This is a genomic window from Brooklawnia cerclae, assembly GCF_011758645.1.
GTDB classification, from domain to species: Bacteria; Actinomycetota; Actinomycetes; order Propionibacteriales; family Propionibacteriaceae; genus Brooklawnia; species Brooklawnia cerclae.
The window spans coordinates 1-57358 of the sequence record NZ_JAAMOZ010000004.1 but is presented as its reverse complement, the minus strand read 5'-3'; the positions used below and the strand labels follow the sequence as shown (position 1 = coordinate 57358).

Genomic DNA, 57358 nt, shown 5'->3' with positions numbered 1-57358 from the left:
TCCTTCGGCTGTCCCACTGTTTTCCCGAGGAACTGGACGCCGCGATCGCCGCCGACATCACCGTGCCGGTCGTCGACGCGACCACCATCGACGAGCTCGCACGAGCCGCCGACAGGGCAGGGCGGTCGGCCTACCCTGTCCACCTCGCCATCGACACGGGCATGCGCCGTATCGGGTGCGAGCCCCGGGACGCGGTCGCCATGGCCGGGCTCGTGGCCGAGCGCGGCCTCGACCTGCAGGGGCTGTTCACGCACCTGCCCATCAGCGACACACCTCGTGGGGACGAGTTCACACGGGCCCAACTGGCCAGGTTCCTGGCCGCGGTCCGCGACGTCCAGCAGGCCCGTGCGGACGCCGGACTGGCCCCCGTGCCGCTCGTCCATGCGTCCAACTCGGGTGCTGTGCTCGGCCATCCGGTGCCCGAGTGCACGATGGTGCGCCCGGGCATCATGGTCTACGGCTACTACCCCGACCCCGAGGGGACCCCGCGTCCCGTCGAGCTCCAGCAGGCACTCACCTGGAAGTCGAGGGTGAGCTTCGTCAAGCGGGTGCTCGCGGGCGAGACCGTGGGCTACGGCCGCACCTGGACCGCACCTGAGGACTCCTGGGTGGCCACGGTGCCGGTGGGGTATGGCGACGGGTTCTCGCGCCTCAACTCCAACCGCGGACGCATGCTCGTCGGGGGCGCCGGCTACCCGGTGGCCGGTCGGGTCTGCATGGATCAGACGATGCTCGATCTCGGCCCGGCCACCCCCGGCTCGCAGCCGCCGGTGAAGGTGGGGGACGAGGTCGTCGTCCTCGGCCGGCAGGGCGACCAGGCCATCGGTGCCGACGAGCTCGCGGGCTTGATGGGGACGATCAGCTACGAGGTGACCTGCCTGATCAACCAGCGGGTGGAGCGGGTATACCGCGATTGATGCGCGGGTCGGAGGCCGCTCGTTTCGACAAGCTCAACGGGCGTTTGACTAGGCGGCCCTTGAGCTTGTCGAAGGGACGAGTTCACCGGGCGGTCCTTGAGCTGAACGGGCGGTCCTTGAGCTTGTCGAAAGGACATGGGCTCGTTTCGACGGGCTCAACGCTCGTTTCGACAAGCTCAACGGGCGTTTGAACGAACGGCCCCTGAACTCAACGGGCGTTTGAATGAACGGTCCCTGAGCTTGTCGAAGGGACGGGGCTCGTTTCGACGGGCTCAACGGGCGTTTCGACAGGCTCAACGGGCGTTTCGACAAGCTCAACGGGCGTTTGGACGGCGCGCGGTCTACGTCGTCAGCGTCGGACGGCGGCTGACGAACTGCTCGCGGGCGTAGCGTCCGACGGCGATGGTGTTCCAGCTGTCGGTCGCCAGGCCCACACCGCCACCGATGATCGGGATCCGCTTGGCGACGATGCTGACCAATTGCTTGCCGCCGGCTGCGGTGAGCATCGCGGTCATGACGCGTTGGGCGATGAGCTGCTCGAGGTTGCGGTCGATTCCGGGTGCTGTGGCGACCACGAGCGGCGTGCCGGGCAGGTCGCCGCTGGCGACGAGGTCGTCCACGATCGTCTTGCCGAGCAGGGTCATCAGGATCGCGTGGCGAACGCGGGAATCGTCGAGGTCATATCCGCGCAGGTGTGCGATGGCACCGACCATGCGGCTCTGAAGAGCGGCGATGCTCGCCAGGTTGGCCGGTGCGCCGATCAGGAGAGTGGCCAGGCCACCGAGATTGGTGATGAAGCCCTGCGTCCCGCTCAGCGCGGTGTGCGTGACGATCAGGGCGTCGACGGCCGCCTCCACCGATCCGTGCCGCTCGAGGTGGTGCCCGGCGGAGACGCGCGCCCCGGGCAGCTGGTCGGTTCCCTCGATGCCGAAGTCGACCAGGCGGCGCAGAACCCAGCCCGCGCCGCTGGGCGCGTTCATAGGGGCGGCTGCAATGATGGACTTGCCGATCTGGTCGGTGTCAGCCATGCGGGCTCCTCGGCTGTTCTCGGGACCCCTCAACGGTAACGCGATTGACGACATTGGCCCAGGGATGCTTCCCGGACCTGGCCCTGATCGGTGAGGACCGCCCGTGCGTGTGGGCGCTGCGTGGACTAGCATCGCCGCACTGCGTCATCGGGGGGAGGATTGGCCCGTGGCTGAGCACCCCCGCAGCTGATTGACAGAGAGGAACCACATGACGGACGTCGCGCACCTCGAGATCGATGGCCAGATCTACGAGCTTCCGATCGTCGTCGGCACCGAGGGCGAACGGGCGATCGACATCAGTAGCCTGCGATCACAGACCGGCATGATCACGTTGGACGAGGGCTACGTGAACACCGGGTCGTGCCGGTCGGCGATCACCTACATCGACGGTGACAAGGGAATCCTGCGCTACCGCGGCATCCCCATCGAGCAGTTGGCGGAGAGGTCCAGCTTCGTGGAGACCAGCTTCCTGCTGATCTTCGGCCGCCTGCCGACCAGGGAGGAGCGGGAGCATCTGACCGACCTGCTCACCGAGAGCTCACCCCTGCACGAGTCGATGATGAAGCACTTCGACGCGTTCCCCACGAGTTCGCACCCGATGGCGATCATGTCGGCCATGATCAACTCGTTGTCGACCCATGAGCGGCCCAAGATCGAGCCCGGGGACGATCAGACCCTGCTGATGTACGCGGCGCGTCTCATGAGCAAGGTGCGGACGATCGCCGCGGCGTCGTACAAGTCGAGCATCGGCGAGCCGATCATGTACCCCCGCCACGACCTCAAGTACGTGGACAACTTCTTGCACATGATGTTCTCGCAGCCCTACCGGCTCTACGAGGCATCCCCCGAGGTGAGCCACGCGCTGAACATGTTCCTGGTGCTGCACGCCGACCACGAGCAGAACTGCTCCACCTCGACGGTGCGCATGGTGGCCTCCGGCGAGGCGAACCTGTACGCGTCCTGTTCGGCCGGTGTCGTCGCCCTGTGGGGGCCCAAGCACGGCGGGGCGAACGTCGAGGTCGTCCAGATGCTGCAGCGCATGCGTCGCGAGGGGCTGACCCCCCGGCAGTTCCTGAACGAGGTGAAGGACCGCTCGAACAACGTCAAGCTCATGGGCTTCGGTCACCGGGTGTACAAGAACTTCGACCCGCGCGCGAAGATCCTCCGGGAGGCCGCCGAGCGCCTGCTGAACTCGCTGAAGACACAGGACCCGTTGCTCGGGCTCGCGCAGGAACTGGCCGACGAGGCGCTGCGCGACGACTACTTCGTCGAGCGCAAGCTCTACCCGAACGTCGACTTCTACTCGGGCATCATCCTGCGGGCCATCGGGATTCCGCTGAACATGTACACGGTGATGTTCGCGATGGGGCGGATGCCCGGTTGGATCGCCAACTGGAAGGAACTGCACGACGAGCCGACGCAGCGTATCTACCGGCCCCGGCAGTTGTACGTGGGCAACCCGCTGAGCGAGTGGGTGCCGCGCCACCAGCGGTAGGTGGCGGCGCTTGGGTGGCCGGTCCTTTCGACAGGCTCAAGGGCCGGTGGCTGGTGGTCCTTTCGACGGGCTCAAGGGCCGGTGGCTGGTGGTCATTTCGACGGGCTCAAGGATCGTTGGCTCGGTGAGCCTGTCGAAGCGAGCGCCGGGAAACCGGCGTTGTCGGACCCCAGTGGGACAATGACAGGGTGATATTGCGCGCGTTCGGGCCTTCCGGCCAGTGGCCGGACCAGGACCTCATCGCGTTCAGCGACGAGTTCGACGCCTCGATCGTCCTGGCCGCCTACTGCTCCGGCGTCTTCCCGATGCCGCTTCACGAGTCCGGTTTCGACGGGCAGATGGGCTGGTGGTCACCGGTTCGCAGGGGAGTGCTCGACCTGGACGACCTGCGCGTGACGCGGAGCCTGCGCAAGTCGGGCCGCCGGTACACCACGACGATCGACCAGGCCTTCGAGGAGGTGCTGCTGCGGTGCGCCGACCCGTCGCGTCCCGGCGGATGGATCGACGCTGAGGTGCGCCGCGTGTACACCGAGTTGTACGGACGAGGGCTCGTCCATTCGGTCGAGACCTGGGATGCCCGGGGGCGCCTCGTCGGGGGCCTGTACGGCGTGAGCCTGCGGGGACTGTTCGCGGGCGAGTCGATGTTCCACGACCCCGAACTCGGGCGGGACGCGTCCAAGGTGGCCCTCGGTCGGCTCGTCAACGAACTCCGGTCGAGGCTCGACGGTGAGGCGCTGCTGGACGTCCAGTGGGTCACCGAGCACCTCGCATCGATGGGGGCGAGCGAGATCTCGCGGGATGACTACCTGGCCAGGCTCGGTACGGCACTGGACGCCCCGGACACCGCCTGGTCGCGGATGCGTCGTCCGGGGGACTGGCTGCTGGACCGGACGGCGTGATCGATGCGTTCGGCGGGGCGGTGCGGGGGCGCTGGGATATCCTTGCGGCACCTGCGGGCGAAGGGGGCCATGTGACGCGCGAGAACCTTGTCGACGCGACCGCGACCCAGCTCCTCGACCGCATCCTGGCGGGCGACTTCGAGTCGGGTGCACTGCCCAACCAGGACACACTCGCGCGCGAGTGCGGTGTCAGCCGCCTGACCGTGCGCGAGGCGATGAAGGGCCTGGAGCAGCGCGGGATCATCCGTGTCGAGCACGGGGTGGGGACGTTCGTGGTGCCCGTCGATCACTGGCGCGACATCGATGCCATCGCCCGCCTGCAGCGGCTCGACCCGAACGGCACCGGCGTGTCGGCCCAGCTCATCGAGGTGCGGCGGATGATCGAGATCGGCGCGGCGGAGTTGTGCGCCGTGCGGCGGTCGGACGACCTCGTGGACGAGTTGGGGGCTTGCGTGGCACGCATGGAGGCGGCGGCTCACGAGGACGACGTGGCCGGTTTCGTGGACGCCGACATCGACTTCCACGACGCGATCCTCCGGGGTACGCAGAATCCCTTCGTGGCGGCCATCTTCGATCCGATGCGGTCGACCTTGGAGTTCTCGCGGACGCAGACCTCGTCGGTGGGCCAGATCCGCACCAATGCCATCGTGCAGCACCACGGCGTCCTGGACGCGATCGCGGCCCGCGACCCGGATGCCGCCCGGCGTGCGATGACCTCCCACATGGACCAGACGCAGAACGATCTCGACACCTACGTCGCGTCGCGGTGACCTGGAGCCGCGGCGCTATTCGGCGGTGAGGATGAGCGGCCCGTCCTCGGTGACGGCGATGGTGTGCTCGCTGTGGGCGCCGCGCGAGCCGTCGGCCGAGCGGATCGTCCAGCCGTCAGGGTCGTAGATGACGCGGTCGGTTCCGGCGGCGAGCCACGGCTCCACGGCGAAGGTGAGCCCGGGCTGCAGGCGGAAGCCGCGTCCGGGGCGTCCGATGTTCGGCACCGACAGGCCCTCGTGCATGGTGCGACCGACACCGTGGCCACCGAACTCGTCGTTGGGCGAGTATCCGTAGGCGTGGGCGACCTCGGCGATGGCATGGGAGACGTCGCCGATCCGGTTGCCGGGCCGGGCAGCGGCGATACCGGCCGCGAGTGCCTCCTCGGTGGCGCGGATGAGGCGGACGTCCTGTTCGCGGGGGTTTCCGGCGATGACGCTGATCGCGTGGTCGCCGACCCAGCCGTCGACGGACACGGCGAAGTCCATGCTCAGCAGGTCCCCGTCCTGGAGCACCTGATCGTGGGGCAGTCCGTGCAGCACCGCGTCGTTGACGGACAGGCAGATCACGTTGCGGAACGGGCCGTTGCCGAACGAGGGCGCGTAGTCCCAGTAGCAGGAGACGGCACCGCGTGCCTGGATCAGTTGCCGGGCCCGGTACTCGATGTCCAGCAGGTTCACCCCGACGTCGACCATCGCGCGCAGCTCGTCGAGCACCTGGGCGACGAATCGCCCAGCCTCGCGCATGCGGGCGATGTCCGCGTCTGTCTTGAGTTCGATCATCACGTCTCCTGGTATAATAATACCGACCGGTGGTCGCAACAGCGCCTCGAACCGGAACGGGTTGGTATGATTATACCAGTCCCTGATTCGAGGAGCGTCGCACATGGTCCGCAACCCTCTCACGCCCGAGCAGATCGATGCGGGACGACGGCTCGGTCAGGCGCTTCGCGCCGCTCGTGGCGAGAAAAGCCTGGACGAGGTCGCCGCAGCCGCACAGATGTCTCCGGAGACGTTGCGCAAGGTCGAGTCCGGCCGCCTGCCGTCACCCGCGTTCGGGTCCGTCGTCCTGCTGTGCCGCGCTCTCGACCTCGACGTCGAGCATGTGGCGCGGGTGTGGCTTCACGGCCCCGTGGTGGTGCGGGCCGGCTGACGCGCACTCTTGCGCCGGCCTGAGGGGCTCACTAGTATGTAGTCATCAGATATCTGATGACAAACTCGAAGGGGAGCCGTGTCCATCAGCTACCAGCAACTTCTCAGCGCATGCCCGCCGCCCGCAACCGTCACCGCGGAGGAGGTCCGCGCCTGTTCGGGGGACGGCGGGCGCGTCCTGATCGTGCTCGACGACGACCCCACCGGCACCCAATCGGTCGCGGATCTCCCCGTGCTCACCGACTGGACGCCGGACTCGCTCGCCTGGGCGCTCACTCAGGGACGCCCTGCCGTCTACGTGATGACGAATTCGCGCAGCCTCGATCCCGGCGACGCCGCCGAGCGGAACCGGGAGGTGGCCCGGGCGGCATTCGAAGCGTCGGACCGTACGGGAATCAGGGTCGACTTCGTATCGCGGTCGGACTCGACCCTGCGCGGGCACTTCCCACTCGAACCCCAGGTGCTGGCGAGGTGCATCGCCGACCACGACGGCCGGTCCATCGACGGCATCGTCGTCGTCCCCGCGTTCGGCGAGGCCGGACGCATCACCGTGCACGGTATCCACTACGCGGGCAGCCTCACCGAGGGTTTTACCCCCGTGGGTGAGACCGAGTTCGCGCGGGACGCGACCTTCGGCTACCGGAGCTCCCGGCTGGCCGACTGGGTCGAGGAGAAAAGCCGAGGCTCGATCCCGGCGTCCTCGGTGGTCGAGATCCCGCTCGCCGACCTGCGAACCGACCTGCCGAAAGTGGTGGAGAGGCTGCGCCGCGCGCACGACGAGCAGCCGATCGTCCCCGACATCGTCGACGAGAGCGACCTGCGGCGGCTGGCACTCGCGCTCCAGCAGGCCGAGGACGCCGGCAGCCGGTTCATCTATCGCGTGGGCCCGCCGTTCGTCCGGGCCAGGATCGGCCAGGACGTCCACCCGCCCTTGGAGCGGGACGATCTCGCGGCGATCCGGACGGGCGGTCTCGCCGAGGACTCCGCCGGTGGTCTCGTCGTCGTCGGGTCGCACGTGCAACTGACCACCAGCCAACTCGACGTCCTGCGCGCCCGGCGCAACCCGACCGAGCTGGAGATCTCCGTGCCCACGGTGCTCGGCCCCGATCGCGACGAGCACCTTGATGCGATCGTCGGGCAGGCGCTCGCCGCGCTCCCCGACGGCAACGTCGTCGTCCGCACGTCACGGGCGCTGGTGACCGGTGACGGTGCCGCCGACTCCCTGGCCATCGCCCGAACTGTCTCCGATGCCGTGGTCGAGGTGGCGCGACGGGTGCTGGCCGGGTATCCACCACGTTTCGTGGTCGCCAAGGGCGGCATCACGTCGAGCGATGTGGCTTCCCGCGGGCTGGGCATCACGCGGGCCTTCGTCCGTGGCCCGATGCTGCCCGGCATCGTCTCGCTCTGGGAACCCGTCGAGGGGCCCGCGCGAGGGATCCCCTACGTCGTCTTCGCCGGCAACGTGGGTGGCCCCGAGTCGCTCGCCGACGTCGTCGACAAGCTGTCGGTCTGATTCCATCCGCTCGTCCGGCACCAGCTGCCCACCCGATCGTGGGAAACCGGTCACGATCACCATCCCTTCACGGTCAAAGGAGATCAGCATGTCCCGATCCGCTCCGAGTCCGCAGACTCGCCCCGCGCCCACCGTCGCGGTGCTCGGCCTCGGTGCCATGGGTCTGCCCATGGCCACCTGGCTCGCCGCGCAGGGCTTTCCGGTGCGCGCCTTCGACGTCGCCGAGGCGCGCGCGGCCCTCGCCCGCCGAGCCGGGGTCGTCGTGACTTCGTCGGGGGACGAGGCCGTTCGCGACGCCGACCTCGTGCTCGTCGCCGTCCGCAACCAATCCCAGCTCGTCACCCTGCTGTGGGGCGAGGCGGGGGTGTCGTCCGCCATGAGGAAGGGCTCGGCCGTTCTGCTCACGTCGACGGTCGGCATCGAGGCCGTGCAGGACGTCGCCACTCGCCTCACCCAGGAAGGCATCGACCTCATCGACGCACCGGTGTCGGGAGGACCGGTACGAGCCGGCAGGGGCGACCTGCTCATGACCGTCGGCGCGACCGATCGGGGATGGGCCCTGGCCGAGCCGGTCATGACCGCCCTGGCGTCGACACTCGTCCGCATCGGGGACGAACCGGGTGACGGACAGAAGATGAAGACGGTCAATCAGCTGCTGTGCGGCGTCCATATCGCGGCGGCGGGGGAGGCGCTCGCCCTGGCCGGCAGACTCGGGCTCGACAAGGCCCAGGTGCTCGAGGCCCTGATGGCGGGCGCGGCCGCGTCCTTCATGCTCGGGGATCGGGGGCCGCGCATGCTCCAGGCCTATGACGAGGGCGGGGCGGAGGTCAGGAGCCGCCTCGACATCTTCGTCAAGGACATGGGCATCGTGAACGCCGCATGCCGATCGGTGCATCTGGCCGCCCCGGTCGCCGCGGCCGCGGAACAGCTGTACCTGCTGGGGAACGCGCAGGGCAAGGACGCCCTCGACGACTCCGCGGTCATCACGGTGCTAGCGCCTGACGAGGCCTGAGGCGAGCCCGGGCTGCTTCGGAGGCGGTCACGGCGATCGTCGTACTGCCCGCCCTCGCCGTTGCCTTCCGGCTCCCGGCGCAGCACCCGCCGGGATATGGGCGGCGCGACTTCGCCGCGTCCCTCTTCAAAGCCGGCCCGCGATGGGAGACGATGGCTGGGTAGAACCATGTCGGACGAGGAGTGGTGATGCCCGAACTTCCCCAGGTGGAGGCCCTCGCGGGCTTTCTGGACGAGCGGCTGCGCGGCCGAGTGGTCGCCGGCATCCAGCTCGTCGACTTCAGCGCCCTCAAGACGTACGCGCCGCCCCTCGATGCGATCGTGGGCGCCGAGATCGCGGGTGTCCACAGGTTCGGCAAGTTCCTCGATGTCGATGCGCAGGGGACTCACCTGGTGTTTCATCTGGCCAGAGGTGGATGGGTGACGTGGAAGGACGAACAATCCGTCAGGCCGGCCCGGCCCGGCAAGGGGCCGCTCAGCCTGCGCGTCGCGCTGGACGACGGCTCCGGTTTCGACCTGACGGAGGGTGGCACACAGAAGAAACTCGCCGTCTACGTGGTCGGTGACCCGGGTGAGGTGCCGGGGATCGCGACGTTGGGGCCCGATCCGCTGGACGATGCCTTCGATCGCGCGGCTCTGGACACGGTCCTGGAGCGTGCGGGCCGGGCGCAGATCAAGGGTGTGCTCCGCGACCAGCGGGTGATCGCCGGCATCGGCAACGCCTACAGCGACGAGATACTCCACGCCGCCAGGCTCAGCCCGTTCGCTCCCGCGTCGGGCCTCGACGCGGATCGCCGTGGCGATCTGTTCGTGGCGGTCAAGACCGTGCTGGCCGACGCACTGGTACGGGCTCGCGGTCTACCGGCCAAGCAGCTCAAGGACGACAAGCGAGCCGGGATGCGCGTCCACGGGCGGACGGGGGAAGCGTGCCCGGTGTGCGGGACGACGATCGCCGAGGTGAGCTTCGCCGACTCGTCCCTGCAGTACTGCCCGGGGTGTCAGACCGGTGGGAAGCCGTTGGCCGACCGCCGGATGAGCAAACTGCTGCACTGAGGCAGCCGCGGAGCCTGAACCCGGGCGCGATCGCCGGGTGCGGAGGCGGTTACAGCGGACGGGCGTGACACAGTTCCTTCAAATTCCCGACGGCTAACAAACGAATCCGCCTGACAAGGTGTTTTCTTTCGCCTCGTATGGCGTCCGGGTCGTTCGAAGGAACTGTGTCACGCGGACGCGAGATGACCTCGCCGGATTCTCCTCGAACGGGTCCCGGACATGCCACAGGGCCCCGTCCCCTGGATGACGAGGCCCTGCGACGACCGTGACTCAGCTCCAGCGACCGGCGACGCGACGCTCGTTGTCGTCGTAGCCCTGCGAGATCTGGCCGAGTACCTGGGTCATCTGCTGGACGACATTGTTCAGCTCGATCGCCTGCTGGTCCCAGCGCTGCTGGACGGTGTTGTACTCACGCTGGGCATTGCCGTCCCAGTTCGCCAGCGAACCCTGCAGTTCGCTCTTGAGGGACTCGAGAGTCGACTGAAGGTCGCGGTTGGCCTTGGCGAGGGACTCGATACCGGCCTGCATGCCTGCGGCGGAAACACGGGTGAAGTCGCTCATGATGCTCTCCTGGATGGTGTGGTTGCGGGTGGGCTCAGAAGTTCAGCGCGTTGAAGATCGCGGACGAGGCCTGCTCCTGATCGGCTTCGTTGCGGGTGTAGTCGCCCAGCGAGCTCTGCAGCACTTCCTGGATACGCTGGAGTTCCTTCTGAGTGGTCTCGAACTTGTCGTCGAAGGCGCTGTGGGCCTTGCTGAACGCCGCGGACGCGTTGCCCTGCCAGGAACTCTGAAGAGCTGCCATCTCGTTGCGGAGGGTGGCCTGGATTCGCTCGATCTGCTGGTCGGCATCGCTGAGCTGCTGGATGGCCACGCCGATCTCGTACCGGTTTTGCTGCTGGTCCTGCGACATTGCTGCCTTCCTTCCACATGGGGGTTCGAGCTGGGGCTCGGTTTGTGTGTGCCCAGCCAACGACCGAAGCCCGAGGCTGAGTTTCTCCCTACACGTTCAACAGTAGGCAAAACGGGGGTCATGGCTGCCGGGAGGTGGTACTCAAACGCATAGCTGCTCGTCAGGCTGAATGTAGTGAGTACTACTCAGGTACCTTCAGGTCGGCGGGCAGCGCCGGGACGACGGCATCGCGCGACAGTTGCACGTCCACCGGCCCGACGAGCCGGATCAGCATTCCCGGCACCCGCAGGACGGGGGCAGCGCTCGATCCGCCCGGGGCGTAGCCGAGCGACTCGCGGGAGCTACGGTCGGGAATGCCGTAGACGCGTGCGTCGGTGAGCAGGAAGGTAGGGCCCTCGTCCGACTGGTCCTCGGCGACCGCGATGTCCTGCAGGAGCGCGCCGTGCAGGGGGTCGACCTCGATGTAGTCGGCGTAGGCCCGGCTCGGGGGGTTCTCGGCCACGGAGGTGGGAAGCTCGGGCGTCGGCGAACCGACCGTGATCACGGGCGTCGTCCGACCGTCGTTCGCGTCCGGGTCGACGTAGGTCGCACACACCGACGGCTGTTGTTCCTGGGTGCTGGGGGCGGTCGGGCGGCCCATCGGGATGCCGGAGGTTGTCAACCGCGGCGTGGTCTCGCTCATGTTCATGTCGGCTGCCTGCGCCGTGATCTTGATCGGGTCGGTGCGTCCTCCGCCCGAGAATGCGAGCTCGGTCGCCATGTTGAGGAACGACGTCTCCGCCAGGCCGTCGGCCAACTGGATGAAATAGCGCGGCTCGGGGTTGAGCTCGCTGGCCTCCACCATGGCCACGCTCCCGATCGTCATGTCGGGCTGCACCTGCCGGACGGTCGGGACGCCTCCCCGGTTCTGGATGTCGAGGGGCTCGATGGGCAGACCCTCCGGCAGCGCCGACAGCCAGGCGTTGCCCGTGGAGATCACCGGCAGGTAGGACGCCACCGCCGACCTGCTCGATCCGCCCGTCCGGTAGAGGTGGTGGTATTGCCCGTTCATCACGAGGAAGTGCTCCCCGTCGTCCGCCTCGACGATGACGGCGACGTCGTCGTCCACGGTCGTCGGCTCGGAGGACGACTCGGTTCCGACCTCGATGGTGATGTAGCGCTCGCCGTCACTGTCGGGCGACGTCGAACATGTGCGGAACGGGTAGGGGTTCATCTGCGAGGTCGGCGGGAGCTGACGCGGTGCGTCGGGGATGCCGCGGATGGCGTCCTGTTGGATGCCCTGAAGCTTGTCGGTCTTCACGACCTTGATCTCCGAACCGCCGATCGCCAGGCGCGCGGAGGCGACGTCCGCCATGGGGAGCAGTGTCTCCTCGCCGGTCTGTTCGCTCTTGTAGTAGATGAAGAGCAGTCCGGAGTTCACATCGGCGATCAGGGCACCGTCGTCCTGCTTCCAGGCGTTCGACTGACCGGGACGCAGATAGCCCAGCAGCGCACTGCCGGCGACGAGCACCACCCCGATCATGATCCCCACGAAGGTCGCCGTCGCCACTCGCCGGAGCGGGCCCGTGGCGTTGTCCGGATCCCGGTCGACCAGCGAAGCGACCAGGCGCTGCGTGGTGAAGGAGTACGCCTTGAGCAGGTCCTTTCGGCTCGCCATCTGCTGTCTGCTCCTGTCGTCGGGGGCGGGGCAAGGCGGCTGCCCACGTTGGTGCTCATTGTCCACCGCCGTGGGTCGACTCCGGTGCTCGCCGTTGCCGGGCGGGTCCGGGCGCCACCACCAGCCCCTAGAGTAATGGTGCGAATCGCGGCAGCGGCCATCCGGTCGTGGCCGGGTCCCGACAGGAGGTGGGCGTGGACAGAGCCGTCAGCCAGGGGGCGGTGGCCGTGCCGCTCCGGCCTTGGACGGAGCGCGGGCTCCGGCTCGCCGTGACCTGGGAGACCGTCGTCATCGCGGTTGCCCTGCTGGCCGTCCGGCACACGGTGTTCTCGCTGATCGCCGCGGGTGTGCTGCTGATCACGGCCCTCGTCCTCGGCATTCCTGTGGGGGGTCTGACGCTCATCCAGCGCATCGGACGCCGCGCCCGGTTCCAGCGGCGCGCGCGTGAGCGGGCGTCAGACCCGGCGCTCCCGACCGACCTCGTCCCCCTCGGGGAATGGGTGCCGGGCCTGACGGTGAGCCAGACCCGTTCGGCACGCGGCGACGACGTCGGGATGATCACCGACGGATCGTCCTGGACGGCACTGCTCGGCGTGGCTTCGGACGATGCCCTGTTCGCCGACAAGGACGATCGCATCGACCTGTCTGCTCTGCGCGGGCTCACGGTCCAGGACGACATCGTCTTCGCGACGCTGCAGGTGATCACGTACACGGTGCCCGCTCCGGCCGGGGTCATGCTGATGCCGGGATCCCCGGCCGTGCGGTCGTACCTCGAGATCATGGGGACGAACGCACCGCCCGCGGTCAGGCGCACCTGGATCGGTGTACGGCTCGATCCGAGGCTCTGCCTCGAGGCGATCGCCAGCAGGGGGGCGAGCAACGACGGCGTCCACGCGACGCTGCGCTTCGGCCTTCATCGCGTTCAGTCGGCACTCAAACGCCAGGGCATCACCACGCGCGAGCTCACGGCGATGGAGATCAACGACGTGCTGGCCCTCACCGCCGGGTCGGCACCCGATTTCGGGGACGTGCGTTCGCGTGAGGAATGGGATCACTGGGACTGCGACGGGTTCGCCCACTGCGGACGTCGGGTCACGGGTTGGGGGGAGGATCCCTCGTCCGGCTATCAGGCCTTGCTGGACGCCTTGAGCGGCGCGAACGCCGTGTTCGGCGTCACGTCGTACACACTCGATGGATCGGATCGCTCAGCGGGCGCCGTGCGCCTGGTCGCGCCGACGCCCGATCAGGCGGTGAACGCGACGAACGCGCTTCAAGAGGCGTTGTCGGGGCGGATTTCCTTCGGTCCGGCAGGCGGTGACCAGGTGCCCGCGATGCTCGGGACGGTTCCGCTGGGCAGGCAGGTGGAGGCATGAGCGCGCCCGCGTGGGAGCCACCCGGCGCGAGTGTGGTGGAGCGCCGTGAGTTCGTCCGTACCGGCCCGAGCGGCCTGCTGATCGGGCCCACGGGTGACGGGCATCCGATAACCGTGCGCATCTTCCGTCCGGAGCCCACCCGCGTGCTCGTGTCCACCCGGGACTACATGAAGTGGGTCCTGGTGTTCCGTGCGGTCACGCTGGGCGCGCACGTGACGGTCGTCACGTCGACGCCGCGGGTCTGGGAGTCGTTGGTGCGGGTGATCCAGGGATGCGGCGGGACCATCGACGTCCTGCCGGACGCCCGATCGGTGCCGGGTCAGGGCCGCCCGTATCGTCCGAGTCTGGTCGTGGACGATCTGGCACAGTCGGACGGCATTCGCATGTCGCTGGGGGCATGGCAGGCGGTGCTCGTGCTGAACGACGCCGCGTCCGGCACGGCCATCCATGCACTCCGGTCGTGCGACCTGGCGCTGGTGTCACCGTGTGATGCGCGCGTCGCCGAGAACCTGCGGCGTGGATACGTGCTGACCGCCCAGCAGCTGCGGCAGGTGAACAACCTCGCCGAGAACGAGGTGGTCGTGGCCATGCCGCGCCGGGTCTCGCGCGTGCTCATGCCGCCCACACCGACGGAGTACGAGCTGCTCTTCCGGGCGTGACGGGCCTCCCTTCGGCAGGCTGTCGGTGTGCTCGTTGAGCTTGTCGAAGCGAACCTTTTGTCCCTTCGACGGGCTCAGGGACCGTATCGCGGTGTGCTTGTTGGGCTTGTCGAAGCGAACCTTTTGTCCCTTCGACGGGCTCAGGGATCGTTTCGCGGTGTGCTCGTTGAGCTTGTCGAAATGAGCTCTTGTCCCTTCGACGGGCTCAGGGACCGATTGCTGTGCTCGTCGAGCTTGTCGAAGCGAACCTTTGTCCCTTCGACGGGCTCAGGGAGCGTATCGCGGTGTGCTCGTTGAGCTTGTCGAAGCGAGCACACCGCCTTCGACAAGCTCAGGGGTCGTAGTCCGACGCCGTGTGCTCAGGCGCCGGTGAACAGGGTCTGCACCCACCCGTAGGTGCCGATCACGCCCAGCATCAGGGGGACGACGGCCATCACAACGATCCATTCCAGGATGTCGAGGGCGCGCCCGGTCATCGGGGAACCGAACTTCTTGTATCCGCGGGCGGCGTAGTGGGTCAGGGCCACAGCCGCCACCGCCACCACCGTGATGACGAGCCCCGCCTGTAGCGGCGGCGCGAGTTCGAGCAGGCTGAGGGACGCCAGGCCTGACAGCACCGTGATGAGGACGCCGGGTATCAGCAGAGCGAGCCGCTGGCTCAGGCCGACGAACACGCGGGCCCGGATGAGCAAGGCCAGTCCGACGCATGCCGCGAGTCCCACGCTCCACCAGTTGCCCCGCCACAGCAGTTCGGCGGAGAACAGGATGCAGACGACCGCGGTGGCCGCCAGCAGCCCACCCAGAATGCGGTCGGCCAGCATCGCGCGTTCGACGATGTCGGACTGCACGGGTTCCTCGTCGGCCAGGAGGGCCTCGGAGGTGCTCGGCAGATTCGGGAGTTGAATGCGCGCCAACTGATACGACAGGGTCGGCGCGAGTGCGGTGGCGGCGAGCACGGCCGAGATCGCCACGGCCGACACCTTCGCCGTGGACGAGGGGACGAGCGCGGCGACGATCGAGGCCAGCAGCACGATCGCGGAGGCCACCGATGCGGTGAACAGCGCCATCATGGTCACCGCCGATGCCAGTGCGCAGGCGGTCGAGGCCACCAGCACGAGGGCGGAGGCCATCACGACCCGCACCGGCATGTCCGCCACGTCGACGAGCTGATAACCCCCGAGCCCGGCCAGCGCCACACCCGACCAGGCCAGTGCCGCCGACACCCGGTATTCACCGGCCGCGCGTGACAGGGCGATCGAGGCGATGACCGCGGCGGACGAACAGACGAGATCCAGGCCGGCCCCCCAGTAGCCCCGCCTGCCGACCGGTTCCGCGCCGAACTGGATCAGCATGACCATCAGGGGGATTCCGACGAGCACCAGGACGGTGGCCGCGATCGCGAACGCCTGCGAGTGCGTCGTCCGCCATGAGGGCCGTCGCGACACGGTGGACGACACCGCGTCGACGACATCGTCGAAGGCTGCGTCCGGCATCGCATTGTCCCGTTGACGCAGGTAGAGGGTGTCGCCGTCGCGGATCGCGAGCTTCGAGACCGGCGAGTTCGGGTCGAGGGGGTCTTCCCCGAAGCGCTGGAGCACCCAGCCGTGCACCGCTTCTTGAGGGGTGCCGGCCTCGTGGCCGGAGAACCGTACGATGCTGGGCAGCAGTTCACCGAGCGTCACGGCACCGGGCAGAGCGAGATCCACGCGACGAGTGGGGGAGATGACCGTGACCCGCGCCAGGTCCTCATCAGCAGTGCTCACAGCGAGAGCCTAACGGTTGAGAGGGCCCGGTCGGCCCGGCCCGCGTCTGCTTCGCGCGCCGGGCGGGCGTCAGTACCTGGTCAGTTCCCCGCGGACCGGGCCGTGCCACTGCGACAGGGCATGATTGGCCCATGGGATTGGTCACCTTCAACCGCCCCAAGCGGGTGGCCCAGCCAGCCATGCCCCGTGGGGACGTGTTGCTGGAGCCTCCCCCCGAGGTGCCCCCGCCACCGGCGGGACGCAACTTCGGGGCCGCGTTACGCATGCTCCCCATGGTGGCCGGGGGCCTGGCCATGGGCCTCATGATGATGGGCGGCAACATGTTCGGCTCCGGACGGGGCGCCATAGGCGGCGTGGTCGGGGTCCTCTACGCGGTGTCGATGGCGGGCATGATGCTGAGTCAGGCGGGCCGCGGCAACGACGACCAGGCACAGCAACTCGACGCCAACAGACGCGACTACTTCCGATACCTCGGCCAGACGCGCAGGCAGGTGCGTGACGCCGCGGACGCCCAGCGCGCGGCCGTCGAGTTCCGCCACCCCGATCCGGAGACCCTGTGGACGGTCGTCGGCAGTCCGCGGATGTGGGAACGCCGCCCGACCGACGAGGACTTCTCCGCGATCCGTGTGTCGGTCGGTGCCCAGCAGTTCGCCAAGCGGTTGACCCCGCCCGAGGCCCAGCCGGTCGACGACCTCGAGCCCCTGACCACGGGTGCCCTGCGCCGATTCATGCGGACGCATCGTCTCGTCCAGGGTGTGCCTCTGTCGATCAATCTCGACGGCTTCGACCAGATCAGGCTCGTCGGCGACCCCGCCCGCTGTCGTCGTCTCGCCCAGGCCATGATCGCCCAAGCGGTCACCTGGCACGCGCCCGGTGACCTGCGGATCATGGTGGCCGCGTCGCCGGCCGTACAGCAGCAGTGGCAGTGGGTGAAATGGCTGCCACACCTCCAGAGCCCGAACGAGACGGACGGCGCCGGCTCGGTGCGGTTGTTCGCCACCTCGGCGGGCGAGTTGTCGAGCGTCGGCGCCCGGGCCCAGGGGGCGTCCGAGGGCGACCCGCGGATCGTCCTCGTCGTCGCCGAAGGTGTGCCGGACGTCAGGCCCTCGGCGTTCCAGGTGCCCGGCACCAAGGTGACGGGCCTGGTCGTCGGTGGGGACGCCGGAGTGCCTCGCCGGGTCGAGGCAGGCGTCGCCGTGCTGGAGGTCACCGACGACGGTGACCTCTTCCTGCATCGCCGGACGGCCAAGGGCGCCCAGGCCCGCACGGCTCTGGGCAGGGCGGACCAGGTGGAGATGGTCTACGCGGAGATGCTCTCGCGCCAGTTGGCCCCGTACCGGCTTCCGGTCAGCCCGGTCGGCGAGGAGGACGGGCCGACCGTCGCCTTCGAGCCGCCGAAGGACTACCCGGCCATGCTGGGCGTGGGCGATCCGCTCACCCTCGACGTGCGGCAGTGCTGGAGGCCGCGTCCCATGCACCAGCACCTGCGAATCCCGTTCGGCACGGGAGAGCAGGGCCAGCCGGTCGAGCTCGACATCAAGGAATCGGCCATGGGAGGCATGGGCCCCCACGGCATCTGCATCGGCGCCACGGGTTCGGGCAAGTCCGAGTTCCTGCGGACGCTCGTCCTCGGCATGGCGATGACACACCCGCCGGACCAGCTGAACTTCATCCTCGTCGACTTCAAGGGCGGGGCGACGTTCCTCGGGCTCGATGCCCTGCCGCACGTGTCGGCCACGATCACCAACCTGGAGGGTGAGCTGGTGCTCGTCGACCGTATGCAGGACGCGATCAGCGGCGAGTTGGACCGCCGCATGGAGGTGCTGCGCGCCGCGGGCAACTTCAAGAACCGGCAGGACTACGAGGAGGCCCGCCAGGCGGGGGCGAACCTCGAGCCGATGCCCAGCCTGTTCTTCATCGTGGACGAGTTCTCGGAGCTGCTCACCGCCAGGCCCGAGTTCATCGATCTGTTCCTGCAGATCGGACGCGTGGGCCGATCGATCGCCGTCCACCTGCTGCTGGCCTCGCAGCGGTTGGAGGAGGGCAAGCTACGCGGCCTCGACACGTTCTTGTCGTACCGGATCGCGTTGCGCACCTTCTCGCCGGCCGAGTCGCGCGTCGTCATCGGCGTCCCGGACGCCTACGAGCTGCCCACCCCGCCCGGCAACGGCTACCTCAAGGAGGGGACGAAAGATCTCGTCCGCTTCAAGGCCGCCTACGTGTCCGGCCCGTGGCACGGCTCACCCGCCCCCGCGGTCTCGGCATCGTCCGAACTGACTGTGCCGCTGCCCGAGCGCACCTGGACGCCTCCGGTGCTGGAGTTCAGCAGCGACTACGTGCCGGTCGTCCAGCCTCCTCCCGAGCCCGAACCACAGTTCAGGCCGGGGGCGGACCTTTCTGCTGCTGACAAGGCGAAGGACGCCCCGATCGACGACGAGGAGGAAACCCTGCTCGGCCTGGTGGTCAATCGGGTGACCGGTCACGGATGGCCGGCCCATCAGGTGTGGCTTCCACCCCTGGGCATGCCACCCGCGCTCGATCAGCTGCTCGGCGCCGTCGGTGAGGTGCCCGGGCGGGGCCTCCAGGTGCTGGACGAACGCCGCCGCTCGCGCCTGGCCGCCCCGGTGGCGCTCATCGACCGGCCACGTCATCAGCGGCGCGACCCCATGTGGGTGGACTTCTCCGGGTCGGGCGGTCATCTCGCGGTCGTGGGCGGTCCGCAGTCGGGCAAGTCGATGACCCTGCGGACGGCGATCGCCTCCCTGGCGCTGACGCACACGCCCGCCGAGGTGGGCTTCTACGTGCTCGACTTCGGTGGCGGCGGGCTCACGTCCCTGCGCGACCTGCCCCATGTGGGTTCGGTGTGCGGACGCCTGGACGTCGACCGCGTCCGGCGGACGATCGCCGAGGTCAACTCGTTGCGCACCAGCCGGGAACTCATGTTCGCCAGGCTCGGCATCGACTCCATGGCGAGCTATCGGCGCGGACGACGGGACGGCAGCATCCCGCCCGACCGGTTCCCCACCGACGTCTTCCTCGTCGTCGACGGGTGGACGACGCTGAAGAGCGAGTTCGAGGACCTCGACCCGACCATCACGACGCTCGGCACGTCCGGCCTCGGCTTCGGCATACACGTGTGGGTCGCGTCCAACAAGTGGGCCGACATCCGGGCGGGCCTGCGCGACTCCCTGCAGAGCCGCATCGAGCTGAAGCTGGGCGACGCGTTCGAGTCGGAGGTGAACCGTAAGGCCCAGGGGCTCGTCCCCGCCGGGCGGCCGGGGCGCGGGATCACCGCCGAGGGCCTGCACATGCTGGTCGGGCTGCCGCGCATCGACTCCGTCGAGGACGCCGCCTCGGTCGCCGACGGGCAGCGGGCGTTCATCGCCGCTTCCCGGAAGGCGTGGACGGGTCCCCGTGCCGCCGAGGTCCGCATGCTGCCGGCTGATCTGCCGGTCGGCACGCTGCCCTCGATCAGCTACGACGGGGTCAACCGGGGCATCCCCTTCGGGATCGACGAACTGGAGTTGGCTCCGGTGGTGTTCGATCCCGTGGCCGAGCCGCACGTGGCGTTCGTCGGCGGCCCGGAATCGGGTAAGTCGAACATCCTGCGCATCATGCTGAGGGGGCTGATCACCCGCTACACCCCGCGCGAGGCGAAGATCATCATCGCCGACTACCGGCGCTCGTTGCTCGGGGAGATCGAGTCCGATCACCTGCTGGGTTATGCGGCCTCCTCCCAGGCCGCCGAGGACCTGTTCCGGCAGGCGGCCGAGGCCGTCCGTGCGCGGTTGCCCGGCCCGGACGTGACGCAGCAGCAGTTGCGGGATCGGTCGTGGTGGAGCGGTGCCGAGATGTTCGTCGTCATCGACGACTACGACCTGGTGGCGACCATGATGAGCAACCCGGTGAAGTACTACGCCGATCTGATCAGTCAGGCGCAGGACATCGGGCTGCACTTCATCGTGGCCCGTGCGGCCGGTGGCATGGGGCGGGCACTGTTCAGCGACCCCCTGTTCGGGCGCATGAAGGATCAGCTCAACCCGGCGCTCGTCATGAGTGGCAACAAGGACGAGGGCCCGCTGTTCGGCGACGTCAAGCCCCAGCCCTTGCCGGTGGGACGCGGAACCTGGGTCACCCGGTCGGGCAAGGTGCTCGTCCAGACCGCGCACGCGCCCTCGTCCGACAGGTAGGGCGTCTGCGCCTATTTTCGCGGGCGAAATCTGTTGATGCGGATGGGATCTTGTCCGCGACAAAGGATTTCATCCGCGAGAATGACGACTCGGGGCGAGAGCGTTACCGGGACAGGCCCCTGCCCTGGCTCAGCCACACGATGGCACCGATGCCCACCCATCCGACGATGATCCCGACCAGCTGGAAAACGGGTGAGTACGGGGCGAAAGCCCCGGCCATGATCGCCGTGATCGGAATGGCGACGGTGAGCGCGATGACCATGCGCAGCGTGACCATCCGCCGCTCTCGCTGGGCCTCGAGGTGCTCGTCCACCTGCGGCGGGTGGTAGGGGACCATGTGCTGGTAGGGGACCATAGGCGCGGTCTGCGGGCCCTGGGCGGCGACGTTCCAGTCGTAGCCCTGCGAGGGAGCGCCATCGGTGAGGTAGGTGTCCATGGGCTCTTGCGGGATACCTGAGGTCATGCAGCAAGTGTCGCAGCCGGCGTCCCCGAGATGGTCGCCGCGAGACCCTGAAGCATCCCTGACGAGCAGGGAATGCGATCAGGTTTTCCCGCCTGACGGGTCTGCCGGCCGGCCCCCACGCGCCCGGGCTGCGGGCAGTGCGACGTGGATGGCCAGCCCGAGCAGGACGAGGGCGATCGCCAGCGCCGCGATCACCAGCGCGAACCTCAGCGGTCTCGGGTCGGCCGGCGTGCTGGGCGGACGCGAACTCTGCGACGGGGTGGGGGCCGCGGAGACGGTGTCGGTCGCCGGTGGCGCCACACCCATGAGCGCCCTGACAGGGTTGACGATGCCGTAGCCGAGTTGGGGATCGGGAACCGGTCCGGCCGGGGGATCCGCGGTCGCCGTCAGACGTTCCGCCACTTCGGCCGGAGTCAGGCGCACGCCTTGGCGGTCCGCCTGTTCCAGCATGAGCGCCACGACCCCGGTGACGATGGGCGTGGCGTACGAGGTGCCGTTGTCCACGTTCAGGTAGACCTGCCCGCCGGAGGCAGAACTGGGGCCGAGGGCCAGCAGGTCGACCCCGGGCGCGGCGACGGTCACGTAGCCCGGCATGGCGTAGGAGTTGGGATCGGCCACGTCGGCCGCGTTGGTCATGCCGACCGAGATGACGCCCGGGTAGGCGGCCGGGAAGGCAAACCCGTCGGTCGGCATCGCGTTCGTGTTACCCGCGGCCGCCACGACGACGATGCCCTTGTCGAGCGCGGCCTGGATCGCCTCGGCGTACTCGCCACGATTCTCGACGGCGGCCTGCGAGATGTTGATGATGCGGACGTCCATGTCGATGGCGGCCCAGATGGCTGCCACCACACCGTCGATCTCCTGGGGATCCTGGCCGTACAGGGCGCGGATGCCGATGATCTGCGCGTCCGGGGCTATGCCGGAGAACTCGGTCACGCTGCCGCTGCGTTGCGCCCCGATGAGGGACGCGACGATCGTCCCGTGCTGGCAGTCGAACTTCTCGTCCGCGGCGGCGCCGTCGCGGGTGGGCAGCACGTCGTAGGCGGAGAACCTGCTTGTGGGGGTGTGGCCCGATCCGTTGACGGAGATGCCCGTGTCGATGACGGCGATCTTGATGCCCTTGCCGGTGGCGATCTGCCAGGCCTGCTCCATGTTCAGCCGGGTGAGATGCCAGGGTGTCTTCTGCGGGTCGGGGTTGTCGGGCAGCAGGGTCGCGCAGGCGTCGGCCGCCATCTGGGACAGCGCCGCGGTCTTCTTCGGGGTGTCCGAGTAGACGGCCGCGGGAAGGGGCTCGCGCTCGTCAGTGACCGTCGTCTCTGGCGCGCTCGATGTCACAGGCGCCTGCGTGGCGCTCGGTGCGTCGGGAGTGTCGGTGTCGGCGAACGCGGGTGTTCCGTTGAACGCGAGGGTGGCCGCCGTGATCGCGGCGGCAACGGCCAACCCGGTCAGCCCTCGTCGACGCCCTGTCACGCAGCACAGCGTACTCAAGGGTGGTGCCAGGGCAGCTCTGTCGGCGGGTTTGCGGTGCCGAAGCGGGTGGTCCTTTCGACAGGCTCAAGGACCGTTGGTGCTCGGCAGACCCAAAGGCAGGTCCGCTCGTTGAGCTTGTCGAAACGGGTTCCCTTCGGCGGGCTCAGGGGGCGAATCGTGCTCGGCAGGCTCGAGGCAGGTCCGCTCGTTGAGCTTGTCGAAACGAGTTCCCTTCGACAAGCTCAGGGAGCGGAGTCCGCCCTTGAGTCAGTCGAAACGAGCTCCCTTCGGCAAGCCGCTGGCAGCGGAGCCCGCCCTTGAACCCGCCGAAGCACGGGCACGTTAGGCTGAAACCCATGCGCGGATTCTTCGGGCCCGAGGGCACGTTCACCCATCAGGCCTTGCTCACGCTGGGGGACGAGCCGGCGATCCCCCTGCCCACGGTGAAACGGGCGCTGGACGCCGTGCGGTCCGGCGAGGTGGAGGCATCCCTCGTCCCGATCGAGAACTCGATCGAGGGCGGCGTGTCGGCCACCCTCGACTACCTGGCTCTGCCGGACGATCCGCTGCAGATCGTCCAGGAGGTCGTCATCCCGGTCAGCTTCGACCTGTGTGTGCGCCGGGGGACGAAGCTCGGTCAGGTACGTCGTGTCGTGAGTCATCCTCACGCCATCGCGCAGGTACGAGGCTGGCTGGACGAGCACCTGCCCGACGCGGTCGTCGTCGAGCGCGGCTCGACCGCGGGTGCGGCCGAACTGGTGGCCGACCCGGCGTCCGGTTTCGACGCCGCGGTGTGCGCTCCCGTGGCGGGCAAGATGTATGGCCTGGTCAGCGCCGCGCATCACATCTCGGACAACGACCGCGCGGCCACCCGCTTCGTCCTGGTGTCCAGGCCGGGACGATCTCCCTTGCGCACCGGGCACGACAAGACCTCCCTGGTCGCCTACATGCGCCAGGACCATCCGGGCGCGCTGCTCGAGATCTTGCAGCAGTTCGCCGTGCGCGGGGTCAACCTGTGCCGCATCGAGTCGCGTCCCACCAAGACCACCCTGGGCGAGTACTGCTTCAGCATCGACGCCGAGGGTCATGTGTCGGAGGCGCGCATGGCCGAGGCGCTCATGGGGTTGCGGCGCATCTGCAAGGACGTCGTCTTCCTCGGCAGCTATCCGCGCGCCGATCGCAAGTCTCCCAAGGTGCCCTACGGCGGCAAGGACTCCGACTACCACGAGGCGCAGGCCTGGGTGCGCTCGATCGAGCCCTTGGGGGACGACGACCCGAACCCCTCGTCCCACGAAAACTGAGGGGACTCAGGCCTCACCGTCTGATGCCACCGGGCCCGGACGTACGGCCCGTCCCGTGGGTGCCACGATCTGCACCGCCCCGGGTTCGACGCGGAAGTCGAAGTGCGAGCCCGTTCCCTGGGTGTCGCCGTCGACCTCCCATGACGCAGGGCCGTCGAGCAGGCGGACGGTGATCCGCCGACCCTCGTAGTAGTCGACGGCACCGCTGTTCCTCGGCCGCTGGATCACGGCCCGCGCGAGCCGAGCCCATCCGCCCAGGGTCCGGGGGGACGCCAGCAGCAGGTTCAGTTCGCCGTCGTCCGGACGAGCCCCCCGGAACAGCTCGATGCCCGCCTGAAGGCTGCCCGTGTTGCCGACCATGATCAGCAGAGCGCGGCGGCGGAGCGCGGGCCCGTCGTCCACCCTCACCTGGATGCGCAGGGGTTTGGTCCCCAGTTCGCGTGTGAAGGCCACCACGTAGGCCGCGTTGCCCACGGCCTTCTTGAGGTTGTCGTCGGTGTTGCTCATCATGGCCGCGTCGAACCCGATGCCGGCCATGCCGGTGAACCAGACCGGCTCGTCGTCGCGGTGGTCGACGGTCACGCGGACGAGGTCGATGGGACGCGCGCGTCCGTGGAAGGCCATCCGCACCGCGTCCGCCTGATCGAGCGGGACGCCGAGGTTGCGGGCCAGCAGGTTCCCGGTGCCGGCCGGGATGATCGCGCAGGACGCCGTCGAGCCACGGAGTTCGCCGGTCACCACGCGCACGGTGCCGTCACCGCCCGCCGCGAGCACGAGTGACGCGCCCCTTTCGATGGCTTGCCGGGTCATGGCGTGGCCGGGGTCGTCCTCGGACGTGGGCAGCCAGAGCGGTGGTCGCCAGCCGGCGCGCGCCGCTTCGTCGGCCACCTGCCGGCGGAGCAGCGCCTCGTCGGCGAGCTTCGTGGGGTTGAACACCACGGCCACCAGCCCGCGTCGCTCGTCGACGGGTGCCGCGGGCGGTGGAAGCATGCGGATCCTCCAGAAGAAGGTGACCAGTGCGGCAACGAGTGCGCCCGTGAGCGTCCCGCCGATCACGTCGGTGAACCAGTGGGCGTTCATGACGAGCCGGTTCACCCCGAGCACAGCCAGGACGCAGCACAGGCCGATCCTCCAACCGATCAGGGACGCACGGGACTGCCGCGAGATGGTGCCGGTCACCACGACCATGACGGCCAGGCAGGTGGCCACGGCCAGGTGTGAGCTGGGGTACGAGTACCCCGAGTAGGTGATCGCGTCGCCCAGCGGCGAGGGTGGCCGGGGGCGGCGGATCACCAGTTTCAGGACGATCGCGGCGAGCCAGGCGAGCGGCGCGGCGATCGCCAGGGCACCCGCCAGGTGCCGCAACCGCCGTTGCCAGGCCCGATAGGCGAGGACGAGGCTGGTGAGGATCATGACGGCGGGGTGGGTCACGATGGCGAACGCCTCGCTGAGCTGGGCGAGGGGCGAGCGGGGGGTCAGGTGCGGGGTGAGGCTGAGGTCGTCCAGTGCCCTGAACGCCGGTGCGTGAAGGGCCAGGCTCGTCCAGGCGAGCAGGAGCACCGCCAGCGTCGCGACCATCGCCGCGTTGAAGCGACTGAAGTGCGCGGGACGAGCCATGTTCGGATTGTGCCATGCCTGTGGGCAGCCACGGCCGCGTGGTGCGAATGAGTCGGCGGGAGGCCCGGCCGGCTTCGGTAGGATGTTGCCCATGATTGACCCGAAGGTGCTGCGCACCGATCCCGATCGGCTTCGACGTTCGCAGGAGGCGCGCGGCGACTCGGTGGGGCTGGTGGACGAGGCCATCGCCGCGGACGAGGCTCGCCGTGGGGCGATCAGCGCTTTCGAGACCACCCGGGCCGAGCAGAAATCGCTCGGGTCGCAGGTGGCCAGGGCCAAGGGCGACGAGAAGGCGGCCCTGCTCGTGCGGACGAAGGAACTGTCGGCGCAGGTGAAGCAGTTGCAGGCCGGGGTGGACGAAGCAGAAGCCACTTTCACCGAGGTCATGAAGCGGTTCGGCAACATCGTCATCGACGGGGTGCCCACCGGTGGCGAGGACGACCTCTACGTCGTCGACACCGTCGGCGCGCCGCGCGACTTCGCGTCCGAGGGCATCACCGTGCGCGATCACCTCGAGATCGGCGAACTCATCGGTGCCATCGACATGGAGCGCGGGGCGAAGGTCTCCGGTTCGCGGTTCTACTTCCTGACCGGTCCGGGCGCCCTGCTGGAGTTCGCGCTCATGCAGCACGCACTGGCCAAGGCCCTCGAGTGGGGTTTCCGCCCGATGATCCCGCCCGCGCTGGTCAAGCCGAGCGCCATGGAGGGCACAGGGTTCCTCGGCCAGGCCGCCGAGGACGTGTACCGCCTCGAGCGCGACGACCTGTATCTGGTGGGCACCGCCGAGGTTCCGCTGGCCGCCTATCACTCGGACGAGATCCTCGACGGCGGCTCGCTGCCGCTCCACTACGCCGGTTTCAGCCCGGCCTACCGGCGGGAGGCTGGCAGCTACGGCAAGGACACCCGGGGGATCTTCCGCGTCCACTGGTTCGACAAGTTCGAGATGTTCGTCTACTGCCGCCCCGAGGACGCGGTGGCCGAGCACGAACGGCTGCTGGGCTACGAGAAGGAGTTCATCTCGTCGCTGGGCATCCCGTTCCAGGTGCTCGACGTGGCCTCCGGCGACCTCGGGCTGTCGGCCGCCCGCAAGTACGACTGCTACGGCTGGGTTCCCAGCCAGAATCGCTACCGCGAGATCACCTCGACGTCCAACTGCACGGAGTTCCAGGCCCGGCGGCTGAACATCCGGTTCCGCGACGAGTCGGGCCCGCACCCGGTCGCCACTCTCAACGGGACGCTGTGCGCGATGGCTCGCATGATCCTGATGATCCTCGAGAACCACCAGAACGCCGACGGGTCGGTCACGGTGCCCGAGGTGCTCCGTCCGTACCTGGGTGGACGCGAGGTCTTCGAGGTGCAGGGCTGAGGTCCGGGCGCTCCTGCTCTTGAGCCTGGTGAAGAGGTCCTTTCGACAGGCTCAAGGGGCGTGTGTGGTGGGGTCCTATCGACAGGCTCAAGGACCGTGTGCGGGCCTTTCGACAGGCTCAAGGACCGTGTGCGGGCCTATCGACGGGCTCAAGGGGCGTGTGCAGACGCTCGTTGAGCTTGTCGAAACGAGCTCACCGAAACGACCTCATCCACCCCCAGCCTGCGCAAGGCTGGGGTCATGAGCACACAGCACATGACCCTGACCTTCCTGGGTGGTGCCGGGACGGTGACCGGTTCGAAGTTCCTGCTCACCGCGGGCGGCAAGCGGATCCTCGTGGACGCGGGCCTGTTCCAGGGACGCAAGCGGCTGCGCGAGCTCAACTGGGAGAGGTTCCCGACCAACCCGGCGAGCCTGGATGCCATCGTCCTCACCCATGCGCACATGGACCATTGCGGCTACCTTCCGTCCCTGGTGAAACAAGGTTTCAACGGTCCTGTTCTCGCGACCGAGGGCACGTGCCGGCTGGCCGCGATCGTCCTGCGGGACGCGGCGCACGTGCAGGAGACCGAGGCCGCGGACGCCGCGCGTGGCGGCTACTCACGGCATGAGTCGCCGCAGCCCCTCTACACGACCGACGACGTCGAACGGACGCTCCCGCTGTTCCGTGCTGTCCCGATCCATGAGGATCTGTCACTGGGCGGGGGAACATCCATGCGGCTGTGGCGTGCCGGGCACATCCTCGGTTCGGCGAGCATCCGCATCTGGCTCGACGGTTCCGGGCCGGACGAGGACGCGGTCGTCTTCTCCGGTGACCTCGGGCGCACCCGGCATCCGGTGCTGGCCGACCGCGAGGTGCCCGACGGCGCGCCGACCGTGCTGGTCGAGTCCACGTACGGCGACCGTGAGCACCCCGACGTCTCGCCGCCCCACGAGGAGTTCGCCGACCTCGTGCGCAGGACGGTCGGACGCGGGGGCAGCGTCCTGATTCCGGCGTTCGCGGTCGACCGGACCGAGCTCGTCCTGCTGACCATCCAGCAGTTGATGGAGGAGGGCAGGATCCCCGAGGGCATCCCGATCTGGGTGAACTCCCCGATGGGGCTCGCTGCCCTCGACGTCTATCGCGATCCGGCCATGGCCGACGAGATCGGCCCCGAGTTCCGTGGCCGCGACTTCGTCGACCTCCCGACGCTGCGGGAGGCGCGCGCGACCGAGGCGTCCATCGCCCTCAACAACCCCGACCGGCCGTCGATCATCGTCTCCTCGTCCGGCATGGCGACCGGTGGGCGCATCGTCCACCATCTGGAGCACATGCTGCCCGACCCGCGCAACGCGGTGGTGTTCACCGGGTACCAGGCGGAGGGGACGCGCGGGCGGGCGCTGGTGGACGGCGCGTCCGAGCTGAAGATGTACGGCCGGTACGTGCCCGTGCGCGCGGAGGTGCTGCAGGACAGCGAGTTCAGTGTGCATGCCGATGCGTCCGAACTCGTGGATTGGCTACGTGCGATGAACCCCCGGCCCCGGACGGTCCACTGCGTCCACGGTGAGCCGGACTCCGCCTCGGCGCTCGCGCGGCGCATCCGGGACGAACTGGACATCACAGCCGTGGTGCCCGCCATGGACGAGGTCGTCCGGGCTTAGCCCCGGCCGTTCGTCAGAGTGGTCGGGGCCCCTTCGACAGGCTCAGGGGCCGCGTTTCGGAGGGGTCGTTGAGCTTGTCGAAACGATCGTTGCCCTTCGACGAGGACGTATTCCGGACTGCTCGTTGAGCCTGTCGAAACGATCGCTGCCCTTCGGGAGGCTCAGGGGGCGTGCTTTCGGGATGCTCGTTGAGCTTGTCGAAACGATCGCTGCCCTTCGACAGGCTCAGGGGCCGCGTTTCGGAGGGGTCGTTGAGCTTGTCGAAACGATCGCTGCCCTTCGAGAGGCTCAGGCGACGTATCCCGGGGACCAACCTTCAGGCGGTGCGCAGCACCCGCTCACGTGCGTCGGGTGCGAAGGCGAACCAGCGGTCCAGCTCGAGGGCGGCACCACCGTCGGCGAAGTCGGCGGTCACTTCGTCCGCGGCAGCCTTCACCTCGTCGGGCGCGTCGCCCATGGCCACGCCGCGACCGGCCCAGGCGAGCATCTCGATGTCGTTGCGACCGTCGCCGATCGCCAGCACGTCGCGGCGGTCGATGCCGAGCTCGTTGCTGATCGTCGCCAGCGCGGAGGCCTTGTTGACACCCTCGGGTGCGATGTCGAGCCAGGCCGACCAGCCCACCGAGTAGCTGACGCCGTGCATGCCGAGCTTCGCGGCGAGGTCGATGAACTCCTGGTCGTCGGCTTCGGGATCACGGACGATGACCCGGGTGACCGGGCGGGACGCGAGCTCCTCGAGTGGTTCCAGGGTCATCGCCCCGGTCAGGTCTCCGTCGGGGAACAGGCGGTTCAGGCGGAAGCCCCGTCCCAGGTCCTCGACCGCGATGCGGGCGTGCGGGGCCAGGGTGGCGACTTCCCGGATGACCGGGCCCGGATCGAACGTCCGCTGGCGACGCTCGACGATCGGGGGGTATTCGAGCCACACCGCTCCGTTGGAGCAGACGACGTGGCTGGGGGGCAGGACAAGCTCATCGAAAACGGGACGAGCGTCCAGCCATGCGCGCCCGGTGGCGAGGACCAACGGGGTCCCGCTGCCGGCGACGCGCTGTACGGCCGCCTTGACGTTCGACGGCATCTGGCCTTCACGATCGACCAGCGTGCCGTCGATGTCAACGGCGACCAACTTGGGACGCCTCAACATGTACTCAACTCTTCCATTACTTAATGACACTCTTGTGACAACAACATTTACAGAACACGTCCAAACGCCGTCGGATGCCAATTTGTTCCATGACGGCCAGAGGCCCCGGACGAGTGTCCGGGGCCTCTGGCGCGGCAGGGCAAGGATCGGGGTGGGTCCCTGTCGCGAAGGGGTCGGTCGTCGGGGGAGACCGACCCGGCTGGGGCGGGTTGAGGGGGGCGGCTCATGCCGCCCGTCGGGTGGGTTGCGACGGGCGGGCTCGGGCGACCACCTGCTGGTAGGCGTTCAGTACCTGCTCGAGTGTCGGGACGATCGACGACAGCTTGGCGGGTCGGCCCACGGCCTCGCCGCGACGCGCCTTGCGCAGGTGGCGCTTCACGGTCGACAGCGAGCAGCCGAGGCGCTGGGCGATCGACTCCAGGGAGTCGTTGGGTCGGGCGTGGCGCAGCCGGAGCACCTCGTCATGGTCGATCTGGTGACCCGAGTTGGCGCCGGCGAACGTGTCGAAGTCCTCGGGGTCGACGCGCAGGCCCAGGTGCTGGCGGATCTCGGCTCGCTGACGTTGGGTCGTGCCTGCGCAGTAGCCGGCGACATCGTGCTTGGCGACCGCTCGGTAGAGGCAGTCGACCATGAGGGGACAGTCGAGGCAGATGCTCTCGGCCTTGCGGGTCATGAGCACCTGGCGGCGCCGGAGCTCCACACTGCTCGCGAGCGCCGGCTCCTCGAGGAGCGGGCTCTGGAAGAGATCATCGTGTTCAGCACAGGCCGGAGTGGTGGTTCGCTCGGTCGTGATGGTCATCGTGTCGTGTACTCGCTTCTGATCACCGCGTCGGATGGGGCTACCGACGTCCTTCGGTGTGTTCAGACTTCCAGAGCGGACGAGCAGGCGACAGCGTCGGGCTACTCGCCTTCGGATGGGTACACGTACCTATTCATGATGAGTATGTGTACCCATCATGAATGCCGGTATCAGATCTCCTGTACGGGTGGGAGGACGGCGCCTCCCGCGTTGTTGTCCACAGCCTAGGACGCCGAGGGGTCATGCTCCTGCGGCGTGGGCTCCCAGCCGGGCCACAGAAGCCCGCAGGCCGCGGCCAGCACCTGCCCGATGGGCTCGTGGATCGTGAGATTGGCCAGTCGGTCCATGGGTGTGGCTTCGAGGTTGACCAGGACGAGACGACGTCCGTGATAGTCGTGGATCATGCCCGCGGCGGGGTAGACGTTCAGTGACGTCCCCCCGACGATGAGCACATCGGCTGCCTCGATGGCTTGCAGCGACGCCGACACGACGCGCTCGTCCAGCGCTTCCCCGTAGAGGACGACGTCGGGGCGGATCATCGCGCCGTCCACCGGGCACATGGGGACGAGGGGCTCGTCCGGGATCTGCGCCAGGGAATATCGGTGCGTCGGACGTCCCAGACAGTGGTTGCGTTCTACCGAGCCATGGAGTTCGTGGACGACGCGCGACCCGGCCATCTGGTGCAGCCCGTCGATGTTCTGTGTGACGACCGCCGACAGATGCCCCTTCGCCTCGAGTTCGGCCAGTGCGAGGTGCGCGGCGTTCGGACGGGCCTCGGGGTGCACGAGGTGCTTGCGGTGGAAGGCGAAGAACTGCTCAGGCTGGTTGACCAGGCACTCGTGGCTCAGCAGGTATTCCGGCGGAAGCCCCGTGTTCGCCTGGGTGGTGTAGAGACCGGCAGCGGAGCGGAAGTCGGGGATGCCCGATTCGGTGGAGACGCCCGCACCGCCGAAGAAGACGGCACGATGGGCCTCGTCCAGCCAGGTTGCCAGCGTTTCGATGGCCTGCTCGTTCATGCCGCCCACGGTAGTCCGGTGCCCGGGGTGGTCGTCCCGAGGGCCGGTGGACGGTTCGCCGAAGCCACGGGGGGGCTCGTTTCGACAAGCTCAACGGGCGGTAGGCAGGTGGCCCCGAGTTTGTCGGGGGGTGTGCCCGTTTCGACAAGCTCAACGGGCGGTAGGCAGGTGGCCCTGAGCTTGTCGGGGGGCGTGCCCGTTTCGACAAGCTCAACGGGCGGTGGGTGGTTTGTCCCCTGAGCTTGTCGAAGGGAAACGCGTGTCGGGTCCTTGATGATTGCGACTCAACGCGGGCAGAGCGTCGTAGCGTCCCGCGACGAGGGCGAGACGCTTGGCCCTGCTCCACCCGTGCACTTGGCGTTCGAACGCGTAGGCCTCGGCCAGGGAATCGAACTCGGCCGCGTAGACGAGTTCGACCGGCAGTCGTTTGCTCGTGTACGCAGAGCCCTTGCCGGAAGCGTGTTGTGTTAGACGAGCGTCGAGATCTGTGGTGCTCCCTACGTATAGGGAACCATCCCCGCAGCGGAGAATGTACATGGCAGGCATGCGACGATTCTGCCGAGGACGAGTCCTACGAACGGAAGTTATCCACAGGCAGTCTGGATGCATGTCGTGCTGCTGGTGTGGTGCTCGTTTCGACAAGCTCAACGAGCGTCGGGCTGCCGGTGTGGTGCTTGTTTCGACAGGCTCAACGGGCGTCGGGCTGCTGGTGTGGTGCTTGTTTCGACAGGCTCAACGAGCGGTGGGTGGTTTGTTCCCTGAGCTTGTCGAAGGGCAAGAGCGTTCGGCGGGTCTGACGGTCAGTCGACCCCGAACTCGATGGCGGCGCGGTCGAGGGAGGCCTCTTCGTTGCTCGCGGGACGGGCGTCCGGGATGATGTGGGACTTCCCGACCTCCAGTTCGCCGATGAGGCGCTGGGTGTCGCCGCCGGTGATCTGGCCGAGCGTCATGTACTGCTCCAGCTTCGAACGGGAGTCGGCGATGTCGAGGTTGCGCATGGTCAACTGGCCGATGCGGTCGGTCGGGCCGAACGCGGCGTCCTCGACACGCTCCATCGAGAGCCGCTGCGGGCGGTAGCTGAAGTCGGGGCCCGTCGTGTTGAGGATCGTGTAGTCGTCCCCGCGGCGAAGCCGAAGCGTCACCTCGCCGGTGACGACCGAGGCGACCCAGCGCTGCAGCGACTCGCGGATCATCATCGCCTGCGGGTCGAACCAGCGCCCCTCGTACAGCAGGCGTCCGAGCCGATGGCCCTCGCTGTGGTAGTTGGCCATCGTGTCCTCGTTGTGGATCGCGTTGAGCAGCCGCTCGTAGGCGATGAACAACAGGGCCATGCCGGGGGCCTCGTAGATGCCGCGGCTCTTGGCCTCGATGATGCGGTTCTCGATCTGATCGCTCATGCCCAGGCCGTGGCGTCCACCGATCTCGTTGGCCTTGACCACGAGATCGACCTGGCTGGCGAACCTCTCGCCGTTGATCGCCACGGGGTAGCCCTGCTCGAAGGCGATGACGACGTCCTCGGTGTCGATGACCACGGCGGGATCCCAGAACTTGACCCCCATGATGGGCTCGACGGTCTCCAGCGAGACGTCGAGGGCTTCCAGGGTCTTGGCCTCGTGGGTGGCGCCCCAGATGTTGGCGTCGGTGGAGTACGCCTTCTCCGTCGGGTCGCGGTAGGGCAGCTCGTGTTCGACGAGCCACTCGCTCATCTGCTTGCGCCCGCCCAGCTCGCCGACGAAGTCCTCGTCCAGCCAGGGCTTGTAGATGCGCAGCTTCGGGTTGGCCAGCAGGCCGTAGCGGTAGAACCGCTCGATGTCGTTGCCCTTGAAGGTCGACCCGTCGCCCCAGATCGACACCTCGTCGTCGGCCATCGCGCGCACCAGCATGGTGCCGGTGACGGCGCGCCCGATCGGCGTGGTGTTGAAGTAGGCCTTGCCTGCCGAGGTGATGTGGAACGCACCGCACTGCAGCGCGATCAGCCCCTGCGCGACCAGGGACTCGCGGCAGTCGACGAGACGCGAGATCTCGGCGCCGTACTGGAGCGCACGGCCGGGCACCGAGTCGATGTCGGGCTCGTCGTACTGGCCGATGTTCGCGGTGTAGGTGCAGGGGATTGCACCCTTCTCGCGCATCCACGCGACCGCGACCGACGTATCGAGACCACCCGAGAAGGCGATGCCGACGCGCTCGCCGACAGGAAGTGAGGTCAGAACCTTGGACACCCATACAGAGTAGCTGATACTTATTCCATTGAGCAAGCCAGTCAGAGCGCACAAAATCGCTGAGAGTATTCGTTCGGACGCATAGTTATGCGATTTGCCCAGTCAGCGGGCAACGCGGCGAGCGGGGCTCAGTCGACGGTCAGCACGATCTTGCCGACCAACTCGCCGGACGCCAGCAACTCGTGCGCCCTGGCTGCCTCCGACAGGGGAACCCGGGTCTCCGGGGCAGGTTTGACGCGTCCGTCGGAGATCATCGGCCACACTCGCTTCGCGACGTCCTGGGTGATGGCGGCCTTCTGGCCGAGGGGGCGCCCCCGCAGGCTGGTGGCGGTCACCGTCGCCCGCTTGTTGAGCAGCCGCGCGATGTTGAGCTCGGCCTTCGTCCCCTTCTGCATGCCGATGATCACCAGGCGGCCGTCGTCGCGCAGGGCCGAGATGTTGGCGTCGAGGTACTTCGCACCGATGATGTCGAGGATCACGTCGACACCACGGTCGCCGGTCGCGGCGAGCAACTCGGCGAGCCAGTCACCCGAGTAGTCGATGGCGATCGCGGCGCCGAGCCCACGGCAGTGGTCGAGCTTTGCCGCCGAGGCGGTGGTCGCGACGAGGCAGCCCAGCGCCTTCGCGTACTGGATCGCGAACGTACCGATGCCCCCGGCTCCGCCGTGGACGAGCAGCGACTCGCCCGGAGTGAGGTGCACGTGGTCCATGTTGGACATGACGGTTGCCGCCACCTCGATCAGGCCCGCGGCACTCACCAGATCGATGCCTGCGGGAGGACGAACCACCTGCCCCGCCGGGACGACGACCTGCTCGGCGTAGCCGCCCCCGGCAAGCAGCGCGACGACCTCGTCGCCCGTTCGCCACTCCTCGACGCCCTCGCCGATCGCATCGATCACGCCGGAGCATTCCAGTCCCAGAAGGTCGGACGCCCCCGGTGGAGGGGGATAGTGCCCCTGGCGCTGCAGCAGGTCGGCCCGGTTGACCCCCACCGCGGCGGTGCGGACGCGAACCTCCCCGGGCTCCGGATGCGGTGTCGGCACCTCCGCCCACCGCATCACGTCGGGCCCACCGAATCCGTCAAGGACGATCGCACGCATGCCCCTAGCCTGCCATCAGGGCTGGCCACGCGGTGTGGGCTACCATGAGTTCAACCACGGCGAGATCGCATAGTGGACTAGTGCAGCCGCCTTGAAAGCGGCCGAGCGAAAGCTCCGTGGGTTCGAATCCCACTCTCGCCGCCCTTGCCGTACAGGGAGGAGGCAGCTCGATGACGGTGTCATCGCATGGGGACAGTGTGGCGTACTACGCCCTGCGGCCGAAGGCTCCCGTACGGGCCGTCGTTCTCGCAGCGGTCTTGGCGATTGCCGGGGCCGTGCTGTGCTGGTTCGGCTGGCCGGAGCCACGCAACCTTCCCCTGGGAATCGCGGGCGCGGTCTCCGCGGCCGTGGGGGTCGCGCTGGGCATCGCCGCGGTGGCGTTCGTGTCGTCCGGCACGTTGCACATCGTCCTGTCGGACGACGGTTTCGACGTCTCCGGGCCCGGCTATCACAAGGGCGGCGCCTGGATCGACGTCACAGGTGTGTCGGCCACCCCTGACGGGTCGCGGCTGGTGATCGCCCAGGGCCTGGTGGATCGCACGTTCATCCAGTGCCCCGGTGGGGTCGCGGACGAGCGGATGCGCGCGCTCACGCTCGACGTCTCGGCCAGGCTCGCCGAGCGGGCCGCCTGACGGATTCGTCGCCGCCGGTTTCTGGGCGGGCCGGAGGGTTCGTTTCGACAAGCTCAACGGGCGTTGGGCGTGGTTCTCGACGGGCCGCTGGACGCGGTTGTTCCCTGAGCCTGTCGAAGGGCCCGTTTCGACAAGCTCAACGGGCGTTTGACGGACAAGCTCGACGGGCGTTGGGTGTGGTTCTCGACGGGCGCTGGAGGTGGTTGCTCCCTGAGCCTGTCGAAGGGCCCGTTTCGACAAGCTCAACGGGCGTCTGGCGGACAAGCTCGACGGGCGTCTGGCGGACAAGCTCGACGGGCGTCTGGCGGACAAGCTCAACGGGCGTCTGGCGGACAGGGTCAACGAGTGTCAGCGTGATCCGGTCTACCGGGGTCCTTCGGTGCTCGCTGCCTCGGAGGCGGGCGGTGTGTAGACCGGCACCGAGTCGGGCACGTCCCCGAGCGGTTCCTCGTGGCGGTAGGCGCAGGCGTCCGAGACGGTCTCGGACGCGGTCGGCTCGGCCGCGGCCTGTGTGGTCGCCGGGTCGGTGGCCTGCGCGGTCTCCGTGGTGGCGGTGGTCGGGTCGGTCGCGGGCTGTGTGGTCGCCTGAGCGCTCGACTGGGCGTCCGCGCTGGTCTCCGCGATGGCTGCGGCCACCTGCTGTTTCATCAGGTCGAAGTCCGGATAGGAGGACGTGTAGCCGTTCACACCCTCGACGAACGGCAGCCGGGTGATGTATTGGGCGTTCTGCATGCGGGTGGCGAGTTCGACCATCGCCGACAGGTGCTCCTGCGGGATGTCGGTGACGATCATCTCGCCGGCCGCCTGGGCGATCTGCTCGTAGCGGGTGAGCATGGTCGCCGGGTCGGCTTGGGCGATCACGGCGTCCACGAGGCACGACTGGCGCTCCATGCGGCTGAAGTCGCCTGCGGCGCCGTTGTCGAGGTTCGGCGAGTTGCAGCGGCTTCGGGCGTACCACATGGCGTTGTCGCCGTTGAGCAGTTGGCTCGGACCTTCGGGGATGTAGCCCCACATGCCGCAGTCGCCGCCGTCCACGCTGCCGCCCTTGGCGATGGGGAAGTTCACGTTGAGGGTGACGCCGCCCATCGCGTCCACGAGGTTGACCAGGCCGTCGATGTTGACCATGACGAAGTAGTCGGGATGCAGCCCGGTGATGCCCTCGACCGCCCACTTCAGGGCGTCCGCCCCGGGATAGGACGTGTCGGTGAACAACTCCGGGTACATGGCCGGCACATCGTTCCAGATGGCGTTGAGCATCGAGGTGTCCCCGTCGTCGAATCCGTAGGGGAACGCTTCCTGGAGCGCCGTGCCGTCGGGGAAGACCGCGCCCTGCAGGTTTCTCGGGAGCTGGATGATCACCGTGTTGCCCGTGGCGGTGTCGATGGACGCCAGCATCATGGTGTCGGTGCGGATGCCCAGCGACTCGTCCCGGCTCTCGCCGGAGTCGCCGCCGAGCAACAGGATGTTGACGCGCGAGATGTCCGCCCACGGGTCGACGGTGTCGAGGGTCGGACGGGTCTGCGACTGCGACTCGTCCTCGGACTCGAAGACCTGTCCCGACAGGCTCGCGGTCTCGAACGAGTAGGCCGAGGCGACCGCCATCGGGCCGCTGGTGGCCAGCGAGAGCAGGGCGACCAGGATGGCTCCTCCGATGCGCTTGCCCGTGGTGAGCGGCTTCGGGCGATTGATCAGGTAGGTGCCCACGATGACGACCACCCACAGGAGCGCGAAGACGGCGAGCCCGACGGCGATCCAGAACATGGTTCCCGACTTCAGCGCATTGCCGGCTACGAGAGCGGGATTGCGGGCGAGCATGAAGCCGAAGACGAGAGTGCCCGTGACCAGGGCGGTCATCAGGACGATGCCGAGGCCCTGGAGACGGGTGCCGAGAAAACCGAGCCCGGGGACGATCGTCCCGGCGATCGTCTTGACGACGGCACCACGGAAGCGTCGATCGGGCTTGCCGGGCCGGGACGCGCTCGTGGCAGCGGCACCACGACGGCGCCGCGACACCGCCGCCGATTCCTCGGTGGGGTCCCCGTCATCCCCGTCGTCCTCGTCGATGTCGTCGGGGACGGACTCCAATCGCGAGGTTGCCCGCTCCTGGGTCAGGGGGGAGGTCCTCCTGGCCGAGCGGGGCGATGCTACCGGGTCCGGCTCCGCCGCTTTGAAGGTCGTCGTGTCCTGCGGGTCCGGGGTGTAGGCGATCGAGGCGAAAGAGGAGGTCGTACCGTACGAGGTCGTCCAGTCGGCGGACGCGGCAGCCGAGGCGGTGTCGTCGTCCCAGACGGGTTTCGGCTTGTCGGACGGGGCCTTGGGGCCGGATTCGGCGCGGGTGGAGCCCACGGGCGCGAATGGTGACGTGGGCGTCGAGTCGCGGGCCGTCGTGGGGCTGGAGGGCTTGGGTCCGTACGGTCCGAACGCGGATGTGCCACCGGCTGAGGGGGTGCTAGCGGAAGAGCCGCCGCCTGCCGGGGCGCCGAAAGCGGCTCCGGCCGGGGTCGTCCCTGCCGAGGATGCGGTGGACGACGTGGAGCCGAAGGCCGAGGTGCGGTCGAACGGACTCGTCGTCCTCGCACCCGCATCGAAGGAGGACCCCCCGGCAGAGGACTCCCCGGTGGCGGGGCGGTACGAGGTGGAGCCGAACGACGCGGACTCCGAGGAGCGGGGGCCGAACGGTGACGGTGTGGACGTGCTCGCGCCGGGGGTGCCCGATGACGGTGTTCCGGATGAGGGTGAGGTGGTCTCGCGCGACAGGGAACCATAGGCGGAGGTCGAGCCGTACGCCGAGGACGAGCCCGACGATGCCGCGGAAGAGCCGAACGACGACGTGGACCCGAGAGAGGATGTCGATCCGAACGGATTCGTGGAACTCGGCGCCGGGCGGGTGCCGCCGAAGGATGACGAGTCGCCGGCCGACGAGTCGCGCGAGGACGGCTGTGACGAGTACGGGTTCGTGCGCGAGGTGGGGGCGTGTGCCGCCGGCGAGCCGCCGGACGCGGAATCGCCCGATGAGGAGCCGGCCGAGGGGAAGCCGGTGGCGCCGAACGGGCTGGACGAGGACGAGTAGGGGCTGGATGCCGAAGTGCCCGACTCGCGGGACGAGGAGCCGTACAACGACGAGCCGTAGAGGGACGAGTCCCAGGGGGTTGTGCTGCTCGAGGCGCTGCCCGACGAGGAACCTGATGAGGGCCGGGTGAACGGCGACGATGCGCCCGACGAGGCCGGGGTGGACGATCCGCTCGTGGGCGGGGTGCCGAACGGCGAGGTGTAGGGCCGCGAACCCGCACCGCCCGTCCCCGAGGCGCCGGCCCCCGACAGGCCGGCGGCCGCTGAACTGCTGATTCCCGAGGTGGAGGCTCCCGAACCGGCTGCCCCTGACGCACCACCTGCCGCGCCGGATGCGGTGGTGCCCGAGCCCGCGCCGAACAGGCTCCCCGTGCCGTATCCGGAGGGGCTCGTACCGGTGCCGGACGAGCCGGTGCCGTACGAACCGGGCCGGTAGGAACTGGTGCCGTAGGTGCTGGCGGTACCGGCGGAGTCACCGGAGGCCGCGTCGGCGCCGGGTGACCGGCCGGTGCGCGAACCGGAGTCGTACGAACCGGTGCGGGATGAACCCGAGCCGGACGGGGTCGTCCCGAACGAGCTGGAACCGTAGGAACTCGGCCCGTACGCGCTTGGTCCGGGCGTGGTCCGGTCGGGCGATGACGTGCCGAACGAGGAACCCGACGGCGATGTCGGGCCGGACGAGGACGGGGAGCCGGACGACGAGGTCGACCAGGGGTTGTAGGACGACGAGCCGAATCCCGATGGACTGGTGGCGGAGGAGTACCCCCCCGACGAGGACGATCCGCCCGAGGACGGGGCGGAGGCCGAACCCGACCCGGTCGACGAGGCCGCTGAGCCCGGACTGTAGGGACGAGGGGTGTACGAGCCCGAGCTGTACAGGGAGCCGTAGGTGTCGCCGTGGCCACCCGAGCCGTATCCGCTCGTCCCGGCAGAACTGCCCGTCCCGGCCAAGCCGCTCGTTCCGGCAGAACTGCTCATCCCGGCGGAACTGCCCACGCCGCTCGACCCGGCCGAGCCGCTCGTCCGAGGGGTGTAGGGCGAGGAGGAGCCCGAGCCGGAGGCCGTGGAGCCCGGCCCCCCGGAAGAGGACGGCGAACTCGACGAGCTGGGCCTGTACGCGCTGGAGTCGTAGGAACCGGGGCGATATGACCCCGATCCGTACGATCCTGGTGCGTAGGTGCTGGAACCGTAGGCTCCGGCGCCGGTCGATGAGGTGCCGGATGAGTTCGATCCGGACGATGACGTCGATGACGAGGGATATCCGCTGTTGTCAGGGATGGGGGTGGCCTCGTCCGGGGGGTTTTCCAGACCCCGGCGCGCGTGCGAGCGCTCAGGGCGGGACTGCTCTCCGGGTTGGGGCACGCTGTTCCTCCGCGGGTTTGTGGTCTGTGTCGGGCCGCAGGTCCCTGCGACGTTAGCGCAGATTCCTGTGACCGGCATCGGACCCTGGACCGAATCCGGGTTTGCTCCGGTCAGGTTACTGCTCCGCATGGCCTTGCCACGGCGCGGGGCCTTGACGCGGCCGGCGTGGCGATTCGCAGGGACGCTCCGCAGCCCGGAGCCGCGCGTACCGTTTCGGTGAGGTCGGTACTCCCTCGATGCTGGCAGGCTCGGCCGTCGTCCGGGCACCTGTGTGGTCGGCGACTTTGCGGAGCGTTGGGGTTGCCAGTAGCCTTAGACGGACGTCCGGCCCCGGATCATGCCGAGCCGACGCTCGTGGAGGTGTCGCCTAGTCCGGTCTATGGCGCCCGCCTGCTAAGCGGGTTTGGGTCTTAAAGCCCATCGCGGGTTCAAATCCCGCCACCTCCGCCATTGTCTTGGCTCTGCGGCGACAGCCCGTGGCTTCCGGCGCCGCGGACGCGTCCACACTCGTTTGGCGGTAGCGAATGGCGTGGGGTACAGTAATCAACTGCCCGCGGGACCTGCACCCATAGCTTAATGGATAGAGCATCTGACTACGGATCAGAAGGTTGGGGGTTCGAGTCCCTCTGGGTGCGCCAAAGAAAGTTGGTTCACTCGAGCAGTCCCGCGTGAAAGCCTCGGTCCACGACCGGGGCTTTGCTCTTTCTACACGCCTGCTTCCCCACCGATTGTCTCGGCCACCCACCTTCTGCGGCGTCCGGCCCTGATTTCTGCACACCAGTGGCGTGATCTCCGCCTGGGAAGCGCTTGCTCGGGCGTGTCCATGTGCAGGAATCAGGGCCGGACGCCCGCGACCGTGGTCGTCCGCGCGGGCCGGTCCCGGTGCGTACGACTGACGTGGTTGATCAGGAGTCGTCGCCGATCCGAGGCCTCGGACGTGTCTGGCGCGGACGCCGCCAGAACGTGTGGACGAAGCGTGAATGCGGTTCGTCGAAAGGCGTTCCGACGCACCTGCGGATCGGTTTGTATGACCGTGTTACGGATTGATTTCGCTTGTCCCGATCGGTATGGACGGTGATTGAAACCTGACAGACTGAAAGGCGCACGAGTACCGATTTGTCCAGATCAACCCGGTGAAAGGGCTCCCATGTCCGAGACGACGGCGGAACTAGGAGCGCTGCTGACCCAGCGCTCGTTGACCGACGCACAACTCCTGGAGAAGGCGGAGGAGGCTGCCGACTACCGAATCCTGCCGGACGCCACCGTCGTCAAGATCGGCGGCCAGAGTGTCATCGATCGCGGTGGCTCTGCCGTCCTCCCCCTGGTGGACGAGATCGTGGCCGCTCGTGCGCATCACAAGATGCTGATCGGCACCGGCGCCGGCACCCGGGCCCGGCATCTGTACTCGATCGCGGCCGGCCTCGGACTGCCCGCCGGCGTGCTGTCGCAGTTGGGCGCGTCCGTCGCCGATCAGAACGCCGAGATGCTGGCGCAGCTCCTGGCCAAACACGGCATATCGCATGTCGACACCGCCGGCCTGTCGGCGGTTCCGCTCTACCTGTCCGAGGTTGGGGCCGTGGTCTTCAGCGGCATGCCTCCCTACAAGCTGTGGATGCGTCCGGCAGCCGAGGGCGTCATCCCGCCCTATCGGACCGACGCGGGCTGCTTCCTCGTGGCTGAGCAGTACGGATGCAAATCCATGATCTTCGTCAAGGACGAGAACGGCCTGTACACGGCCAACCCGAAGACGTCGCCGGACGCGGACTTCATCCCCCAGATCACGGTGGACGAGATGAAGGCGCGGGGCCTGCACGACTCGATCCTCGAGTTCCCCGTGCTCGACCTCCTGCAGTCGGCTCGCCACGTGCGTCAGGTGCAGATCGTCAACGGGCTCGTCCCCGGGAACCTGACCCGGGCGCTCGCCGGCGAGCACGTCGGAACGATCATCACCGCGGAGTGAGGACAGACCAATGACCGATATCAGCATCGACATCGACCGGGACGTCGCTTCGCCGCTCGCCCGCCAGACCCTGCTGGACGGAGATCTCACCCGCCCCGTTGCGGGCGGACGCCCGATCAGGATCCTTCCCTGGCTGCAGATCGTCAAGATCGGCGGCCGGTCGATCATGGATCGCGGCAAGGACGCGATCGAGCCCATCGTCGACGAGTTGCGCCAGCTCCTGCCGGAACACCGCATGCTCATCCTGACCGGGGCGGGCATCCGCGCTCGCCACCTGTACGGTGTGGGCTTGAGCCTCGGGCTGCCGGTCGGTTCGCTCGCCCCGCTCGCGGCCAGCGAGGCCGGTCAGAACGGCCACATCCTGGCCTCCCTGCTCGCGGCCGAAGGCGTCTCCTACGTGGAGCACCCGACCATCGCCAGCCAGCTCGCCATCCATCTGAGCGCGGCGCGGGCAGTCGTGGGCAGCGCGTTCCCGCCGTACCACCACCACGAGTTCCCGGCCTCACGCATCCCGGCACACCGGGCCGACACAGGTGCCTTCCTGCTCGCCGACGCACTCGGCGCCGCAGGCCTGACCATCGTGGAGGACGTCGACGGCGTCTACACGACCGACCCCAACGGCCCCGATGGCGCGCAGGCGACGTTCTTGCCCGAGGTCGCCGCCGCCGACCTGGTCGACCACCCTGGCCCGCTGCCGGTCGACCGCGCGATGCTCGACGTCATGGCGAACGCCCGCCACATCCGGCACGTCCAGGTCGTCAACGGCCTCGTGCCGGGCCGGCTGACCGCCGCGCTCCGCGGCGAGCACGTCGGCACGTTCATCCGCACGGGAGCCGCCGCGGCCTGAGCGCCAGCGGCGGGGGCTCGGTCGCACAGGCCGGGCTCCCTCCGCCGCATCGCGTCCGGACGCGCGGTTCGTGACGGGAGCAGTGCCGGTTCGTCCGGTGTGGGAGATCAGCGCGAACCGCTCGGACGAAGGTCGGGGCGCTCCGCGGCGACGCGCTGCGGCGTCCAGTACCCGTCCAGGGTCTCGACCGGCACGGCGAGCCAGAGCACGAGCCGGGTGAACCCCCGGGACGACATGAACCGGCCCGAGAACTCCTCCACCCGGTTTCCGAGCTTCAGCACCGCGATCGCATACGGCGTGCCCCAGGACCGTCGTGTGTACACCGTCACCTTGCGCAGCCCGGTGAGGCCGACGGTGTGCGTGCCGATGCGCAGGGTCTCGTCCTGGCCGCGCACGATGCTGAAGAACGGCTGGATGACGAAGACCACGCCGGGCAGCGCCCAGATGAGACCCGCCCAGCCGTCCTGCCGCACCATGGGCACGGTGAGCACCAGCAGGCCGATGCCGCACAGGAGCGCGAGGACGCTCACCACCGAGACGGGGTAGAGCTGCAGGGATGGACGTGTGACGGGCTGTCTGCTCACGGGCACAGTCTTCCAGACGCTCGACCCGCGTGCCCGGGGACACCGATCTCGGCCTGGCAGCGGACGCCGACGCGGTCTATGTGCTCGTCACCAACCCGTGCGACGTCGCCATCTCGGCTGAGCGGCATCCGGCAGGCCGGTCACGCGGACGGCTGCCTGCGCGCGATTTCGGCGCGGCAGGCGGCCAGCAGTGGTCCGGGATCGGCCTGACGGCCGGTCATCAGCCGGATCTGGTCGAGGGCCTGGCCGACCAGGAAGTCGAGCCCGTCGACGGAGACCAGACCGGCGCGGGCGGCGGCTCGGTCGATGGCGGTCGGATAGTGGTTGTAGGTCGCCTCGAACACCGCCGAAACCTTCTGGACGAGCGCGGACGCGAGGTTGTCCGGCACCTCCACGGGAACCGTGGAGACCAGCAGATCGGCGTGACCGTTCCATTCCTCCGGCAACTCGGGGGCGCTGCCGAACGGCTGCACCCGGAGGCGGACGCCGGCCGGCCCCGCGATCGGGTCGAGACTGGCACGCGCGCGTGACTCGTCGCGTGCGAGGACGACGGCATCGTCCACACCGAGCCTCGCCAGGCCGAGCAGCGCGGTGCGGGCCGTGGCGCCGTTGCCCACGAGCACGGCGGTGCGCGCGGTGCGGACGCCCTGCCGTGCCAGCGCCGCACCGAACCCCACGATGTCGGTGTTGTAGACGCGGTTGGGCTCGCCATCGCGTCCCAGGATGAGAGTGTTGGCCGATCGCAGCGCTTCGGCCAACGGATCGGCGACCCCATGGCACAGCAATGCCTGCTTGTCGGGCGCGGTGACGCTGAGCCCCACCCATTCGCTCCCCAGACCCGCGACGAACTCGTCCAGGGTGTCGGGGGTCACCTCGAAGGCGTCGTACTGGTACTCGTCCGCGATCCCCAACTCGGCGTAGGCGGTGCGGTGGAGCAACGGCGACAGCGAATGCGCGATCGGGCTGCCGATGACTGCGCAGCGGCGCACCATGGTCGCTCCCTCCTCAGGTCGGACTGTCCGGTGGCTCACGCTATCAAGCACCCGGCCGTGGATCGTCGCGATGCCGGGGTGCGGTCCCGGGGTTCGGCTACCGTGGACGCCATGGATGAATCTCCTGGGCATAGTCCGTGGCTCACCCCGTGGTGGCCGTCTCATGCGATGACGGGCCGGGGTGGGCGATGACATCGGAACTATGGGGCCTGCTCGCCGGAGTGGTGCTGACGATCGGCACCGGCCTGTTCGTGGCCTCGGAGTTCGCCCTGGTCAATCTCGACCGGGCGGACCTTGAGCGGAGACGCTCGCGTGGGGAACCGCGCCTCGGCTTGACGATCGGGGCGCTGAAGGCGACGTCGACGCACCTGTCGTCCGCCCAACTGGGCATCACATTGACGACCCTGCTGGCCGGGTACACCTTCGAGCCCGCGATCAGTTCCCTGCTGGGCGGACCGCTGGCCGCGATCGGCGTGCCGGACGCGTTGATCCCGGGCGTGGGGGCGGGTGTGGCCATCGCCCTGGCGACCCTGTTCTCGATGATGTTCGGCGAGCTGATCCCGAAGAACTTCGCGCTGGCCGTCCCACTGGCGACGGCGAGACTGGTGGCGCCCTTCCAGGTGGCGTTCACCTTCGTGTTCAAACCCGTCGTCCTGCTGCTCAACGGGTCGGCGAACCGGGTCATCCGCGCGCTCGGCATCGAGCCCCGGGAAGAACTGTCGGGTGCCCGCAGCGCGGAGGAACTCGGATTCCTGATCCGCCGGTCGGCGTCCGAAGGGACGCTCGACCGTGACGAGGCAGCCATGCTGAGCCACACCCTGAACCTCCCGAACCGCGTCGTCGCGGAGGTGATGACACCGCGGGTACCGATGTCGGCCCTGCACGCGGACGCCTGCGCCGCCGACGTGATCGCGGCATCGGTACGCACCGGGCATTCGCGCTTCCCGGTGCTCGGCGACGGTATCGACGACGTCATCGGTGTGGTTCACGTCAAGTCGGCCTACGCGGTCGAGTTCGACCAGCGCCTGCGCACGCCGGCGACCGGGCTCATATCGGAGCCGTTGCGCGTGCCCGGCGTGGTCGGCGTGGAACCCGTGCTCGACGCGCTGCGAGCCGACGGCTACCAGATCGCCGTCGTCCTGGACGAGTACGGCGGCACCGCCGGCATCGTGACGCTGGAGGACGTGGTCGAGGAGATCCTCGGCGAGGTCAGTGACGAGCACGATCCGCGCGGGGACGACATCGTCGTGGAGGAGGACTCGATCGTGTTCAGCGGCTCGCTGCGGCCGGACGAGCTGTGGGAACGCGCCGCTGTCCGGGTGCCCGAGGGTGACGAGTACGGGACGGTGGCGGGCTTCGTCCTCGACTGCCTGGGACATATCCCCGAAGCCGGGGAGGAGCTGGCCGTCGACCGCGGCGTGCTACGGGTCGAGGAATTGAGCGGCATGCGCATCGACCGGCTGCGCTACGTGCCCTCGGACGTCAGCACGGACCCGGCATTCGCGAGGCGGCGATGCCCGCGTGGGCCGGTGGTGGGGGAGAGGGCGCGCTGATGGGTGAGTATCTACCCGGGCTGATCTGGCTGGTCGTCCTGCTCGCGGCCAACGCGTTCTTCGTGGGCGCCGAGTTCGCGGTGATCTCCGCTCGCCGATCGCAGATCGAGCCCCGTGCCGCGGCCGGCGGGTCTGCCGCCCGGACGACGTTGTGGGCGATGGAGCATGCGACGCGCATGCTCGCCGCCAGCCAGCTGGGGATCACGGTCTGCTCCCTGGTGATCCTCAACGTGTCGGAGCCGGCCATCCATCACCTGATCGAGGGGGCCCTCGGCCGGGGCGGGCTCAGCCCCGCCGCGGTCACCGGGGTCTCGTTCGTGGTCGCGCTGGCACTCGTCACGTTCCTGCACGTCGTGTTCGGGGAGATGGTGCCGAAGAACATCGCCTTCTCCGTGCCCGATCGCGCTGCCCTCGTGCTGGCACCTCCCCTGGTCATGGTGTCCCGGCTCGTGGCCCCGTTGATCAGCATGCTCAACTGGGTCGCCAACCACATGCTGCGAGTGTTCCGGGTGGAGCCCAGGGACGAGGCGGCGAGCGCCTACACCATCGATCAGGTGGCCGTGATCGTCGAGGAGTCGACCCGGGAGGGAACCCTGGTGGACGACAGAGGCGCCCTGTCCGCGGCACTGGAGTTCACCAGCAAGCATGTCGCCGACGTCGAGGTGCCCCTGGACGACCTCGTCCCGCTTCCGGCGCGGCCCACCCCGCGCGACGTGCAGCGGGCGGTCGCCGAGCGGGGTTACTCCCGATATGTGCTGGAGACGGCCGATGGCGTCCCCACCCATTACCTGCATCTGAAGGACGTGCTGGATCTCGGTGACGCGGGCGTGCTGGACGAGCCGATTCCCTCCGATCGCTTTCGCGAGCTGCCCGTGGTGGAGCACGGCGCAGCCCTCGAAGAGGCGTTCGCAACCATCCGGGCTCGTAGCGCGCACCTCGCCCGCGTGGTCGCGCCCGGCGGCTCGACCACCGGGGTGCTGTTCCTGGAGGACATCGTGGAGGAACTGGTCGGAGAGGTGCGGGACGCCACCCGCAAGTGACGCCGCTCAGGGCGCGTCCCGCCGCTGTACGCGACGGGCGGCGCTGGGCTAGTTTTGCGCCATGCCCGAGTCGACGACAGCCAACCCCTTCCGCCCCGATCTGTGGGACGAAGTGCCCGGCTTCGGCTTCACGGACATCACCTACCATCGGGCGCACGACGTGCCCGCCGTCCGGATCGGTTTCGACCGGCCCGAGGTCCGCAACGCATTTCGTCCGCACACCGTGGACGAACTGTTGCTCGCGCTGGAGCATGCCCGCCAGACGAGCGACGTCGGCTGCGTCCTGCTCACCGGCAACGGGCCCAGCCCGACCGACGGCGGATGGGCGTTCTGCAGCGGTGGTGACCAGCGGGTGCGTGGGCAGTCGGGCTACCAGTACGCCGCGGGCGAGACCGCAGACACCGTCGACCGGGCCCGTGCGGGCAGGTTGCACATCCTCGAGGCGCAGCGCCTCATCCGGTTCATGCCGAAGGTCGTGATAGCGCTGGTCAGCGGCTGGGCGGCAGGCGGGGGCCACAGCCTGCACGTCGTCTGCGACCTGACGATCGCCTCGGCCGAGCACGCCCGGTTCAAGCAGACGGACGCGGACGTCGCGTCCTTCGACGGCGGCTATGGCTCGGCCTATCTCGCCCGGCAGGTCGGGCAGAAGTTCGCCCGCGAGATCTTCTTCCTGGGTGACACGTACTCGGCTCAGGACGCGTACCGCATGGGCATGGTCAACAAGGTCGTCCCGCACGAGCACCTGGAGGACGAGGGACTCGCCTGGGCCGCGAAGGTCTGCGGCAAGTCACCCACCGCACAGCGGATGCTCAAGTACGCGTTCAACCTGGCCGACGACGGCCTGATGGGCCAGCAGTTGTTCGCGGGCGAGGCCACGCGCCTGGCGTACATGACCGATGAGGCCCGCGAGGGTCGGGACTCGTTCCTCGACAAGCGCCCGCCGAACTGGTCCGACTTCCCCTATTACTACTGACCCGATGGGCCGGGCGGATCAGTCCGCTCGATCTTGGGACAATTCGGAACCGAGTGCAAAGATTGTGACCATGGCGGGGTACGACCAGTTTGCGTTGGAGAGCGACCTCAATCGTCGCGCGACGCAGATCCTGTCTGTCGCCCAGGAGGTCGCCGACCAGATGCGGCAGGAGGCCGACAGCTACGCCGCGAAGCGTAAGCAGGAGGCCGACGAGGCTGCCGCCGAGATCGAACGCGTGCGCTCGGCGGTCGCCCGCCAGCATCAACTCGCCATCAAGTACCGGGAGGAGTGCCAGCGGCTTCTCGACGGCGCCCACGCCGACGCCGACGCCCGTCTGGACGAGGCACTCACCCAGGCCAGCCAGATCACCGCGAGCGCCGAACAGCAGGCCAACGAGGCGGTGGAACGCGCCATGGCGGAGGCCGACCGCATCACCGAGCAGGCCCAGAACCAGGCGGCCGCGACGATCGTCAAGGCCACCGCCGAGGCCAGCGAGATCCGGTCGGCCGCACGCCAGGAGGCCGAGGCGGTCGGCGCGAGCATCGTGGCAGACCGGGCTGCCTGCGACCAAGAACTGGACGATCGGCGGCTCCGGGCGGAGGCAGAGCTGAACGCCCTCGTGGAACGCACCCAGGCCGAGGCACAGGAGGTCGCCAGGCAGGCCGACGAACACGTCGTGGCCACCCGGGCGGACGCCGACCGGATGTTCGCCGATGCCGAGGCCGCCGCCGACCGCAAGGTCAGGACCGCGGCGGCGGACGCCGAACAGCGGCTCGCCGACGCCCAGGCGGAGTACGAGAGGATCACCGGCGAGGCGCAGCAGCAACTCGACTGGACGAACCAGACGATCCAGCAACTCCTCGCGCAGGCGCAGGCCGAGGCCCAGCAGACGATCGAGCAGGCCCAGCGTGCCGCCGACCTGCACAGCAAGCGTCTTCACCAGCACCTGCAGGTCGTCATCGCCAAGCAGGCACACACCTCCCGCGCGATGGTCGCCGACGCGCACACCACGTCCGAAGAGGCCGCCGCTCGCGCGGAGGCCACGTTGAGGGCTGCCCAGGCCGACGCCGAACGCACGCTGGCGGAAGCGAAGCAGTCCGCGGCCGACCAGCTCGCGGCTGCCGAGCGCGAGGCCCACGCCCTCATCTCGCGCGGCGAGTCGCGCCTGGCGGACGCCGAGCAGAGCGCCCAGCGCATCCGGGATCGCACCGCCGCCGATCTGGAGCAGTTGCGCAAGGAGACGTTCGAGTCGACACGGGCCACCCGCGAGGAGGCCGTCGCCCTGCTGCGGGACGCGCGCCGCGACTCCGACCGCGTCCGAGCCGATGCCGAGGCCATGCTCGAACGCGCCCGTGCCGAGGTGGCGAAGCTGGCCGAGAGGCGCGACAACATCACCAACGAGCTTGCCAACCTCTCCGGCGTCATCGAGGCGCTGTCGATGCCCGTACCCGGAGCCGATGGCACCGTGCCCACCTCATCGCCCGCCACCCCTGCTCCGTCCGTCCATGAGCAAGGGGGCCAGGCCGGTGGGTGGCCCTCCATCGTCCAGAATGGCAATGGCCCGGTCTCCGGGCCCGCGCCAACGGACCCCCAGTCCGCCACAGTTCAGGGTCAGTCCCCCCATATGCAAGGAGAGCATCAATGACCGAACCCGGCTTTCGCTTCGTACGAAAGGGCTACGAGCCCAGCGAAGTCGATCAGGCCGTAGCCAGCCTGCGCAGCAATCTCGAACGATTGCAGACAGAGCTGAACCGAGCACACGACGAGAATGCCGCCAAGAACGTCGAAGGCACCAAGCAGCGCCAGCAGATCAGCGACCTGAGCGGTCGTGTCCGGATGCTGGAGAGCACCCTCGCCGATGAGCGAGCCGAGAAGGAGGCCGGCGTCCCCCCGTCGTTCGCCAACCTCGGCGAGCGCATCGGCAAGATGCTCAACCTGGCGCAGGACGAGGCCAACGACGTGCGCGCAGAAGCGCAGGAGGAGGCCAACCAGCTGATCGACCAGGCTGACAAGCAGGCCGCCACCAAGCGCACCGAGGCCGAGCGTGAGGCCGCTGACACGATGTCTCGGGCCCGTACCGAGGCCGCGCGCACCATCGAGGACGCCAAGCAGCGCGCCGACAACCTTCTGGAGGAGGCCGAGGCCGAGGCGACCGCACGCCGCGAAGAGGCCGAGGCCTTCTACGAGAACCAGCGTGCCCAGTCCGCTGCCGCCGCGGCAGACTTCGAGCAGACGCTGGCCGAGCGTCGCGAGGAAGCCCTGTCGAAGCTCAACGCCGAACTGGACAGCAAGACCCACGAGGTCGCCCTGGCCGACGAGCGGCTGAGCAGCGCTCGCACCGAAGCCGATCGGACGACGAAGGAGGCTCGTCAGAGCGCCGACCAGATCGTCCGGGAAGCCCAGAACAAGGCGAGCCAACTGCTGGCGGACGCCAAGAGCCGCGCCGAGACCATTCGCCAGAACGCGGAGCGCGAGGTGGCGGCCGCCACGGCCCGCCGCGACTCGATCACCGCACAGCTGGCGAACGTGCGCCAGATGCTGGGCACCCTCGGTGGTGTCTCGATCGCCGGGTTCGACGACGCGCAGAGCCCGCGTACCGCGCAGCAGTGGGCGTCCGAGAGCACCCGCTCGTCCTCGTCCGGGCGTTCGGGCCGGACATCGAGTTCGTCGGACTCCAGTGACACCCGGTCGGATTGGCTCGACAACAACTGAACCCGTTCGCGATGGTTGGGCGCGGTCGTCCCCCCTACGACCCGTGCCCAACCATGCGGGCCAGATGGGTGGGCACGATCAGGTCGGCGGAATCAGTCGATGACCCCGTAGAGCCGGTCTCCCGCGTCCCCCAGACCCGGGATGATGTAACCGTGCTCGTTGAGGCGTTCGTCGACCGCCGCGACGACGAGAGTGGTCTCGATCTTGAGCCCGTCGACGAGTTGCCGGAACCGTTCGATGCCCTCGGGGGCGGCCAGCAGACACAGACAGGTCACGTCGTTGGCCCTGCGCTCCGCGAGGAACTTCACGCAGCCGCCCAGGGAGCCGCCGGTGGCCAGCATGGGGTCGAGCACGAAGCACTGGCGCCCCGACAGGTCACGAGGAAGGCGTTCGGCGTAGGTGAACGGCTCGAGGGTCTCCTCGTCCCGCACCATTCCGACGAAGCCGACCTCGGCGGTGGGCACCAGCCGCGTCATGCCGCTCAGCATGCCCAGACCCGCACGCAGGATCGGGACGACGATGGGCTTCGGGTCGGCCAGCTCTACTCCGACGGTTGGCGCCACCGGTGTGGTGATCTCGACCGGCTGGACGCGCACGTGGCGGGTCGCCTCGTACGCCAGCAGTGTGACCAATTCGTCCACCAGAGCACGGAAAGTCGGGCTCTTGGTGTTCTCATCGCGCAGGTGGGTGAGCTTGTGAGCGACCAATGGATGGTCGAGTACCTTCAGTTCCACGCCCTACACCTTGGCACAGTGCGTGCCCCGGCGGTTGCCGACCCGGCGAAACTGGCCCCGGGGGTGTCGGGTGTTCGGTGGATCTGCAACCATGGGTGGTGCAGTCGACCGGGTGACATTGAGGAGCCAGGACATGAGCGAAGATGACGAGTTGATCGTCCATGACGATGATCTCGAGGAAGCTTCGGATTTGGACGACGACCTCGATGACGACGATGAACTCGACGGGGGTGTCGTCCCCGACGACTACGACGACGACCTCGACGAGGAAGATGACGAGGACGACGATGATGACGACGACTACGAGGACGCCACCATCGAGGAGATCGACTTCGTCGTCGCGCTGTACCGCGAGGACGGCGCCCCGGTAGCGACCGAACTCGCCCCGCAGTTGGCCAACGATCTCGATGAGCTGATCGATCAGCTGCGACGGTTGCCGGGCGATGCGGGCGCGGTCGGGCTGGTCTCGATAGCGGGTGAGTTCTTCGTGCTGTGCCGGGTGCGCGGTCGCACGGTGCAGGTGCTGCTCAACGACTCGGTCGCGGCCAGCGACTGGCCGATCGCCCGGGATGTCGTCGACTATCTGGGCATGGATGTGCCCGACCCGGACGACGACTCCGAGCCGCTGGGCGACTTCGCCCTGCTGGCCGACCAGGGCGTCAGCGAACTCGACCTCGAGAACATCTCGGGTGACCTCGACGAGGATTCGGACCAACTGGTGCGGCGCATCGTCGAACTGATGAAGTTCGGCCCCCAGTTCGACCGGGCGGTCAACTGATCCCGCGCCTACGCGGGGTCGGGCACGGGGCGACGGACGCATGAGCCGCTGGGACGATGCCATGCGCCTCGCGCTGGATCGTGGCGTGCGGGCGGGGGAGCAGGGCGACGTGCCCGTCGGGGCGGTCGTCCTGAGCCCTGAGAGGGACGTGCTGGCGGCGGCAGGGAACGAGCGGGAACTCACCGGTGACCCCACCGCGCACGCCGAGATCGTCGCGATCCGGCAGGCGTGCCGTGTGCTGGACGACGGCTGGCGGTTGGAGGGGTGCACGCTGGTCGTGACCCTGGAGCCGTGTGTGATGTGCGCGGGGGCGATCGTGGCGGCGCGCATCGCTCGGGTGGTGTTCGGAGCCTTCGATCCCAAGGCCGGGGCCGTGGCGTCCAACTGGGACCTGCTGCGCGACCCGCGTCTGGTCCACAGACCGGTGGTGGTGAGCGGGGTACTCGCCGCCGAGGCCGAGGCCGGGTTGCGCGACTTCTTCGAGCGACGGCGCGACTGATCCCGGTCGGATGTCCGTCGGTGGGCGTGACAGATCTTCCGCGAATTGCCGCCGGTCACGCTCGGTCGGTCAGCCAGAGGGCGGTTCTCGGGCGCATCACCGGAGTTGGTGGAGGATCTGTCACGCCTTCAGTTGCCCGACCGCCTCGTCCGATTGGCAGCAAGCGCCGCGGATGCCGTACTCTGGACGGCGGTGACGTGTCTGAGCGGCCGAAAGAGCTCGCCTCGAAAGCGAGTGTGGTGCAAGCCACCGAGGGTTCAAATCCCTCCGTCACCGCCATGTGATGTCTCGGACAATGTACGGGGTCTGGCTACCTGCGATGCAGGTCCGGGCCCCGTATTTCGTGTGGCGTGTGTGCGTCGGACGGGCGCATTTCGAGGACGATACGGGGACTCGCGTGGTGCCAGGGTCTCGCAGGCTCGCGTCGGCGTCCCATTGCGGGTGCCGTCACGCCCCCGGCCGTCAGCCCAGCAACTCGAAGTCCGCCCGACCCACGGACACCCCGTTGACGAGCAACTCGATCGCGTGCGCGCCGGGATGGTAGCGACGGGTGGTGATCTCGCGGAAGGAATGCTCACGCTCGATGTCGGCCGTTTCTCCGGGGGACAGGACGCGGGTCGTGAGCTTGAAGGTTTTGCCCGTCTGGCTACCGTTCGCCTTCATGTGGTGGACGACGTAGTCGATGGCGAGTTTGGCCGGCTCGTCACCGGCATTGCGGATGCGTGCACGGAAACGGATGCTCTCACCGATCGGCACGGTGTTGTTCCCCACCACCGGCCCGTCCACGTCGAGGGACGCAGGGCCGAAGCCGAGCAGCGCCATGGCACCCGGGTGCCCCCGTTTGACGAGGGTGCGCAGGCCGTGGCGCACGACCCACCCGGTGTTCGTGTCCGGGGCGGCCAGCCATCTCGTGGCCGTCTCGACCACGAGGTCGGCTTCGTCCCGGCTCAGGTCGTTGAGGTGGTTCGCCACCGAGCGGCGGACGTGTTCGCTCTCGTCGCGGTAGAGGGCGTCCAGTAGCGGGATCGTCACTCCAGGGCGGACGGCGAGCTGCGGCACGCGCACGGCCCACGGGAGGTACGGGCGCGTGCCCTCCGACGCCAGGCGACGCACGGCGGCGTCGCCCGAACCGGTCCAGTCCGTGATGATGCCGATGGCGCGGTCGAGGTCGTGACGCAGCAGGCTGCGGATCGCGAACTCGGAGGTCAATCGGCCGGTCAACTCGGCCAGGAGCGCCATGGCGCCGTCGAACGCCTCAGGGGTGTCGTCCTCGACAGCCCTGACCGCGACCGCGTTCGTGACGGGCCAGATGAGCCACCCCTCGAAGCCTGAGGATCGCGCCGCCGAGCGGATCGTCCGCGCGAGGCTCGCGTACCCACCCGGGAGGCCTGCGAGCAGGGCGTCCCGGAGCAGGTCGGCCCGCTCCCGCAGCGAGAGCGGCGGCAGGCTGTCCGCGGCGGCCGCGAGCTCGGTCAGATCCGCGTCGGGGGCGGCGGCCCGGATCGCCCGGTAGAGGTTCTGCGCGACGTCGGCGCCGATGAGTTCGTCCGCGAAGGGCATGACACCATCCTCGTTGCCTCGGACGACACGCGTGGTCGAACCGGGCGTGACGCTCCGGGTGCCGCACGTGTGCGCGGCGCTCGTCGGCCCTGATCCGAGCACACCAGTGCGCTCGGCCGGCCGTGGAAAGCGTTTTCTTCGGCGTGTCGATGTGCGTCGGTCAGGGTTTTCCCGATCGATGCGGCTGCGGCCCGAGCAGGGCGCCGACGAATCGTGCGGCCGATCCCATGTCGGTCGGTGTGCGGCAGATCACCCGCAGGACGAGGCCGCCCACCAGGGCGTCCCCGAGTTCGCGGAGGGGGGTGCCCGGCGCCAGGTCGCCCGTCGCGGCGGCGGACTCGAGCCGGGTGGACAGGGCCGAGTCGCCGGCGAGCGCGTCCCTGAGCATGCGGCCGATCTGCTCGTCGGTGGCCGCGGCGGCGAGGAGGGAGTGCATGAGCTCGGCGGAGTCCGGATCGTCGATGAAGCGCAGCACACCCTCGACCCAACCGGTGAGATCGCGTCCGAGGTCGCCCGTGTCGGGCGGGATGAACGAGCCCGGCAGCAGCATCCCCTCCAGCAGGCATTCGGCGACCAGCGCGGTCTTCGTCTTCCACCAGCGATAGATGGTCTGCTTGCCGACTCCCGCCTGGGCGGCGATGCCCTCGATCGTCAGGTGCTCGTAGCCGTGCTCGGCGAACCGGGAGGCGGTCGCCTCGAGGATCGCGATCCGGGCCGCCTCGCTGCGGGGCGCGCCTCGTCGTCCACCCATCATGCCTAGAGGATACCGCTATTAGCGATACGCAACGGTTCGTATTACGATGACTCGCGGTGCGTCCCCCGGGAGGCCCCGGTGCGTCATGAGGTCGCTCGGAGGGAGAATCGGATGGCAGAGTTGCTGTATCGCCTGGGCAAGGGGTGTTCCCGCAGGCCGTGGATCGTCATCAGTTCCTGGGTCGTCGTGGTGGCGCTCGCGGGTGTGGGGTTCCTGCTCGGGTTCAGGACGCTCACGAACTCCTTCGACATCCCGGGCCTGCCGTCGTCGGTCGTCGTCGAAGACCTGCAGCAGGAACTTCCCGATCTCGCCGGTGCGTCGGGCACTGTGGTGTTCCGCACCGACGACGGCACCCCGCTCACCGACGAGCAGCGCTCCGAGATCTCCGCCCGCGTCGCGAGCGCCCAGGACCTCCCCGACGTCGCGCAGGTGGTCGACCCGTTCGCCGCGGAGGACGAGCGGGAACAGCAGGCCCAGGCGATCGAGGCGGGACGCCAGCAGATCGAGCAGGGCCGGGCCCAGCTCGACGCCTCCCAGCAACAGCTCGACGCAGGACGCCAGCAGCTGGACGCGGGCCGTGCACAGCTCGCGGCGGCGCTCGAGCAGGCACAGGCCGCGGGCGCCCCCCAGGAGACCGTCGCCGGGTTGCAGGCGCAGCTTTCCCAGCTCGATCAGCAGGGGGCCGCCCTCGACGCCGGCCAGGCGGAGATCGACGCGGGGCTGACACAACTCGAGACCCAGGCCGGGACGCTCGAGAACGGCGCGCAACTGCTGGCACATGCCGACCCGATCCGTGTCGTCTCCGAGGACGGCTCGACGGCGGTCGTGAACGTCGCCTTCGACCTGCCGCGTCTGGAACTTCCCGACGAGTCCAAGCAGGCCGTGATCGACCACTTCACCGGCGAACCCGTCGACGGCGTCGAGATCGGCATCTCGACCGAGATCGCCCAGGGCGTCCCGAAGATCATCGGTGGCGGTGAGGTCACCGGCGTGGTCGTCGCCCTCATCGTGCTCCTGGTGATGCTGCGAAGCGTCGTGGGCGCGCTGATCCCGCTGGCCACCGCGCTGACCGGGGTGGCGATCGGGGTGCTCGGCTCGCTCGCGTTCTCCGGGATCGTCCCGATGGCCGTGGTCACACCGGTGCTCGGCATCATGCTCGGGCTGGCCGTCGGCATCGACTACTCACTGTTCATCATCAACCGGCATCGCACCCAGCTCGTGGAGGGCGCCGAACTGCACGAGTCGATCGGGCTGGCGAACGGCACCTCGGGCAACGCGGTGGTCTTCGCGGGCTCGACGGTCGCGATCGCCCTGCTCGCGCTCAACGTCACCCGCATCCCCTTCCTCGGGGTCATGGGCAACGTGGGCGCGGTGGCCGTCGTGGCGGCGGTGCTCATCGCCATCACGCTGACGCCGGCCCTGCTCGGCCTCGCCGGGAAACGGGTGCTCGGCAGGCGCCTCAGGGCGGTCGCCGAACAGGCCCCGGGATCGGTGGGTGCGCACATCGCGCCGGCTCGCGTCCTCACCTGGCGGCGGGCGATCATCACGGTCATGGCGGCCGTTATCGGGCTCCTCGTGGTCGCCTCGCCGGCGTTGTCCATGCGGGTCGGGCTGCCGGACGGCTCGTCCGAGCCCGTCGGCTCGCTGTCCCAGCGTGCCTACGTCATCACCGAGGAGGAGTTCGGCGCGGGGGCCAACGGACCGCTGCTGGTCACCGCACAGTTCCCTGAGGCCCTCGAGGGGGACGCCCTCGTCCGCGCCGAACTCGACGTGGCCGACGCGATCACCGCTATCGACGGCGTTGTCGCGGCCGCTCCCGCCGCGGTCGCCGCCGACGGGACGATGGTCGCCTTCCAGGTGATCCCCGACGGGGGACCCAACAGCGAGACCACCGCGGCGGTCGTCCGCGACCTGCGTGGGCTCGCCCCCGTCGACGGATCGATCACGCTCGGCGTGGCCGGCCAGGCGGCGACCAACATCGACATCTCCGAACGACTCGCCGACATCCTCCCGGTCTACCTGCCGATCGTCGTCGGGCTCTCGCTGCTGATCATGATCGTCGTCTTCCGCTCGCTGTTCGTCCCGATCGTCGCCACCGGCGGCTTCCTCCTGTCGCTGTTCGCCACCTACGGTGTGGTCGTCGCGGTCTTCCAGTGGGGGTGGGGTGCCTCGCTCATCGGCATCCATTCGACCGGGCCCATCCTGAACTTCCTGCCGGTCATCCTCGTCGGCGTCCTGTTCGGGCTGGCCATGGACTATCAGCTGTTCCTGGCCACGGGTATGCGGGAGGCGTACGTCCACGGTGCGGACGCGCGGCATGCCGTCGCCGAGGGCTTCCGTGCGGGACGCGCCGTGGTGATCGCCGCGGGACTCATCATGGTGTCGGTGTTCGGCGGGTTCGTCTTCGCCGATTCGCCCATGATCCGCTCCTTCGGCCTCGGGCTGGCGGCAGGCATCCTGTTCGACGCCTTCGTCGTCCGCATGCTCCTCATGCCCGCCCTCATGCACATCGCCGGGGCCGGTGCGTGGTGGCTGCCACGCTGGCTCGATCGCATCATCCCGAACGTCGACGTCGAAGGGGCGGCGCTGGAACGCCGTCACAAGCGGACGTCACAGGCAGTGTCCCCTCAGTAGCCGATCCTGGCTGGTGAGGTGATGGGTACGTCTCACGCCTCGCAGGTTTGCCGGACGCCGGAGGGCACCTGAACGTGCCGCTGGGGTGCGTCCACATCTTCCCTACAGGGCGTGCCGCACCGCGGACAGGAACTGCTGGGTGCGGGCCTCGGCCG

At 68.7% G+C, this 57358-nt stretch carries 50 protein-coding genes and 4 tRNA genes (1 of these 54 cut by a window edge); 33 read left to right on the top strand and 21 right to left on the bottom strand.

Going from position 1 to position 57358, the window contains the following annotated elements:
• Window positions 1–917 carry the 3' portion of an alanine racemase gene (alr, locus tag FB473_RS16105; RefSeq protein WP_167171286.1) on the top strand. Its footprint begins 235 nt before the window's first position, so only the last 917 of its 1152 coding nucleotides appear in the window; its start codon lies beyond the left edge, outside the window; its stop codon occupies window positions 915–917.
• 341 nt (window positions 918–1258) lie between these two features.
• Here alr and FB473_RS16100 read toward each other — a convergent pair whose 3' ends face one another.
• Entirely contained in the window at window positions 1259–1945 is a 687-nt protein-coding gene (locus FB473_RS16100; RefSeq protein ID WP_167171283.1) for an EcsC family protein, read from the bottom strand.
• Between the two features lie 208 nt (window positions 1946–2153).
• On the opposite strand from FB473_RS16100, the gene FB473_RS16095 reads away from it, so the two are divergent.
• From FB473_RS16095 to FB473_RS16085, 3 genes are all read left to right on the top strand, one after another.
• On the top strand, window positions 2154–3440 hold the full coding sequence (locus FB473_RS16095; RefSeq protein ID WP_167171280.1) for a citrate synthase: 1287 nt from the start codon (window positions 2154–2156) through the stop codon (window positions 3438–3440).
• Between the two features lie 188 nt (window positions 3441–3628).
• Window positions 3629–4339 carry a leucyl/phenylalanyl-tRNA--protein transferase gene (aat, locus tag FB473_RS16090; RefSeq protein WP_167171276.1) on the top strand — a complete coding sequence of 237 codons (711 nt, stop codon included), beginning with the start codon at window positions 3629–3631 and terminating at the stop codon, window positions 4337–4339.
• A 71-nt stretch (window positions 4340–4410) separates the two neighbouring features.
• Window positions 4411–5109, top strand: a complete 699-nt coding sequence (locus FB473_RS16085) for an FCD domain-containing protein (RefSeq protein WP_167171273.1) — start codon at window positions 4411–4413, stop codon at window positions 5107–5109.
• A 15-nt stretch (window positions 5110–5124) separates the two neighbouring features.
• Here the strand turns inward: FB473_RS16085 and map are convergent, their stop codons facing one another.
• A complete protein-coding gene (gene map / locus FB473_RS16080) occupies window positions 5125–5889 on the bottom strand; it encodes a type I methionyl aminopeptidase (protein WP_167171270.1) in 765 nt (254 codons plus the stop codon).
• Window positions 5890–5992: 103 nt separating this feature from the next.
• On the opposite strand from map, the gene FB473_RS16075 reads away from it, so the two are divergent.
• From FB473_RS16075 to FB473_RS16060, 4 genes are all read left to right on the top strand, one after another.
• Window positions 5993–6259, top strand: coding sequence for a helix-turn-helix domain-containing protein (locus FB473_RS16075; protein WP_167171265.1), 267 nt, complete (start codon window positions 5993–5995; stop codon window positions 6257–6259).
• Window positions 6260–6337: 78 nt separating this feature from the next.
• On the top strand, window positions 6338–7771 hold the full coding sequence (locus FB473_RS16070; RefSeq protein ID WP_341770154.1) for a four-carbon acid sugar kinase family protein: 1434 nt from the start codon (window positions 6338–6340) through the stop codon (window positions 7769–7771).
• Between the two features lie 88 nt (window positions 7772–7859).
• On the top strand, window positions 7860–8783 hold the full coding sequence (locus FB473_RS16065; protein WP_167171262.1) for an NAD(P)-dependent oxidoreductase: 924 nt from the start codon (window positions 7860–7862) through the stop codon (window positions 8781–8783).
• Window positions 8784–8971: 188 nt separating this feature from the next.
• Window positions 8972–9835 carry a DNA-formamidopyrimidine glycosylase family protein gene (locus FB473_RS16060; RefSeq protein ID WP_167171258.1) on the top strand — a complete coding sequence of 288 codons (864 nt, stop codon included), beginning with the start codon at window positions 8972–8974 and terminating at the stop codon, window positions 9833–9835.
• A gap of 270 nt (window positions 9836–10105) precedes the next feature.
• Here the strand turns inward: FB473_RS16060 and FB473_RS16055 are convergent, their stop codons facing one another.
• From FB473_RS16055 to eccB, 3 genes are all read right to left on the bottom strand, one after another.
• Window positions 10106–10396 (bottom strand): WXG100 family type VII secretion target, encoded by a 291-nt coding sequence (locus tag FB473_RS16055; RefSeq protein WP_167171255.1) that lies wholly within the window; start codon window positions 10394–10396, stop codon window positions 10106–10108.
• 34 nt (window positions 10397–10430) lie between these two features.
• Window positions 10431–10745 (bottom strand): WXG100 family type VII secretion target, encoded by a 315-nt coding sequence (locus FB473_RS16050; protein WP_167171252.1) that lies wholly within the window; start codon window positions 10743–10745, stop codon window positions 10431–10433.
• A gap of 181 nt (window positions 10746–10926) precedes the next feature.
• The gene (gene eccB / locus FB473_RS16045) at window positions 10927–12402 is read right to left on the bottom strand and encodes a type VII secretion protein EccB (RefSeq protein WP_167171249.1); all 1476 of its coding nucleotides are present in this window, start codon (window positions 12400–12402) and stop codon (window positions 10927–10929) included.
• Between the two features lie 194 nt (window positions 12403–12596).
• Here eccB and eccE point away from each other — a divergent pair, with 194 nt between their 5' ends.
• Both eccE and FB473_RS16035 read left to right on the top strand, forming a co-directional pair.
• Window positions 12597–13775: a type VII secretion protein EccE gene (gene eccE, locus FB473_RS16040; RefSeq protein WP_167171246.1), complete on the top strand. Its 1179-nt coding sequence runs from the start codon at window positions 12597–12599 to the stop codon at window positions 13773–13775.
• Entirely contained in the window at window positions 13772–14434 is a 663-nt protein-coding gene (locus FB473_RS16035; protein WP_167171243.1) for a hypothetical protein, read from the top strand. Before eccE ends, FB473_RS16035 begins: the two co-directional genes overlap by 4 nt.
• A gap of 359 nt (window positions 14435–14793) precedes the next feature.
• Here the strand turns inward: FB473_RS16035 and eccD are convergent, their stop codons facing one another.
• Window positions 14794–16197 (bottom strand): type VII secretion integral membrane protein EccD, encoded by a 1404-nt coding sequence (gene eccD, locus FB473_RS16030; RefSeq protein ID WP_167171239.1) that lies wholly within the window; start codon window positions 16195–16197, stop codon window positions 14794–14796.
• A gap of 131 nt (window positions 16198–16328) precedes the next feature.
• On the opposite strand from eccD, the gene eccCa reads away from it, so the two are divergent.
• Window positions 16329–20387: a type VII secretion protein EccCa gene (gene eccCa, locus FB473_RS16025; protein WP_167171235.1), complete on the top strand. Its 4059-nt coding sequence runs from the start codon at window positions 16329–16331 to the stop codon at window positions 20385–20387.
• 103 nt (window positions 20388–20490) lie between these two features.
• Here eccCa and FB473_RS16020 read toward each other — a convergent pair whose 3' ends face one another.
• Window positions 20491–20850, bottom strand: coding sequence for a hypothetical protein (locus FB473_RS16020; RefSeq protein WP_167171232.1), 360 nt, complete (start codon window positions 20848–20850; stop codon window positions 20491–20493).
• 78 nt (window positions 20851–20928) lie between these two features.
• Window positions 20929–22320, bottom strand: a complete 1392-nt coding sequence (locus tag FB473_RS16015) for a S8 family serine peptidase (protein WP_167171228.1) — start codon at window positions 22318–22320, stop codon at window positions 20929–20931.
• 356 nt (window positions 22321–22676) lie between these two features.
• Here FB473_RS16015 and pheA point away from each other — a divergent pair, with 356 nt between their 5' ends.
• On the top strand, window positions 22677–23621 hold the full coding sequence (gene pheA / locus FB473_RS16010) for a prephenate dehydratase (protein WP_167171225.1): 945 nt from the start codon (window positions 22677–22679) through the stop codon (window positions 23619–23621).
• Window positions 23622–23627: 6 nt separating this feature from the next.
• Here the strand turns inward: pheA and FB473_RS16005 are convergent, their stop codons facing one another.
• A complete protein-coding gene (locus tag FB473_RS16005) occupies window positions 23628–25238 on the bottom strand; it encodes a bifunctional phosphatase PAP2/diacylglycerol kinase family protein (RefSeq protein WP_167171222.1) in 1611 nt (536 codons plus the stop codon).
• A gap of 91 nt (window positions 25239–25329) precedes the next feature.
• Between FB473_RS16005 and serS the strand changes: the two genes are divergently transcribed.
• Entirely contained in the window at window positions 25330–26604 is a 1275-nt protein-coding gene (gene serS / locus FB473_RS16000) for a serine--tRNA ligase (protein ID WP_167171219.1), read from the top strand.
• 240 nt (window positions 26605–26844) lie between these two features.
• Window positions 26845–28245, top strand: a complete 1401-nt coding sequence (locus tag FB473_RS15995; RefSeq protein WP_167171216.1) for an MBL fold metallo-hydrolase RNA specificity domain-containing protein — start codon at window positions 26845–26847, stop codon at window positions 28243–28245.
• Window positions 28246–28561: 316 nt separating this feature from the next.
• On the opposite strand, the gene FB473_RS15990 is transcribed toward FB473_RS15995, so the two are convergent.
• The 6 genes from FB473_RS15990 to FB473_RS15965 form a co-directional block, all read right to left on the bottom strand.
• Window positions 28562–29368 carry an HAD family hydrolase gene (locus FB473_RS15990; protein WP_208390884.1) on the bottom strand — a complete coding sequence of 269 codons (807 nt, stop codon included), beginning with the start codon at window positions 29366–29368 and terminating at the stop codon, window positions 28562–28564.
• A 241-nt stretch (window positions 29369–29609) separates the two neighbouring features.
• Window positions 29610–30185 carry a WhiB family transcriptional regulator gene (locus tag FB473_RS15985; RefSeq protein ID WP_167171210.1) on the bottom strand — a complete coding sequence of 192 codons (576 nt, stop codon included), beginning with the start codon at window positions 30183–30185 and terminating at the stop codon, window positions 29610–29612.
• Window positions 30186–30409: 224 nt separating this feature from the next.
• Entirely contained in the window at window positions 30410–31201 is a 792-nt protein-coding gene (locus tag FB473_RS15980) for an NAD-dependent protein deacylase (protein ID WP_167171207.1), read from the bottom strand.
• 210 nt (window positions 31202–31411) lie between these two features.
• Window positions 31412–31738: a GIY-YIG nuclease family protein gene (locus FB473_RS15975; protein WP_243864072.1), complete on the bottom strand. Its 327-nt coding sequence runs from the start codon at window positions 31736–31738 to the stop codon at window positions 31412–31414.
• 263 nt (window positions 31739–32001) lie between these two features.
• Window positions 32002–33420 carry an argininosuccinate synthase gene (gene argG / locus FB473_RS15970; RefSeq protein ID WP_167171200.1) on the bottom strand — a complete coding sequence of 473 codons (1419 nt, stop codon included), beginning with the start codon at window positions 33418–33420 and terminating at the stop codon, window positions 32002–32004.
• Between the two features lie 128 nt (window positions 33421–33548).
• Complete coding sequence (locus tag FB473_RS15965) at window positions 33549–34520, bottom strand: NAD(P)H-quinone oxidoreductase (RefSeq protein ID WP_167171197.1); 972 nt, start codon at window positions 34518–34520, stop codon at window positions 33549–33551.
• Window positions 34521–34578: 58 nt separating this feature from the next.
• Between FB473_RS15965 and FB473_RS15960 the strand changes: the two genes are divergently transcribed.
• Window positions 34579–34661: transfer RNA gene (locus FB473_RS15960), tRNA-Ser, on the top strand.
• Between the two features lie 29 nt (window positions 34662–34690).
• Window positions 34691–35152 (top strand): hypothetical protein, encoded by a 462-nt coding sequence (locus FB473_RS15955; protein ID WP_167171194.1) that lies wholly within the window; start codon window positions 34691–34693, stop codon window positions 35150–35152.
• Between the two features lie 363 nt (window positions 35153–35515).
• On the opposite strand, the gene FB473_RS18530 is transcribed toward FB473_RS15955, so the two are convergent.
• Entirely contained in the window at window positions 35516–37498 is a 1983-nt protein-coding gene (locus tag FB473_RS18530) for an LCP family glycopolymer transferase (protein WP_167171191.1), read from the bottom strand.
• 175 nt (window positions 37499–37673) lie between these two features.
• On the opposite strand from FB473_RS18530, the gene FB473_RS15945 reads away from it, so the two are divergent.
• The 8 genes from FB473_RS15945 to FB473_RS15915 all read left to right on the top strand — a co-directional run bounded on the left by FB473_RS15945 (window position 37674) and on the right by FB473_RS15915 (window position 42390).
• The gene (locus tag FB473_RS15945) at window positions 37674–37919 is read left to right on the top strand and encodes a hypothetical protein (RefSeq protein ID WP_167171188.1); all 246 of its coding nucleotides are present in this window, start codon (window positions 37674–37676) and stop codon (window positions 37917–37919) included.
• Window positions 37920–37982: 63 nt separating this feature from the next.
• Complete coding sequence (locus tag FB473_RS15940; RefSeq protein ID WP_167171185.1) at window positions 37983–38222, top strand: hypothetical protein; 240 nt, start codon at window positions 37983–37985, stop codon at window positions 38220–38222.
• An 81-nt stretch (window positions 38223–38303) separates the two neighbouring features.
• Window positions 38304–38426, top strand: a complete 123-nt coding sequence (locus FB473_RS18325; RefSeq protein ID WP_279588683.1) for a hypothetical protein — start codon at window positions 38304–38306, stop codon at window positions 38424–38426.
• Window positions 38427–39110: 684 nt separating this feature from the next.
• On the top strand, window positions 39111–39257 hold the full coding sequence (locus tag FB473_RS15935; RefSeq protein WP_167171182.1) for a hypothetical protein: 147 nt from the start codon (window positions 39111–39113) through the stop codon (window positions 39255–39257).
• Between the two features lie 682 nt (window positions 39258–39939).
• Window positions 39940–40033: transfer RNA gene (locus tag FB473_RS15930), tRNA-Ser, on the top strand.
• Window positions 40034–40145: 112 nt separating this feature from the next.
• Window positions 40146–40221, top strand: a tRNA-Arg gene (locus tag FB473_RS15925).
• 509 nt (window positions 40222–40730) lie between these two features.
• The gene (locus FB473_RS15920) at window positions 40731–41543 is read left to right on the top strand and encodes an amino acid kinase family protein (protein ID WP_167171179.1); all 813 of its coding nucleotides are present in this window, start codon (window positions 40731–40733) and stop codon (window positions 41541–41543) included.
• Between the two features lie 10 nt (window positions 41544–41553).
• A complete protein-coding gene (locus FB473_RS15915) occupies window positions 41554–42390 on the top strand; it encodes an amino acid kinase family protein (protein WP_167171176.1) in 837 nt (278 codons plus the stop codon).
• 107 nt (window positions 42391–42497) lie between these two features.
• Here FB473_RS15915 and FB473_RS15910 read toward each other — a convergent pair whose 3' ends face one another.
• Both FB473_RS15910 and FB473_RS15905 read right to left on the bottom strand, forming a co-directional pair.
• Complete coding sequence (locus FB473_RS15910) at window positions 42498–42974, bottom strand: hypothetical protein (RefSeq protein WP_167171173.1); 477 nt, start codon at window positions 42972–42974, stop codon at window positions 42498–42500.
• Between the two features lie 140 nt (window positions 42975–43114).
• Window positions 43115–43966 (bottom strand): shikimate dehydrogenase family protein, encoded by an 852-nt coding sequence (locus tag FB473_RS15905; RefSeq protein ID WP_167171170.1) that lies wholly within the window; start codon window positions 43964–43966, stop codon window positions 43115–43117.
• Window positions 43967–44154: 188 nt separating this feature from the next.
• Here FB473_RS15905 and FB473_RS15900 point away from each other — a divergent pair, with 188 nt between their 5' ends.
• The 5 genes from FB473_RS15900 to FB473_RS15880 all read left to right on the top strand — a co-directional run bounded on the left by FB473_RS15900 (window position 44155) and on the right by FB473_RS15880 (window position 50244).
• Window positions 44155–45519 (top strand): hemolysin family protein, encoded by a 1365-nt coding sequence (locus tag FB473_RS15900; protein WP_167171167.1) that lies wholly within the window; start codon window positions 44155–44157, stop codon window positions 45517–45519.
• Window positions 45519–46559 carry a hemolysin family protein gene (locus FB473_RS15895; protein ID WP_167171164.1) on the top strand — a complete coding sequence of 347 codons (1041 nt, stop codon included), beginning with the start codon at window positions 45519–45521 and terminating at the stop codon, window positions 46557–46559. The genes FB473_RS15900 and FB473_RS15895 overlap by 1 nt, the downstream gene beginning before the upstream one ends.
• A gap of 61 nt (window positions 46560–46620) precedes the next feature.
• A complete protein-coding gene (locus tag FB473_RS15890; RefSeq protein WP_167171161.1) occupies window positions 46621–47532 on the top strand; it encodes a 1,4-dihydroxy-2-naphthoyl-CoA synthase in 912 nt (303 codons plus the stop codon).
• 70 nt (window positions 47533–47602) lie between these two features.
• On the top strand, window positions 47603–49177 hold the full coding sequence (locus FB473_RS15885) for a hypothetical protein (RefSeq protein ID WP_167171158.1): 1575 nt from the start codon (window positions 47603–47605) through the stop codon (window positions 49175–49177).
• On the top strand, window positions 49174–50244 hold the full coding sequence (locus FB473_RS15880) for a coiled-coil domain-containing protein (RefSeq protein WP_167171155.1): 1071 nt from the start codon (window positions 49174–49176) through the stop codon (window positions 50242–50244). Before FB473_RS15885 ends, FB473_RS15880 begins: the two co-directional genes overlap by 4 nt.
• Window positions 50245–50336: 92 nt before the next feature.
• Here FB473_RS15880 and upp read toward each other — a convergent pair whose 3' ends face one another.
• On the bottom strand, window positions 50337–50978 hold the full coding sequence (gene upp, locus FB473_RS15875) for a uracil phosphoribosyltransferase (protein ID WP_167171151.1): 642 nt from the start codon (window positions 50976–50978) through the stop codon (window positions 50337–50339).
• 133 nt (window positions 50979–51111) lie between these two features.
• Here upp and FB473_RS15870 point away from each other — a divergent pair, with 133 nt between their 5' ends.
• From FB473_RS15870 to FB473_RS15860, 3 genes are all read left to right on the top strand, one after another.
• On the top strand, window positions 51112–51756 hold the full coding sequence (locus tag FB473_RS15870) for a tRNA adenosine deaminase-associated protein (protein WP_167171148.1): 645 nt from the start codon (window positions 51112–51114) through the stop codon (window positions 51754–51756).
• A gap of 61 nt (window positions 51757–51817) precedes the next feature.
• Window positions 51818–52255, top strand: coding sequence for a nucleoside deaminase (locus tag FB473_RS15865; protein WP_167171673.1), 438 nt, complete (start codon window positions 51818–51820; stop codon window positions 52253–52255).
• 191 nt (window positions 52256–52446) lie between these two features.
• Window positions 52447–52534, top strand: a tRNA-Ser gene (locus tag FB473_RS15860).
• A gap of 183 nt (window positions 52535–52717) precedes the next feature.
• Here the strand turns inward: FB473_RS15860 and FB473_RS15855 are convergent.
• The gene (locus FB473_RS15855) at window positions 52718–53815 is read right to left on the bottom strand and encodes a DNA alkylation repair protein (protein WP_167171145.1); all 1098 of its coding nucleotides are present in this window, start codon (window positions 53813–53815) and stop codon (window positions 52718–52720) included.
• Window positions 53816–53975: 160 nt separating this feature from the next.
• Window positions 53976–54569 (bottom strand): TetR/AcrR family transcriptional regulator, encoded by a 594-nt coding sequence (locus FB473_RS15850; protein WP_167171142.1) that lies wholly within the window; start codon window positions 54567–54569, stop codon window positions 53976–53978.
• A gap of 111 nt (window positions 54570–54680) precedes the next feature.
• Here FB473_RS15850 and FB473_RS15845 point away from each other — a divergent pair, with 111 nt between their 5' ends.
• Complete coding sequence (locus FB473_RS15845) at window positions 54681–57203, top strand: MMPL family transporter (RefSeq protein WP_167171139.1); 2523 nt, start codon at window positions 54681–54683, stop codon at window positions 57201–57203.
• Window positions 57204–57358 lie beyond the last annotated feature (155 nt).

Bases quoted from the DNA above. Each gene is read 5' to 3' on its own strand.
- FB473_RS15915 (WP_167171176.1), top strand. From the start codon at position 41,554: ATGACCGATATCAGCATCGACATCGACCGGGACGTCGCTTCGCCGCTC.
- FB473_RS15850 (WP_167171142.1), bottom strand. From the start codon at position 54,569: ATGATGGGTGGACGACGAGGCGCGCCCCGCAGCGAGGCGGCCCGGATC.
- map (WP_167171270.1), bottom strand. From the start codon at position 5,889: ATGATCGAACTCAAGACAGACGCGGACATCGCCCGCATGCGCGAGGCT.
- FB473_RS15880 (WP_167171155.1), top strand. From the start codon at position 49,174: ATGACCGAACCCGGCTTTCGCTTCGTACGAAAGGGCTACGAGCCCAGC.
- serS (WP_167171219.1), top strand. From the start codon at position 25,330: ATGATTGACCCGAAGGTGCTGCGCACCGATCCCGATCGGCTTCGACGT.
- FB473_RS16095 (WP_167171280.1), top strand. From the start codon at position 2,154: ATGACGGACGTCGCGCACCTCGAGATCGATGGCCAGATCTACGAGCTT.
- FB473_RS15870 (WP_167171148.1), top strand. From the start codon at position 51,112: ATGAGCGAAGATGACGAGTTGATCGTCCATGACGATGATCTCGAGGAA.
- FB473_RS16005 (WP_167171222.1), bottom strand. From the start codon at position 25,238: ATGGCTCGTCCCGCGCACTTCAGTCGCTTCAACGCGGCGATGGTCGCG.
- FB473_RS15895 (WP_167171164.1), top strand. From the start codon at position 45,519: ATGGGTGAGTATCTACCCGGGCTGATCTGGCTGGTCGTCCTGCTCGCG.
- FB473_RS16035 (WP_167171243.1), top strand. From the start codon at position 13,772: ATGAGCGCGCCCGCGTGGGAGCCACCCGGCGCGAGTGTGGTGGAGCGC.
- FB473_RS15890 (WP_167171161.1), top strand. From the start codon at position 46,621: ATGCCCGAGTCGACGACAGCCAACCCCTTCCGCCCCGATCTGTGGGAC.
- FB473_RS15985 (WP_167171210.1), bottom strand. From the start codon at position 30,185: ATGACCATCACGACCGAGCGAACCACCACTCCGGCCTGTGCTGAACAC.
- FB473_RS16075 (WP_167171265.1), top strand. From the start codon at position 5,993: ATGGTCCGCAACCCTCTCACGCCCGAGCAGATCGATGCGGGACGACGG.
- FB473_RS15975 (WP_243864072.1), bottom strand. From the start codon at position 31,738: ATGTACATTCTCCGCTGCGGGGATGGTTCCCTATACGTAGGGAGCACC.
- FB473_RS15965 (WP_167171197.1), bottom strand. From the start codon at position 34,520: ATGCGTGCGATCGTCCTTGACGGATTCGGTGGGCCCGACGTGATGCGG.
- FB473_RS15845 (WP_167171139.1), top strand. From the start codon at position 54,681: ATGGCAGAGTTGCTGTATCGCCTGGGCAAGGGGTGTTCCCGCAGGCCG.
- FB473_RS15995 (WP_167171216.1), top strand. From the start codon at position 26,845: ATGAGCACACAGCACATGACCCTGACCTTCCTGGGTGGTGCCGGGACG.
- FB473_RS15900 (WP_167171167.1), top strand. From the start codon at position 44,155: ATGACATCGGAACTATGGGGCCTGCTCGCCGGAGTGGTGCTGACGATC.
- FB473_RS16065 (WP_167171262.1), top strand. From the start codon at position 7,860: ATGTCCCGATCCGCTCCGAGTCCGCAGACTCGCCCCGCGCCCACCGTC.
- FB473_RS16100 (WP_167171283.1), bottom strand. From the start codon at position 1,945: ATGGCTGACACCGACCAGATCGGCAAGTCCATCATTGCAGCCGCCCCT.
- FB473_RS15955 (WP_167171194.1), top strand. From the start codon at position 34,691: ATGACGGTGTCATCGCATGGGGACAGTGTGGCGTACTACGCCCTGCGG.
- FB473_RS15885 (WP_167171158.1), top strand. From the start codon at position 47,603: ATGGCGGGGTACGACCAGTTTGCGTTGGAGAGCGACCTCAATCGTCGC.
- FB473_RS15980 (WP_167171207.1), bottom strand. From the start codon at position 31,201: ATGAACGAGCAGGCCATCGAAACGCTGGCAACCTGGCTGGACGAGGCC.
- FB473_RS16020 (WP_167171232.1), bottom strand. From the start codon at position 20,850: ATGACCTCAGGTATCCCGCAAGAGCCCATGGACACCTACCTCACCGAT.
- FB473_RS15855 (WP_167171145.1), bottom strand. From the start codon at position 53,815: ATGCCCTTCGCGGACGAACTCATCGGCGCCGACGTCGCGCAGAACCTC.
- FB473_RS15865 (WP_167171673.1), top strand. From the start codon at position 51,818: ATGCGCCTCGCGCTGGATCGTGGCGTGCGGGCGGGGGAGCAGGGCGAC.
- FB473_RS16050 (WP_167171252.1), bottom strand. From the start codon at position 10,745: ATGTCGCAGGACCAGCAGCAAAACCGGTACGAGATCGGCGTGGCCATC.
- pheA (WP_167171225.1), top strand. From the start codon at position 22,677: ATGCGCGGATTCTTCGGGCCCGAGGGCACGTTCACCCATCAGGCCTTG.
- FB473_RS15905 (WP_167171170.1), bottom strand. From the start codon at position 43,966: ATGGTGCGCCGCTGCGCAGTCATCGGCAGCCCGATCGCGCATTCGCTG.
- FB473_RS15920 (WP_167171179.1), top strand. From the start codon at position 40,731: ATGTCCGAGACGACGGCGGAACTAGGAGCGCTGCTGACCCAGCGCTCG.
- FB473_RS16060 (WP_167171258.1), top strand. From the start codon at position 8,972: ATGCCCGAACTTCCCCAGGTGGAGGCCCTCGCGGGCTTTCTGGACGAG.
- FB473_RS16055 (WP_167171255.1), bottom strand. From the start codon at position 10,396: ATGAGCGACTTCACCCGTGTTTCCGCCGCAGGCATGCAGGCCGGTATC.
- eccB (WP_167171249.1), bottom strand. From the start codon at position 12,402: ATGGCGAGCCGAAAGGACCTGCTCAAGGCGTACTCCTTCACCACGCAG.
- eccCa (WP_167171235.1), top strand. From the start codon at position 16,329: ATGGGATTGGTCACCTTCAACCGCCCCAAGCGGGTGGCCCAGCCAGCC.